Source organism: Undibacterium sp. Ji42W, from assembly GCF_049340405.1.
Taxonomy (GTDB): domain Bacteria; phylum Pseudomonadota; class Gammaproteobacteria; order Burkholderiales; family Burkholderiaceae_D; genus Undibacterium.
Genome location: NZ_JBMPOV010000010.1, coordinates 1 through 57,671 on the forward strand (window position 1 = coordinate 1; position 57,671 = coordinate 57,671).

Annotated in this window: 53 protein-coding genes and 1 riboswitch (1 of these 54 running past the window's edge); of the genes, 23 read left to right on the forward strand and 30 right to left on the reverse strand. The window is 50.6% G+C overall.

Features of this window, described 5'->3' with window-relative positions:
* Window positions 1-1,227: 1,227 nt before the first annotated feature.
* The 14 genes from ACO0LG_RS20960 to ACO0LG_RS21025 all read left to right on the forward strand — a co-directional run bounded on the left by ACO0LG_RS20960 (window position 1,228) and on the right by ACO0LG_RS21025 (window position 19,680).
* Complete coding sequence (locus ACO0LG_RS20960) at window positions 1,228-3,006, forward strand: ABC transporter substrate-binding protein (RefSeq protein WP_423029506.1); 1,779 nt, start codon at window positions 1,228-1,230, stop codon at window positions 3,004-3,006.
* Between the two features lie 74 nt (window positions 3,007-3,080).
* On the forward strand, window positions 3,081-4,913 hold the full coding sequence (locus ACO0LG_RS20965) for an ABC transporter substrate-binding protein (protein WP_423029507.1): 1,833 nt from the start codon (window positions 3,081-3,083) through the stop codon (window positions 4,911-4,913).
* Between the two features lie 49 nt (window positions 4,914-4,962).
* Entirely contained in the window at window positions 4,963-5,901 is a 939-nt protein-coding gene (locus ACO0LG_RS20970) for an ABC transporter permease (protein ID WP_423029508.1), read from the forward strand.
* 9 nt (window positions 5,902-5,910) lie between these two features.
* Complete coding sequence (locus ACO0LG_RS20975; RefSeq protein ID WP_423029509.1) at window positions 5,911-7,026, forward strand: ABC transporter permease; 1,116 nt, start codon at window positions 5,911-5,913, stop codon at window positions 7,024-7,026.
* 9 nt (window positions 7,027-7,035) lie between these two features.
* Window positions 7,036-8,736, forward strand: coding sequence for an ABC transporter ATP-binding protein (locus ACO0LG_RS20980; protein ID WP_423029510.1), 1,701 nt, complete (start codon window positions 7,036-7,038; stop codon window positions 8,734-8,736).
* 222 nt (window positions 8,737-8,958) lie between these two features.
* The gene (locus ACO0LG_RS20985) at window positions 8,959-10,356 is read left to right on the forward strand and encodes a TldD/PmbA family protein (RefSeq protein WP_423029511.1); all 1,398 of its coding nucleotides are present in this window, start codon (window positions 8,959-8,961) and stop codon (window positions 10,354-10,356) included.
* Entirely contained in the window at window positions 10,356-11,678 is a 1,323-nt protein-coding gene (locus tag ACO0LG_RS20990; protein ID WP_423029512.1) for a TldD/PmbA family protein, read from the forward strand. Before ACO0LG_RS20985 ends, ACO0LG_RS20990 begins: the two co-directional genes overlap by 1 nt.
* A 362-nt stretch (window positions 11,679-12,040) precedes the next feature.
* Window positions 12,041-12,835 carry an enoyl-ACP reductase FabI gene (fabI, locus tag ACO0LG_RS20995; protein ID WP_162040798.1) on the forward strand — a complete coding sequence of 265 codons (795 nt, stop codon included), beginning with the start codon at window positions 12,041-12,043 and terminating at the stop codon, window positions 12,833-12,835.
* Window positions 12,836-12,906: 71 nt separating this feature from the next.
* Entirely contained in the window at window positions 12,907-14,100 is a 1,194-nt protein-coding gene (bcsZ, locus tag ACO0LG_RS21000) for a cellulose synthase complex periplasmic endoglucanase BcsZ (RefSeq protein ID WP_423029513.1), read from the forward strand.
* A gap of 419 nt (window positions 14,101-14,519) precedes the next feature.
* Window positions 14,520-15,980: a DEAD/DEAH box helicase gene (locus ACO0LG_RS21005; RefSeq protein ID WP_423029514.1), complete on the forward strand. Its 1,461-nt coding sequence runs from the start codon at window positions 14,520-14,522 to the stop codon at window positions 15,978-15,980.
* Window positions 15,981-16,134: 154 nt separating this feature from the next.
* Window positions 16,135-17,193: a selenide, water dikinase SelD gene (gene selD / locus ACO0LG_RS21010; protein ID WP_423029515.1), complete on the forward strand. Its 1,059-nt coding sequence runs from the start codon at window positions 16,135-16,137 to the stop codon at window positions 17,191-17,193.
* A 33-nt stretch (window positions 17,194-17,226) separates the two neighbouring features.
* Window positions 17,227-18,162 (forward strand): transaldolase, encoded by a 936-nt coding sequence (gene tal, locus ACO0LG_RS21015; protein ID WP_423029516.1) that lies wholly within the window; start codon window positions 17,227-17,229, stop codon window positions 18,160-18,162.
* 73 nt (window positions 18,163-18,235) lie between these two features.
* On the forward strand, window positions 18,236-18,871 hold the full coding sequence (locus ACO0LG_RS21020; protein ID WP_423029517.1) for a CatA-like O-acetyltransferase: 636 nt from the start codon (window positions 18,236-18,238) through the stop codon (window positions 18,869-18,871).
* Window positions 18,872-18,987: 116 nt separating this feature from the next.
* Window positions 18,988-19,680 (forward strand): tetratricopeptide repeat protein, encoded by a 693-nt coding sequence (locus ACO0LG_RS21025; protein ID WP_423029518.1) that lies wholly within the window; start codon window positions 18,988-18,990, stop codon window positions 19,678-19,680.
* Between the two features lie 37 nt (window positions 19,681-19,717).
* Here ACO0LG_RS21025 and ACO0LG_RS21030 read toward each other — a convergent pair whose 3' ends face one another.
* The 4 genes from ACO0LG_RS21030 to ACO0LG_RS21045 all read right to left on the reverse strand — a co-directional run bounded on the left by ACO0LG_RS21030 (window position 19,718) and on the right by ACO0LG_RS21045 (window position 23,305).
* On the reverse strand, window positions 19,718-21,313 hold the full coding sequence (locus ACO0LG_RS21030; RefSeq protein WP_423029519.1) for a DUF342 domain-containing protein: 1,596 nt from the start codon (window positions 21,311-21,313) through the stop codon (window positions 19,718-19,720).
* 292 nt (window positions 21,314-21,605) lie between these two features.
* Entirely contained in the window at window positions 21,606-21,857 is a 252-nt protein-coding gene (locus ACO0LG_RS21035; protein WP_423029520.1) for a hypothetical protein, read from the reverse strand.
* A 504-nt stretch (window positions 21,858-22,361) separates the two neighbouring features.
* Window positions 22,362-22,763 carry a DUF1398 family protein gene (locus tag ACO0LG_RS21040; RefSeq protein WP_423029521.1) on the reverse strand — a complete coding sequence of 134 codons (402 nt, stop codon included), beginning with the start codon at window positions 22,761-22,763 and terminating at the stop codon, window positions 22,362-22,364.
* Window positions 22,764-22,810: 47 nt separating this feature from the next.
* Complete coding sequence (locus ACO0LG_RS21045) at window positions 22,811-23,305, reverse strand: MarR family winged helix-turn-helix transcriptional regulator (RefSeq protein ID WP_423029522.1); 495 nt, start codon at window positions 23,303-23,305, stop codon at window positions 22,811-22,813.
* A gap of 171 nt (window positions 23,306-23,476) precedes the next feature.
* Here ACO0LG_RS21045 and ACO0LG_RS21050 point away from each other — a divergent pair, with 171 nt between their 5' ends.
* Window positions 23,477-23,881: a hypothetical protein gene (locus ACO0LG_RS21050; protein WP_423029523.1), complete on the forward strand. Its 405-nt coding sequence runs from the start codon at window positions 23,477-23,479 to the stop codon at window positions 23,879-23,881.
* Here the strand turns inward: ACO0LG_RS21050 and ACO0LG_RS21055 are convergent, their stop codons facing one another.
* The 16 genes from ACO0LG_RS21055 to ACO0LG_RS21130 all read right to left on the reverse strand — a co-directional run bounded on the left by ACO0LG_RS21055 (window position 23,882) and on the right by ACO0LG_RS21130 (window position 39,396).
* On the reverse strand, window positions 23,882-25,321 hold the full coding sequence (locus ACO0LG_RS21055; protein WP_423029524.1) for a cobyric acid synthase: 1,440 nt from the start codon (window positions 25,319-25,321) through the stop codon (window positions 23,882-23,884).
* Between the two features lie 16 nt (window positions 25,322-25,337).
* Window positions 25,338-26,213: a cobalamin-binding protein gene (locus ACO0LG_RS21060; RefSeq protein WP_423029525.1), complete on the reverse strand. Its 876-nt coding sequence runs from the start codon at window positions 26,211-26,213 to the stop codon at window positions 25,338-25,340.
* Window positions 26,144-27,061 (reverse strand): cobalamin-binding protein, encoded by a 918-nt coding sequence (locus ACO0LG_RS21065; RefSeq protein WP_423029526.1) that lies wholly within the window; start codon window positions 27,059-27,061, stop codon window positions 26,144-26,146. The genes ACO0LG_RS21060 and ACO0LG_RS21065 overlap by 70 nt, the downstream gene beginning before the upstream one ends.
* 162 nt (window positions 27,062-27,223) lie before the next feature.
* A complete protein-coding gene (gene cobD, locus ACO0LG_RS21070; protein WP_423029527.1) occupies window positions 27,224-28,237 on the reverse strand; it encodes a threonine-phosphate decarboxylase CobD in 1,014 nt (337 codons plus the stop codon).
* Window positions 28,230-29,177, reverse strand: a complete 948-nt coding sequence (gene cbiB, locus ACO0LG_RS21075) for an adenosylcobinamide-phosphate synthase CbiB (protein WP_423029724.1) — start codon at window positions 29,175-29,177, stop codon at window positions 28,230-28,232. Before cbiB ends, cobD begins: the two co-directional genes overlap by 8 nt.
* Window positions 29,177-29,755, reverse strand: coding sequence for a bifunctional adenosylcobinamide kinase/adenosylcobinamide-phosphate guanylyltransferase (gene cobU, locus ACO0LG_RS21080; protein ID WP_423029528.1), 579 nt, complete (start codon window positions 29,753-29,755; stop codon window positions 29,177-29,179). The genes cbiB and cobU overlap by 1 nt, the downstream gene beginning before the upstream one ends.
* Entirely contained in the window at window positions 29,752-31,065 is a 1,314-nt protein-coding gene (locus ACO0LG_RS21085) for a cobyrinate a,c-diamide synthase (RefSeq protein WP_423029529.1), read from the reverse strand. The genes cobU and ACO0LG_RS21085 overlap by 4 nt, the downstream gene beginning before the upstream one ends.
* The gene (cobO, locus tag ACO0LG_RS21090) at window positions 31,059-31,697 is read right to left on the reverse strand and encodes a cob(I)yrinic acid a,c-diamide adenosyltransferase (protein WP_423029530.1); all 639 of its coding nucleotides are present in this window, start codon (window positions 31,695-31,697) and stop codon (window positions 31,059-31,061) included. The genes ACO0LG_RS21085 and cobO overlap by 7 nt, the downstream gene beginning before the upstream one ends.
* Before the next feature lie 21 nt (window positions 31,698-31,718).
* Window positions 31,719-32,492, reverse strand: coding sequence for an ABC transporter ATP-binding protein (locus tag ACO0LG_RS21095; RefSeq protein WP_423029531.1), 774 nt, complete (start codon window positions 32,490-32,492; stop codon window positions 31,719-31,721).
* Window positions 32,492-33,502 carry a FecCD family ABC transporter permease gene (locus ACO0LG_RS21100; protein ID WP_423029725.1) on the reverse strand — a complete coding sequence of 337 codons (1,011 nt, stop codon included), beginning with the start codon at window positions 33,500-33,502 and terminating at the stop codon, window positions 32,492-32,494. Before ACO0LG_RS21100 ends, ACO0LG_RS21095 begins: the two co-directional genes overlap by 1 nt.
* 183 nt (window positions 33,503-33,685) lie before the next feature.
* The gene (locus ACO0LG_RS21105) at window positions 33,686-35,548 is read right to left on the reverse strand and encodes a TonB-dependent receptor domain-containing protein (protein WP_423029532.1); all 1,863 of its coding nucleotides are present in this window, start codon (window positions 35,546-35,548) and stop codon (window positions 33,686-33,688) included.
* Window positions 35,549-35,725: 177 nt separating this feature from the next.
* Window positions 35,726-35,991: riboswitch (cobalamin riboswitch) on the reverse strand.
* 105 nt (window positions 35,992-36,096) lie between these two features.
* Window positions 36,097-36,441 (reverse strand): PilZ domain-containing protein, encoded by a 345-nt coding sequence (locus ACO0LG_RS21110; RefSeq protein WP_423029533.1) that lies wholly within the window; start codon window positions 36,439-36,441, stop codon window positions 36,097-36,099.
* Between the two features lie 55 nt (window positions 36,442-36,496).
* Window positions 36,497-37,045 (reverse strand): histidine phosphatase family protein, encoded by a 549-nt coding sequence (locus ACO0LG_RS21115; RefSeq protein WP_423029534.1) that lies wholly within the window; start codon window positions 37,043-37,045, stop codon window positions 36,497-36,499.
* Window position 37,046: 1 nt separating this feature from the next.
* Entirely contained in the window at window positions 37,047-37,814 is a 768-nt protein-coding gene (locus ACO0LG_RS21120) for an adenosylcobinamide-GDP ribazoletransferase (protein ID WP_423029535.1), read from the reverse strand.
* Between the two features lie 136 nt (window positions 37,815-37,950).
* Window positions 37,951-38,988, reverse strand: a complete 1,038-nt coding sequence (cobT, locus tag ACO0LG_RS21125; protein ID WP_423029536.1) for a nicotinate-nucleotide--dimethylbenzimidazole phosphoribosyltransferase — start codon at window positions 38,986-38,988, stop codon at window positions 37,951-37,953.
* 9 nt (window positions 38,989-38,997) lie between these two features.
* Window positions 38,998-39,396 (reverse strand): diacylglycerol kinase, encoded by a 399-nt coding sequence (locus ACO0LG_RS21130; RefSeq protein ID WP_423029537.1) that lies wholly within the window; start codon window positions 39,394-39,396, stop codon window positions 38,998-39,000.
* A 252-nt stretch (window positions 39,397-39,648) separates the two neighbouring features.
* Between ACO0LG_RS21130 and ACO0LG_RS21135 the strand changes: the two genes are divergently transcribed.
* Window positions 39,649-40,428 carry an IclR family transcriptional regulator gene (locus ACO0LG_RS21135; RefSeq protein WP_423029538.1) on the forward strand — a complete coding sequence of 260 codons (780 nt, stop codon included), beginning with the start codon at window positions 39,649-39,651 and terminating at the stop codon, window positions 40,426-40,428.
* Between the two features lie 55 nt (window positions 40,429-40,483).
* Here ACO0LG_RS21135 and ACO0LG_RS21140 read toward each other — a convergent pair whose 3' ends face one another.
* The 7 genes from ACO0LG_RS21140 to tkt all read right to left on the reverse strand — a co-directional run bounded on the left by ACO0LG_RS21140 (window position 40,484) and on the right by tkt (window position 48,316).
* Complete coding sequence (locus ACO0LG_RS21140) at window positions 40,484-42,016, reverse strand: M57 family metalloprotease (protein ID WP_423029539.1); 1,533 nt, start codon at window positions 42,014-42,016, stop codon at window positions 40,484-40,486.
* A 375-nt stretch (window positions 42,017-42,391) separates the two neighbouring features.
* Window positions 42,392-42,853 (reverse strand): cache domain-containing protein, encoded by a 462-nt coding sequence (locus ACO0LG_RS21145; RefSeq protein WP_423029540.1) that lies wholly within the window; start codon window positions 42,851-42,853, stop codon window positions 42,392-42,394.
* A 165-nt stretch (window positions 42,854-43,018) separates the two neighbouring features.
* Window positions 43,019-43,486, reverse strand: a complete 468-nt coding sequence (locus ACO0LG_RS21150) for a BON domain-containing protein (protein WP_423029541.1) — start codon at window positions 43,484-43,486, stop codon at window positions 43,019-43,021.
* 140 nt (window positions 43,487-43,626) lie between these two features.
* Entirely contained in the window at window positions 43,627-44,307 is a 681-nt protein-coding gene (gene lepB / locus ACO0LG_RS21155; protein ID WP_423029542.1) for a signal peptidase I, read from the reverse strand.
* A gap of 135 nt (window positions 44,308-44,442) precedes the next feature.
* Window positions 44,443-45,456, reverse strand: coding sequence for a type I glyceraldehyde-3-phosphate dehydrogenase (gene gap / locus ACO0LG_RS21160; RefSeq protein ID WP_423029543.1), 1,014 nt, complete (start codon window positions 45,454-45,456; stop codon window positions 44,443-44,445).
* A 238-nt stretch (window positions 45,457-45,694) separates the two neighbouring features.
* A complete protein-coding gene (locus ACO0LG_RS21165) occupies window positions 45,695-46,294 on the reverse strand; it encodes a GNAT family N-acetyltransferase (RefSeq protein WP_423029544.1) in 600 nt (199 codons plus the stop codon).
* 18 nt (window positions 46,295-46,312) lie between these two features.
* A complete protein-coding gene (tkt, locus tag ACO0LG_RS21170; protein ID WP_423029545.1) occupies window positions 46,313-48,316 on the reverse strand; it encodes a transketolase in 2,004 nt (667 codons plus the stop codon).
* A gap of 182 nt (window positions 48,317-48,498) precedes the next feature.
* On the opposite strand from tkt, the gene ACO0LG_RS21175 reads away from it, so the two are divergent.
* The 7 genes from ACO0LG_RS21175 (at window position 48,499) to ACO0LG_RS21205 (ending at window position 56,700) form a co-directional block, all read left to right on the forward strand.
* On the forward strand, window positions 48,499-51,894 hold the full coding sequence (locus tag ACO0LG_RS21175; RefSeq protein ID WP_423029546.1) for an SNF2-related protein: 3,396 nt from the start codon (window positions 48,499-48,501) through the stop codon (window positions 51,892-51,894).
* A gap of 10 nt (window positions 51,895-51,904) precedes the next feature.
* Window positions 51,905-53,140: a polyamine aminopropyltransferase gene (speE, locus tag ACO0LG_RS21180; RefSeq protein ID WP_423029547.1), complete on the forward strand. Its 1,236-nt coding sequence runs from the start codon at window positions 51,905-51,907 to the stop codon at window positions 53,138-53,140.
* A gap of 184 nt (window positions 53,141-53,324) precedes the next feature.
* Entirely contained in the window at window positions 53,325-53,822 is a 498-nt protein-coding gene (locus ACO0LG_RS21185) for a hypothetical protein (RefSeq protein WP_423029548.1), read from the forward strand.
* Window positions 53,822-54,955, forward strand: coding sequence for a glutathionylspermidine synthase family protein (locus tag ACO0LG_RS21190; RefSeq protein ID WP_423029549.1), 1,134 nt, complete (start codon window positions 53,822-53,824; stop codon window positions 54,953-54,955). The genes ACO0LG_RS21185 and ACO0LG_RS21190 overlap by 1 nt, the downstream gene beginning before the upstream one ends.
* A gap of 8 nt (window positions 54,956-54,963) precedes the next feature.
* A complete protein-coding gene (locus ACO0LG_RS21195) occupies window positions 54,964-55,371 on the forward strand; it encodes a DUF350 domain-containing protein (RefSeq protein ID WP_423029550.1) in 408 nt (135 codons plus the stop codon).
* A gap of 37 nt (window positions 55,372-55,408) precedes the next feature.
* Window positions 55,409-56,134, forward strand: a complete 726-nt coding sequence (locus ACO0LG_RS21200) for a 16S rRNA (uracil(1498)-N(3))-methyltransferase (RefSeq protein WP_423029551.1) — start codon at window positions 55,409-55,411, stop codon at window positions 56,132-56,134.
* Between the two features lie 140 nt (window positions 56,135-56,274).
* Window positions 56,275-56,700, forward strand: a complete 426-nt coding sequence (locus ACO0LG_RS21205) for a YidB family protein (RefSeq protein WP_423029552.1) — start codon at window positions 56,275-56,277, stop codon at window positions 56,698-56,700.
* A gap of 57 nt (window positions 56,701-56,757) precedes the next feature.
* Here the strand turns inward: ACO0LG_RS21205 and ACO0LG_RS21210 are convergent, their stop codons facing one another.
* The 3 genes in view from ACO0LG_RS21210 to ACO0LG_RS21220 are tightly spaced (each overlapping or abutting the next) and all read right to left on the reverse strand, a layout consistent with a single transcriptional unit that may run on beyond the window.
* Window positions 56,758-57,399: an alanyl-tRNA editing protein gene (locus ACO0LG_RS21210; RefSeq protein ID WP_423029553.1), complete on the reverse strand. Its 642-nt coding sequence runs from the start codon at window positions 57,397-57,399 to the stop codon at window positions 56,758-56,760.
* On the reverse strand, window positions 57,396-57,578 hold the full coding sequence (locus ACO0LG_RS21215) for an ADP-ribosylglycohydrolase family protein (protein ID WP_423029554.1): 183 nt from the start codon (window positions 57,576-57,578) through the stop codon (window positions 57,396-57,398). The genes ACO0LG_RS21210 and ACO0LG_RS21215 overlap by 4 nt, the downstream gene beginning before the upstream one ends.
* Window positions 57,548-57,671: the final stretch of an ADP-ribosylglycohydrolase family protein gene (locus ACO0LG_RS21220; protein ID WP_423029555.1), read on the reverse strand. The gene runs 356 nt beyond the window's last position; 124 of the gene's 480 nt are visible here — the last part of the coding sequence; its start codon lies off the right edge, out of view; it ends in the stop codon at window positions 57,548-57,550. Before ACO0LG_RS21220 ends, ACO0LG_RS21215 begins: the two co-directional genes overlap by 31 nt.

A 57,671-nucleotide genomic window follows, 5' to 3' on the forward strand; every position in this document is an offset into this window, starting at 1 on the left:
CACTTCCATCGCTTTGCGCGCCAATCCAGATACCAGGGCATATACCACCAGTACGTGAAATGCGATAACCAGCCCTAAGCCTATAAACTTCTTCCCCGGCTCTTGCTGGCGATTTGAAAAATCCATTACTGCTCCTCCACTACCACAAGGTCAACTGTCTGACGCAAGTCAAAACATCTCAAACAAAAAAGTGATTATAAATGCTGTGTATCAATAAAAAGCCATACCGATACAAAACCACTTATAAATTCATAAGCTGCGAACTCGTCAAAATATAAATCGAGGTTTTTCGTAAAACTGACTTATTTAATTTTGCCTACAGCTAAAGCACCAGCTTCTACTAACGCCATTTATACCTGCCGAAGTAATAAAAAATATTGATCTATTTCTGATACCTGATTCGCCGTGCCGCAAATGGCTGAACCATAGATACAAAGCAGAAAATTTATTATTACCCGCAGCAAAGTCAAACGTTACAGTCATTTCATCTTTATCAGAACAACTATTCATGTTCCCCATGTAAAAAAGCACCAACTTACTGCATGGAAAATGTAAATTTAGTCGTCAGAAATTTTTCCGAAGGCGCATAAAACCACTTAAGCCCAGAAACTGTCAAGCGCTTTACTTCCAGTCAGGCCAAAAAACAACATGGCGCATTTTGCCAAAAAAACACCCGCAAAGGAAACCTAATTTCTTGTGCTATGCAGCATAAATTATTTCAATGCAGCTTTTTTTACACTTCATTACATTGGGAAATTTGCCTAGAGTGCCCCTCACCAAATTTAAATTTTTTTTGAGGCTTTTTTCAGGCATCAAACTATCTAAAGTTGCGCACAAATGCCGCACTACAATGGTGCAAGGCACCATCATATTCCCCTTAATTATGCGCAGCCATTGCCAAAATGCACTCAAAAGACAGAAATTGAAAAGAATTGTCACACCATAGAATTCGATAATGAAATAAAAATTTCTTTACACCTCCCACCGATGTGACTCTTGCGTTATGGTTACGGCTTTTTAAAACTGAAGCGGGAAAACAGCTTGGCAAATCATGAGCAAAATTAATTTGCACCTGCAATATGTAAATTAATCTATGCGGATGAGGCTTCTCTCACGATGTAACGTGTCAAACCCCAATCTTTTGCTTACCAGGCCTGATCCATGCTTACATAAGTCAAATTAGCAAGGCAAATTTGTTTTACCAGATAATGAGGTTCAGGAATGTTCATGCGTCACCAGAGAGTTGCTTGCATTTTCAGTATATTGCTATCGATATTTCCCTTGCAAATGGCTAACGCAGCCAATCCTGCAGACCTCAATAAAGTAGTCAGGCAAGCTTTTGAAGCCGCAGATGATGGTTTTGATATGGCCAAAACCCAGAATTTCTATTCAGGCTGGGTCAGCGAGGCCATCTTCGAACCCTTACTAAGTTACGACTACCTGGCGCGCCCTGCCCGCCTCTTGCCGTTGTCAGCAGAAAGCATGCCAGAAGTGACGGAACAGGGGAAAGTATTTACCTTCAAAATCAAGCAAGGTATTTACTTTGCCCCGGACCCTGCCTTCAAAGGCAAAAAACATGAACTGACCGCACAAGATTATGTCTATACCTTCAAGCGTCTGCTCGATCCGATTAACCGGTCGCCCAACGCCAGCTTCATCGAAGGCAAGATTGTCGGCCTTGATGATGTCGCGGCCAAGGCAAAGAAAACAGGCAAATTCGACTACGACACCCCTGTTGCCGGATTGAAGGCCATTGATAAATACACACTAAGAATAGCGTTAAACGCCACCGACTACAATTTTCTGTATGTCGTCGCCTACGGTGGCTTTGGTGCAGTAGCGAGGGAAGTGATCGAGGCTTATGGTGACCAGACTGGCCTGCACCCCGTAGGCACTGGACCCTATATGGTTGAAAAGTATCTGCCACGGAGCAAGATAGTACTGACTGCCAATCCAGAATACCGCGGTTACACCTGGGATTTCAAATCGACAGGCAGCGCCCGTGATGACGAAATCGTCAAGCAAATGAGGGGCAAGAAAATGCCCCAGGTTGGCAAAGTAGATATCAGCATCATCGAAGAGGAGCAATCACGATGGCTGGCATTTCAGGATTCCCAACTGGATATCGATAAGTTGCCGCAAAGTGCAGCAACGGCAGCACTGGATGGAGTTGCTTTAAAACCTGAACTGGTCAGTCAGGGGATCAAGATGGACAGGGTCACAGATGCTGGTATCACCTTCACGATTTTCAATATGCGCGACCCTGTTGTTGGCGGCTACACCAAGGAAAAAATCGCTCTGCGTCGCGCCATAGCCATGGCTTACAGCTATGAAGATGAAATCGCCCAGTTGCGCCTGGGACAAGCCATACGTTCGCAAATGATTATCCCGAAAGATGTTGTTGGTTATGACCCAGCCTATCGTAGCAGTCTGGCTTACGACATCAAGCTGGCCAATAAACTGCTTGATCATTTTGGCTATAAACGTGGGGCAGATGGATACAGGAATAACCCTGATGGGAGCTCGCTCCTTATCAAGAAAACCGTGGAGCCTGCAGCTATCTACAAAGTTCAGTCCGAAATTTATAAGCGCGGCCTGGATAAAATTGGCTTGCGCATTGAATTCCCAGTCAGCAATTTTGCCGATAATCTGAAAGCTGCCTCTGCCTGCAAACTAAATATGTGGGGTGGTGCCTGGAACGCGGATTTCCCAGATGGCGAAAACTTCATGCAATTGCTCTATGGCCCAAAAGCCGGTGCTGGCAACCATGCCTGTTATGAGTCAGCCGCCTTTGATGCATTGTTCCGCAAGGCGGTATCCATGCCCCTGGGTGAAGAACGCAACAAGGTATATGCACAAATGAACCGTCAGGTCGAAGCTGATACACCCTGGATCGTGCACACCTCCCGCATCCGTAGCTGGTTGTACCGTCCCTGGATTACTGGCTATAAAAAGCACCCCATCTTGCATTCAGACTGGGCATTCATTGATGTAGAAAAGCATTAAGCTAAGCTCATCGGCACTGGTTTGTCCTGATACTCACTTATCACCACCGTACAAAATAGCAGGAGGTCTTGTTAATGAAGTCCACTCATCTGTTTCAGCAAAAGCTGACCAAAACAGGCATGGCGATATGCCTTGCACTTGCTGGCATGATGTCATCTACCCTGCTCTTGCAGGCGCATGCCGCCAAACCTGAATTTGCTGATCCGGAAAAAGTATTGCGCACCATCTTCCCGGTTGCCGAGACTGGCTTTGACCCTGCTGCGACGCGCGACCTATACTCCAACGCCATCAATGAAGCGATCTTTGAGCGCCTGTTCACTTATGACTACCTGGCCAGCCCAGCCAAAATCATTCCAGAAACAGCCGACGGCATGCCAGAGATTTCTGCCGATGGTAAAACCTATACCATCAAACTGAAGAAAGGCATTTACTTCACCCCTGATGCTGCCTTCAATGGCAAAAAACGTGAGCTGACGGTGGACGATTATGTGTATTCGTTCAAGCGCATCATGGACCCGAAAATCGCCTCTACCCACGTCTGGCTGTTAGAGGACAAGATCACAGGGCTGGATCAATTGGCGGCACAGGCAAAAAAATCTGGCAAGTTTGATTATTCTGCCAAAGTACCCGGCCTGGAAGTGGTCGATAAATATACCTTGCGCATACACCTCACTCGCCCAGACTTCAATCTGCCCATGATATTGGCTTACACCGCCATGTCTGCCGTTGCACGCGAAGTCATAGAAAAATACCAGGATGTACAGGGTGCGGCCATGGCAAACCCGGTAGGTACCGGCCCTTTCAAACTGACTGAATGGGTACGTGGCTCTAAAATGATATTGGATGCCAATCCTGACTTCCATACAACGATATGGGATTTCCAGGCTAGTGCCGACCCGAATGACCAGAAAATCATCGCTGTAATGAAAGGCAAACGCATGCCGCAAATTGGCCGCGTTGTCGTCAATGTGATTTTGGAAGACCAGTCACGCCTGCTGGCATTCCAGAAAGATGAAATTGATTTATTCCAGCTATATGGTGGCCTTGCACCTCAGGTGCTGAACGGCCCTGATTTGAAACCTGAATTTGTCAAACGTGGCATACAGATGTCGCGCATTGTCGATCCTGAGCTGACTATCTATTACTGGAATATGCAAGACCCGGTATTTGGCGGCTTGAGCAAAGAGAAAGTCGCGCTGCGCCGTGCCATGGCCATGGCACACAATGTCGAAGAAGAAATACGCATCGTTGATAATGGACATGCGATACCGCTGCAATATCCTATCCCTCCTGGCGTGGTGGGCCATGATCCTAACTACAAAAGCAGCATCCAGTACAATCCCGCAGCGGCCAATGCCTTGCTCGACAAGTTTGGCTACAAAAAAGGCAAGGATGGTTATCGCACCATGCCAGACGGCAGCCCGTTGGAAATTGTTCACACTGCCCAGACTGAGTCACGCGGCCATTTACAGGCTGAAGTCTGGAAAAAATCCTATGACGGCATCGGCATCAGGATGCGTGCCGAATTCCGCCCATTTGCTGAAATCCTCAAAGCTGAAAAGCAATGCCAGTTGATGCAACGTATTTCGCCTTGGATAGCGGACTATCCCGATGGCGATAATTTCATGCAATTGTTTTACGGCAAAAACATCCACATGAATAATAATGGCTGCGTCACCATCCCCGAATATGACAAGCTGTATGAACAATCACAAAAACTGGCTCCGGGGCCAGAGCGCGACCTGCTATACCACAAGATGACACGCATCATGGAACTGTATGCTGCGCAACGCCTGGGTTATGCCCGCCACCGCATGATGCTGTCACAGCCACGCGTGATAGGGCATAAAAAGCACCCCATCATGCATATAGAATGGATGCAGATAGACATCGACAAGAACAAATAGAAAAAAATGAGCCGCAGACTAACTGAAATTTGAAAACCGAGAGACAAACATGACCGCTTATATACTGCGCCGCTTATGGCAGATGGCACCAACGATGCTGGGTGTCATCCTGCTGGTGTTTTTTCTGTTTAACTGGGTAGGTGGCGACCCGGCCTACATCCTGGCAGGCAAGATGTCGAATGCCGAACAGATTGCCAATATCCGCACCCAGTTGGGCATAGACCAGCCTTACTATGTACAACTATGGATCTTCATCAAGCAAATCGCCACCTTCAACTTTGGCAATAGCTGGAGTACTGGTGAAGCAGTCTCATCCATCATAGGTACACGTCTTGGCCCTTCGCTGACAGTCTTGATACCTCTCACAATTATCGAAACCTTGATTGCGATTGCGCTGGCACTGGCAATTGCCTTCAAGCGCGGCTCGTTCACTGACCGTTCTGTGATGATTGCCTGTACTGTCGGCATGTCGGTCAGCATCCTAGTCTACATCATCGTCGGTCAATATTTCTTTGCCTATAAACTGGGCATGTTTCCGGTACAAGGCTGGGGCAATCACTTTGCCGAAAACCTGTTCAAATACTCTGCCCTGCCTATCCTTATTGCTCTGGCCGTAGGCGTAGCACCGAACCTGCGCTTGTTCCGCACCTTCGTACTGGATGAAGTAAATCAGGATTACGTCCGTACCGCCCGCGCCAAAGGCGTCAGCGAAAGTCGCGTGAAATGGGTGCATGTCTTACGTAATGCATCAATACCTATCATCACTCACGTCATGTCGAATCTGCCTGCGCTGTTGATTGGCGCCTTCCTGATCGAGCGTTTCTTTTCCATCCCTGGCATAGGCCGTGAAGTGATACTGGCAGTGGAACGCAGTGACTTCCCCGTAATCAAAGCGATCACCGTGTATGTCGCAGCAGCCACCATGTTTTTTAATTTGTTGACCGATCTGCTGTACCAGGCGGTTGATCCACGCGTACAGTTGAAATAAGGATCATTCATGAGCACGATTATCACAAATCCAACTGTACAAACAGTTTCACCCGGACTGTGGGCACTGGCCTGGCGCCGTTTGCGCGCTGACAAAGTCGCCATGATTGCCTTAGCAATCGTAGCTGCATTTTTATTGACGTTGATACTGTCTGCCACCGGCGTCATCGCCTCTGACTGGGAACAGGAAAGCGGTGTCAGCTACGCGCCACCCAGCTTTGTCGGTGCAGATACAGGCACGGTCGCCAAGGTCGAAGCAGAAGCACCACCGCCAGAAAATCCACTCGATCCTTTGGCCGACATCATCCGCGAATTGCGCAAACAGCCAGATGCTGATCAGGCGGTTATCGTGAATGACTACGGTATCCCTGATCCGCTGGCAAAGGAAATGGCAGAAATTCGCACCGAGCTTGCCAAATCCGGCAAGACTGTCGTGGGTGAACGTCTGACTACCCTGCCCTTTGGTGCAGACAAATGGGGACATGACATCATCAAGAAAACCATCAAGGGTGCCGAGACTTCCATCGTCGTTGGCCTGGTTGCTGCTTTCCTGGCGACACTTCTAGGCACGATGTTTGGTGCCCTGGCTGGTTACTTTGGCGGAAAGGTCGACGACTTCTTTAACTGGTTCTACAGCATCTTCACTTCCATCCCTTATCTGTTGCTGATACTTTCAGTCGCAGCGGTATTGCAGCAAAAGGGTGTGACCACCATCATCCTGATCCTGGCTTTCACTGGCTGGACTGGGCCATTTCGCCTGATCCGTGCTGAATACATGAAGCACAAGGCACGAGAATACGTGTGGGCAGCAGATGCCATTGGTGCTTCGCACTGGCGCAAGATGTTCGTGCATATCTTCCCGAATGTGAGCCATGTGGCACTGGTCCAGGTATCCATCCTTGTTGTAGGCTTTATCAAGTCCGAAGTAATCCTGAGTTTCCTGGGCTTTGGCGTACCGGTTGGTGTGGTGTCTTGGGGCAGTATGCTCAATGAAGCACAGAATGAATTGATTTTGGGTAAATGGTGGCAACTGGTGGCCGCAACCGCAGCGATGGCCGTGCTGGTGACAGCCTTCTCATTGTTCACCGATGCCTTGCGCGATGCGCTTGACCCCAAGTTGAAATAAGGACAGATCATGAGTCAAGAAAACCCAAGTCAAGCTTTGCTGAAAGTAGACAACCTGCGCGTGTCTTTCCGCGTCAATAAAAAAGATAGTGTGGAAACGGTCAAGGGTATTTCATTTGAAATACCGCGCAATTCCACAGTCGCCCTGGTCGGTGAATCGGGTAGTGGCAAGTCAGTCAGCTCACTGGCTGTCATGGGCTTGCTGCCACAAGATACGTCCAGCATTGCCGCTGACAGCAAAATTATTTTTGAAGGTCGCAGCCTGCTGGAACTCAGCATCGCTGAAAGGCGTGATTTGTGCGGCAAGGAAATCTCCATGATCTTTCAGGAGCCGATGACATCGTTGAACCCTGTGTTTACTGTCGGCTTCCAGATCGCTGAAGTGTTGCGCCTGCATATGGGCATGGATGCCAAACAAGCACGCAAACGCTCGATAGAATTGTTGGAAGAAGTCGGCATTCCAGATCCTAAAAACAAGATCGATGCTTACCCAAGTCAGATGTCTGGCGGGCAGCAGCAAAGGGTGATGATCGCCATGGCGATTGCCTGCGAACCCAAATTGCTGATCGCCGATGAACCAACCACGGCTCTCGACGTTACCATACAAAAACAGATCATCGACCTAATTGATGCCTTGCGTATCAAACACAAGATGTCAGTGCTGTTCATCACCCATGACCTGGCACTGGTTGGTGAAATTGCTGACCATGTCATTGTCATGCGCAATGGTGAAATTCGCGAAGCGGGTACGGTAGAACAAATATTTGAAAGCCCGAAAGATACTTATACCCAGGCCCTGCTGCACTGTCGCCCTACACTGGATACCCGTCCATGGCGATTGCCGGTGATTGCTGATTTCATGAACAATAACGGCGCGCTGGTCGATCAAAAACAGCGCCCGCGTGGTCTTAAAGGCGATGAAGAAATCGTGCTGGAAGTCAAAAATCTGGGTAAAAGCTTTTACTCCCGTGAAGGTTTCTTTGGCAAAAAAGAATTCAAGGCTGTTGAAGATGTATCTTTCAAGCTTGCGCGTGGCAAGACCCTGGGCGTAGTAGGCGAATCCGGTTCTGGCAAAACCACAGTTGGCCTGACACTGATGCGCCTGCATCAGGCGACTACCGGGCAAGCCCTGTTTGAAGGCAAGGACATACTGGCCATGTCGAACAAGGAATTCCATCACTACAAGCGCCGCATACAAATCATTTTCCAGAACCCGTATGCCTCGCTGAACCCACGCTTTACCGTGGGGCAGATTTTGATGGAACCCATGCATATACATAACATTGGCGCCAACGACAGCGAACGCTCTGCAATGGCTTATCAATTACTGGAAAAGGTTGGCCTGCCCACTATCGCCTTCCACCGTTATCCCCATGAATTTTCTGGTGGTCAACGTCAGCGTATCGCCATTGCACGCTGCCTGACCATGAAGCCGGAAGTACTGGTCTGTGATGAATCAGTATCAGCACTCGACGTTTCTGTGCAAGCGCAGGTATTGAATCTACTGCAGGATTTGCAGGAAGAATTTGGTCTGTCTTATATCTTCATATCGCATGATCTGGCCGTGGTCAAATATATTGCCGATCAGGTCATGGTGATGAACAAAGGTAAGGTCGTTGAACTGGCGAATTCAGATGATCTGTATCTGAATCCTACCCAGGCGTATACCAAGACTTTGCTGAACGCCATACCAAAAGGCTTGCAGCACTAAGCCGTACTCGTGAACCGGCTGTCTGCCGGTTCACACTCCTCCCGCTTGAAAAATCCCCTTACACTTATATTTTTGACCAATCCTGCAAACACTGGCAAGATGGCATTCGCCTGCGACATAACAAAACAGTGACGAAACAGGCACAATCTCCCGTATATCCCGTATGCAGCATACTCACTGGAGCCAGGATTGGAAGCATTAAGAAGTTTATTCCGGGAGTTAATGCCCGCTGTTGATTTTTGCTCCATGCGCGTAGTGGATGAGCGCAGTGAAGAGCTATTGGTTAGACAAAATGTATTGCAACCGCTGCGCAATGCCCGTAGCCATGGCGCAATGCTGACCGTTATTCATGATGGCGGCTACGGCTACGCCGCAACCAGCGACTTATCCCGCAATGGATTGAATGCCGCAATGCAGCATGCCGTAGATTGGGCCAGGCTCAGCGCGGGAAAAACAGTGACCAATTTCAGCCACATCCCGCAAGCCGCTATGGTTGGTCAATATCAAGGTCCAGCCGCCTCCATCTGGACCAGGAAAGACTTGATTGCCTTACTGATGCAGGAATCCGCCGCATCGCATTTCAATGACAACATTGTAGATTGGAGTGCATCCATAGGTGTCACCCAAACTGAACAGTTATTTATTAGCAGTGCAGGTGCTGACATCCATCAGCAATTCAATTACCTGATCCCCAATCTCAGCGTCACCGCCAATGAAGGATCAGAAACCCAAACCCGTAGCCTGGGTGGTCAATACAATGGTTTTTGCCGCCAGGGCGGCATGGAAGTCTTGCAGCAATCCGGCTTTTATGGCTCAGGCAAACGCATTGCAGAGGAAGCGTTGGCGCTCTTGCATGCAGCGAACTGCCCGAGTGGCCGCATGGATTTGCTGCTCATGCCTGAGCAGATGATGCTGCAAATCCATGAATCCATAGGTCACCCGCTGGAACTGGACCGCATACTGGGAGATGAACGTAATTTTGCTGGCACCAGTTTTGTCACTCCCGAGATGTTTGGCCATTTCCAGTATGGATCAGAATTGCTGAACGTTACCTATGACCCCAGCCGCGCCGAACAATTTGCCAGCTTTGGCTGGGATGATGATGGCAGTACTGCAGAAAAAACCTGGATCATCAAAAATGGCATACTGGAAAAACCTTTGGGCAGCGCGCTCTCGCAAGCACGCGCTAGTATGACAGGTGTCGCCAACTCACGCGCCTGTGACTGGAACCGTCCGACCATAGACCGCATGGCCAACCTGAATATAGAAGCAGGCACCAGCAGCCTCGATGAGATAATCGCCAGCATAGACGATGGCGTGCTGATGAATACCAATGTGTCCTGGTCAATTGATGATTCACGCAATAAATTCCAGTTTGGATGCGAATATGGGCAAATGATACGTAATGGAAAATTGCAAGAGCTGGTGAAAAACCCCAATTATCGTGGCATCTCAGAAAGCTTCTGGCGTTCGCTGAAGATGGTCGGTGATGCATCCACCCTGGCAGTCATGGGCACGCCTTTCTGTGGCAAAGGGGAGCCTTCTCAGGTCATACGTGTGGGCCATGCTTCACCCGCCTGTCTGTTTGATCAGGTAGAAGTATTTGGAGGCGAAGCCTGATGCACAGCTATTTTTTATCCCTGGCCGCACATATAGAAACACAGCTGGCAGCAAAGGAAGTAAGCACCACCTGGCTGTCAGCAGAATCCAGCGATTTTGTGCGCTTCAATCATAGCGCCATACGCCAGCCCGGCCATGTCTCGCAAATCATACTGAACCTGCAATTGATACAGGGACAAACCCATGCCGCCATGAGCTTCAACCTCAGTGGCGAGATGGGACTGGACTTCCCCACTATCAATGCGGCAATTCAGGATTTGCGTGTGCAGTTGGCCGACTTGCCAGCAGACCCGCACCTCATGATAGCTGCTGAAGTCAATAACACTAGCCAAATCCTGCCATCTTCCCTGCCGCCGGTAGCCATTATGCTGGAACAAATAATTGAAGCGGCAAAAGGTGTTGACATGGTGGGCTTGCTGACTACTGGCACACAGTATCGTGGCTTTGCCAATTCTTATGGCCAACGCAATTGGTATGAAACGAACAATGTCAATTTTGACTGGAGCATATTTCATGCTACTGACAAGGCCGTCAAATCCAACTATGCTGGATTTACATGGAATGAGGCAGAATTTTTAAAAAAATTTGCTGATGCCTGCAAAAAGCTGGCCTTGCTGGCGCGGCCACCAATCACCGTCGCTGCTGGTAATTACCGGGCCTACCTGAGCCCGGCTGCATTGAATGAATTGATCATGATGCTGAACTGGGGTGGTTTATCCGAAAAAACCCTGCGTACCCGGCATAGTTGTCTGCGCCGCATGCAATCAGGCGAGGCCAGTATGCATGCCATGGTTGATATCTGTGAAGACAGTCGCGCAGGCCTGGAACCTGGCTTTCAGGCGCAAGGCTTTATCAAACCTGAAGTCATCCCCCTGATACAGAATGGCAAGCTCTGCGGTAGCATGATTTCACCGCGCAGCGCCAAGGAATTTGGTGTGCTCACGAATGGTGCGCCGGAAGATGAATCAGCAAAATCCCTGGTCATGCAGGCTGGTACACTTGCAAATGCAGACATATTGAAAAAACTGGGCACGGGTATTTACATCGCTAACCTTTGGTATTTGAATTTCTCAGAGCGCGCTACGTGCCGAATCACGGGCATGACACGCTTTGCCACCTTTTGGGTAGAGAATGGCGAGATCATTGCGCCCTTGAATGTCATGCGTTTTGACGACTCGTTGTTCAAAATGCTGGGAGAAAATCTGCTGGCACTGAGCCAGGAAACTGAAGTCATTATGGACGACCGCTCTTATGGCGAACGGCATACGGGTGGAGCGATCTTGCCGGGAGCACTACTCAAGGAAATGCGTTTTGTGCTTTAGAACCGCAATAAAGTGTATTTTGAGATCATGAAAAGCGAGGTTATAGCATATTCAAGCAAAATAGCGCATTTGACCAAAGAGCTACTATGATGATGTATGCATCGTTACATCTGCGCAGATAAGCATTAGCGAACTTAGCATTTGCCCGTTTCAGTGAGAGCAACTACAATTCCGACCTGTTGCGGAAAAGGCTGCAATGTAAGCGTTACGCATCACGATCAAAATCTGGTGTAAAAACAATAAGTAATAAAACCCACAGCGCAATAGCGTAAGGTTTCTAAGGCTGCTTTATTTATATTTTATTTTTATATGTAGCCCTTGATAGAAAACTTAAGCATATTGCGGTCATATCTGGAGTTAACATGGCATTTCTGCAAGGCAAAAAAATTCTGATCACCGGTTTGCTGTCCAACCGCTCTATCGCTTACGGCATTGCCCAGGCTTGCAAACGCGAAGGCGCTGAACTGGCATTTACCTACGTAGGCGAACGTTTCAAAGACAGGATTACTGATTTTGCGGCTGAATTTGACAGCAAACTGATCTTCGATTGCGATGTCGCCAGCGACGAACAAATTGATGCGGTATTTGCTGATCTGGGCAAATCCTGGGACAAACTTGATGGCCTGGTTCACGCTATCGGCTTTGCACCGCGTGAAGCGATTGCAGGTGAATTCCTTGATGGTTTCTCCCGTGAAGCTTTCCGCATTGCGCATGATATTTCTGCCTACAGCTTCCCTGCCATGGCAAAAGCTGCACTGCCATTGCTGCGAGAAGACTCTGCCCTGCTGACCCTGTCTTACCTGGGTGCTATCCGCGCCATCCCGCATTACAACACCATGGGCATGGCCAAGGCATCGCTGGAAGCATCGGTACGCTACCTGGCGGAACATTTGGGTAAAAAGGGCATACGCGTCAACGGCATTTCTGCTGGCCCTATCAAAACCCTGGCTGCCAGTGGCATCAAGGACTTTGGTAAACTGCTGGGCTTTGTCGCAGAACACGCACCATTGCGCCGCAATGTGACGATCGAAGACGTTGGTAATACTGCCGCCTTCCTGCTGTCACCACTGGCAAATGGTATTACTGGTGAAATCACTTATGTCGATGGCGGCTTCTCGCATGTCATGGGCTTGAATGCTGACTCTTACGACAAGTAAGCAGTCCAGCATTTGAAAAGACGGTACGGGATGCTTGCACATGTATCCCGTACTAGCCTTATACTATTGGCATGAATGAAGCACTCCAGACCATGCCCACTATTCCAAACAGCGCCTTCTCTATTGCACGCGCTCTATTGCTGCTGATATTCAGTGTGTTCCTTGCGTTTTCCGGCAACACCCTCGCGGCATCCTGCAATGACCCATGGCCAGCCTGGGAACAATTCAAGAAGACTTTTGTCGCCGATGATGGCCGGGTGATTGATCATAGCGGCGCGCGCAAACCAACAACATCTGAAGGCCAGGCTTATGCCCTGTTCTTTGCACTGAGCGCCAACGACAAAACCACATTTCAGCGTGTACTAACCTGGACTGAGAATAACCTGGCTGCAGGCGACCTGACTGCCCGTCTGCCTGCCTGGCAATGGGGACAGCGTGAAGACAATAGCTGGGGCATCATCGATAAAAATCCGGCTTCCGATGCTGACCTCTGGATGGCCTACAGCCTGGGTGTGGCTGGAGAAGTCTGGAAAGAAAAGCGCTACACTGCCCTGTCCAGCCTGCTGGCACAAAGAATATTGAATGAAGAAACGGCAGAGTTACCTGGACTGGGCTTGAGTCTGTTGCCAGCGCCCACTGGCTTCACCCTGCCCAATAATCAATGGAAGCTCAACGCCAGTTATTTGCCCCCGCCTTTGCTGCGCTGGTTTGAGCAAAAAGAAAGTGATGAGCGCTGGAAACGCATGATTGCCCCTGCGATACGCCTGATCGCTGGGAGCGCCCCAAAAGGGTATGCCGCAGACTGGATCATTTATGATGCGCAAAAAGGTTTCCTGCTTGATACTCAGGGGGTAGAAAAAGGCCAGGGCGGCTATAACGCCATCCGTGTTTATCTATGGACTGGCATGATGGCGAGCCAGGATACAGAACGCGCAAATTTGCTGAAGTTGCTGCGCCCCATGGCGCAACTCGTGGACGGCAAGGGTTACCCACCAGAATATATCGATATCCTGACTGGTGATATCAATGGCGCTGGTTCCAGCGGCTTTAGCGCCGCACTGCTGCCGTTCCTGCAAGCGCAAGGTGTACAAAAAACCATAGTACAACAGCAATTACGCCTGCAGGCCCAACCAATCAAGGCCGACGCTTATTATGATCAGGTGCTTTCCTTGTTTGCCCTGGGCTGGCAAGAAAAGCGCTACCGTTTTGATGCACACGGCGAAGCTGACTTTTACTGGCAACACTTTTGCTGGCGTTTATTTTAAGGTTAGAGCAAGTTATTCTTAGAAACTGGCTGCTTTTTCCTGAAAAATCCTGTATAGTTTCGTTTTTTGCGCTGCAATATAAATTTCAGCGTAGAACCAAGTAGCATCGCAAGCCTGTGCACATCCTCAGGATGGTGCATGTAAAAGCCCTCCCGCCTCGCATGTCTGGTAGTAATCCATAGACATCATCCCGGCGCAAAGCTTTTGTGCCGAAATTTCATTGTCGTCCCTTGTTGGATTTTCTGTGTTCATTTCGTTTGGTTGGCGCTGCATTGTTGCGCGCGTTCGTTAGCAACGCGCTAATTTATACTGGGACAGAAGCAAACGTTCCGGCAAAACATGCTGCGAACCGGCCTTATCGCCGGTGAGCTTGGCATTGCTGCCGCATTTTGCAAATGCCCCAATTACGAAAGAAATTCATGAGTTTTGAAGCACTAGGTCTCCACGTCAACATCATCCGCGCACTGACTGACTCTGGCTATACCAAGCCAACTTCGGTACAAGAACAGGCAATCCCTGCCGCGATTGAAGGTCGCGACCTGATGGTCTCATCCCAGACCGGCTCCGGCAAAACTGCCGCTTTCATGCTGCCTGCATTGCACAAACTGGTTACAGCCGAATTAGTCAGCTATGACGCTGCCAGCAGCAAGACCCCTAATCAAGAACGTCAGGCTGCCCGTTCACGGGGCGACAAACCACGTTTCGTTGCTGCAAAACCAAAAATGCTGGTGTTGACTCCAACCCGCGAACTGGCTTTGCAAGTAACGACAGCAACTGACAAATACAGCGCTTATTCACGCCGTATCAAGGCTGTATCCATCCTGGGTGGCATGCCTTATCCTAAACAGATGCAATTGCTGTCCCGCAATCCAGAAATCCTGGTGGCAACACCTGGCCGTTTGATAGACCACATGGAATCTGGCAAGATCGATTTCTCAGAACTGCAAATGCTGGTTCTGGACGAAGCCGACCGCATGCTGGACATGGGTTTCATCGATGATATCGAAAAAATCGTTGCTGCGACCCCTCCTACACGTCAAACCATGTTGTTCTCTGCAACACTGGACGGTGTAGTCGGTAACATGGCTAAACGCATCACGACTGAGCCTCTGGTCATCCAGATCGCCGGTTCTGCCAGCAAGCATGAAAACATCCAGCAGCGCGTTCACTTTGTGGACGACCTGTCCCACAAAAACCGCATGCTCGACCATCTGCTGCGTGACGTATCCGTTGACCAGGCTGTTGTCTTTACCGCCACAAAACGTGATGCAGACACCATTGCTGATCGCCTGAACATCGCCGGCTTCGCTGCTGCTGCCCTGCATGGCGACATGCACCAGGGTGCGCGTAACCGCACACTGGATTCATTGCGCCGCGGTACAGTACGTGTACTGGTAGCGACTGACGTAGCTGCCCGTGGTATTGACGTGCCAGCGATTACGCATGTATTCAACTACGATCTGCCTAAGTTCCCGGAAGATTATGTCCACCGTATTGGCCGTACTGGCCGTGCCGGTCGCAAAGGTCTGGCGATCTCCCTGGTGAACCATGCTGAAGGCATGCACGTCAAACGTATCGAGCGCTTCACCAAACAATTGATCCCTGTCGATGTCATCGAAGGTTTTGAACCTAAGAAATCTGCCGCGCCAGCGCGTTCTGCTGCCCGCAAACCTAACGGCTGGAAACCAGGCGACGCCCGTAAAACTGGCGCTGGTGCAGGTGGTGGCGGTTACGGCAATAACAAGCCTGGCCAACGCAGCTTCAGCAAACCAGCTGGCGCGTCGACTGGTACCAGCGCTGGACCTCGTAAAGAAGGCGGCGGCTACAAGGGCAATCGCTCGAATGACAGCGGCGCACGTCGCACTTTTGGCGATTATTAATTTGCCAGAGTTTTACTCAGTAGAGCAAGCAACATAGACATTGCTGCATAAGCAATATCATGAAAAAGCGATCACTTTGGTGGTCGCTTTTTTTATACTTACAGGCTCGGCGTATAATCAACAGCTTCTGACCAACGCAAAAAGTATAAGCCTCATGAGCAAAGAAACTGACGCACCCATTCGACTCACCTCTTTTTCGCATGGCGGCGGCTGTGGTTGCAAGATAGCGCCTGGCGTACTTGCCGAAATACTAAAAAAATCTTCGGGCTTCCCTGTGCCGCCCGCCCTCATGGTCGGCATAGAAACGGCGGACGATGCGGCCGTCTACAAGCTCAATGACGAGCAGGCGCTGATCGCTACCACTGATTTCTTCATGCCCATCGTGGACGACCCTTTTGACTTTGGTCGTATCGCTGCTACCAATGCCATTTCAGATATCTATGCCATGGGGGGCACGCCCATCATGGCGCTGGCACTGGTTGCCATGCCTATCAATCAATTACCGCTGGACGTCATAGGCAAGATTATCCAGGGTGGCGAAAGCATCTGTGCCGAGGCAGGGATACCCATTGCCGGTGGCCATACCATCGATTCTGTCGAACCTATTTATGGTCTGGTGGTCATGGGGCTGATCCACCCATCAAAGGTCAAGCGCAATGCAGATGCCAAAGCAGGCGACAAACTGATACTCAGCAAGCCGCTGGGTGTAGGTATCTTGTCCGCTGCACTGAAAAAGCAAGTACTGGATGCAGCGGGCTATGACACCATGATTGCCAGCACCACCAAACTGAACAAACCTGGCCAGGCCTTGTCCGCCCTGAATAGTGTACATGCCATGACAGATGTCACCGGCTTTGGCTTACTTGGTCATTTGCTGGAAGTCTGCCGTGGCTCAAGACTGGCAGCGCGCCTGGATATGTCCGCCATGCCCTTGCTGGCGAATGTAGAACAACTGGCGATGGATGGTTTTATCACCGGGGCTTCTGCCCGCAACTGGGCTGCCTATGGCGAGTCTATCAAGCTCGACGCACAGATCAACCCTGCCCAGCAAGCCTTATTAACCGACCCGCAAACCTCAGGTGGCTTGCTGGTTGCTTGCGATCCGGCGGCAGTGGACGATGTTTTAAGAATTTTCCGTCAGGGCGGCTTCTTGGAAGCTGCTGTGATTGGTGATATTGTTACAGGTGAGCCTTTAATTACTGTCCTGCCCTGATTTTTTGATTTTGCCCCTACTTTTGCAAATACCATGAACCAATTAGAACAACTCAAGCAATTCACCACTGTGGTCGCTGACACTGGCGATTTCCAGGCTATCCAGGCTTACGCCCCACGCGATGCGACGACCAATCCATCCCTGATCCTGAAAGCAGTGCAAAAGCCTGAATACCTGCCATTGCTGGAAAAAGCCGTCAAGGACACGGCAGGCAAGTCTATTGATGAAACCATCGATCATTTGCTGATTGCTTTTGGTCTGGAAATTTTAAAAGTCATCCCTGGCCGCGTTTCTACTGAAACAGATGCCCGCCTGTCCTTCGACACTGCCGGCACCATTGCCAAAGGCCGTCAACTGATCGCCATGTATGAAGCTGCAGGCATACCGCGTGACCGCATCCTGATCAAGATAGCCTCGACCTGGGAAGGAATACGCGCTGCCGAAGTATTGGAAAAAGAAGGCATACGATGCAATATGACCCTGCTGTTCTGCCTGGCACAAGCGATTGCCTGTGCTGAAGCAGGTGCACAACTGATTTCGCCTTTCGTTGGCCGCATCTATGACTGGTACAAAAACAAGACTGGCCAGGAAATTTTTGGTGCAGATGACCCAGGTGTCTTGTCCGTCAAGAAAATCTACACTTACTACCGCAAGTTTGGCTACAACACTGAAGTCATGGGTGCCAGCTTCCGCAACACTTCACAAATTCTTGAGCTGGCTGGCTGCGACTTGCTGACCATCAGCCCTGATCTTTTGCAAAAACTCAGCGACAGCACTAGCAATGTCACGCAAAAACTGAGCAAGGAACTGGCGGCTTCGTCCGATTTGCAAAAGGTCAGCATGGATGAAAAAACTTTCCGCCTGGAGTTGAATGAAGATGCGATGGCGACAGAAAAACTGTCAGAAGGCATACGTGCTTTCTGTGCCGACACCGTCAAGCTGGAAAAGATGATTGCCGCAATGCGTTGAATCAACACCATCTGACAGGTTATGATGAGGGGGCAGAATTTTCTGCCCCTTTTTTATTTTGAATGACCTGGATATGAAAAAGCAGCTAGACATAGCAAACTGGAACCGGCGCGAACACTACGCCTTCTTTTCCCAAATGGATGAACCCTTCCACGGACTGAACTTGAACGTGGATTGCACCTGGGCTTATCAGCATTGCAAGGAAGAACAATATTCGTTCTTTCAGTTTTATCTGCATCAGATACTAAGCGCGATCATGCGCACCGATGCCATGCGTTATCGCATAGAAGATGGCAAGGTGTTTGATTATGCGGTGATACACGCCAATGCGACCGTGCAGCGGGCTGATCATACTTTTGGATTCTGCCCCATTTATTACGAAGAAGATTTTGCCACTTTCGCTGCAAGGGCAAGCATCGCCATGGATAAAATCAAGAACAGCAGCGGCCTTTGCTTCAATGATGAATGCGCGCGAGAAGACGTGATCCATTTCTCTGCCATACCCTGGATCAGTTTCACAGGTCTGACGCATGCACGGCAATATGACCGCCAGGACAGCGTGCCGAAGATTTCGGTTGGCAAGTTTTTCAAGCAGCATCAGCGGCTGATGCTGCCTGTCGCCATTTTTGTGCATCATGGCTTGGTTGATGCTTATCATGTACATCAATTTGTTGAAACACTGGAAGCTGGCCTGTCTGCAAAAAAATAAGTTCTTTCATTGTGCAGGAATGATCACCGACTATGGGATGCAAATCCTCCATTTGCTTGCTAAAATGAAGGCGCTAGCACTGAAGCAAACCACCTGCTTTCCATCAAGGACGCATCATGCGCAAATTTAATCCCGTCATCTTCATACTTGCCTGCATGCTGGCAACTGGCAATGTACGGGCTGATGATTTCACCGATGGCGTCAGCTATTACGAACAAGGCGACTTTACTTCTGCACTTGACTCATTCAAGGCTGCGGCAGCAAAGGGTAATGCAGATGCGCAATTCAACCTCGGGCTGATGTTCTTGAATGGCGAAGGTGTGGATCAAGACTATAAACAGGCACTCAGCTGGTTCGAACAATCAGCCAGCAAGGGCAATGTTAGGGCACAAGTGAATATAGGCAGGATGTACGCCAAAGGAAAAGGCATGCTGTCGAATCACGGTGTTGCTGCTTCATGGTTCAGAAAAGCGGCTGACCAGGGTTATGCAGATGCCCAATATAGTCTGGGTATATTGTATGTGACAGGCACAGGTGTGGCACGCGACTATGCCAAAGCCAAAGAATTATTCCGGTTGGCAGCCAATCAAAACAATGCCAGCGCGCAGTATCAGCTAGGTTTGATTTACCTGAAAGGCCGCGGCGTTGCAGTGAATCTGATAGAAGCCTACAAGTGGCTGGTCCTGGCGGGTGATTATGATGACAGCGAAGTCTTCAGGAAATTTGTAGCAGCGAAAATGAGCAAGGAAGAAATCGCCGAAGCGCAGGCCCTGGCAAAAGACTGGAAACCAGAGAAGGTGGCAGACTAAGTTTCATCAAATCGCGTCTGAAGAAATTCAAAGTAATTCAGGTAATCGTAATATGCCCGTCATGTAAGCGATAATTACCGGGGCCGGAATCTTCTTTGACCTGCCATTTCTGCCGACCTATCTGTATTTCCACGCCTTCGTGTATTTTCTTGATGATCTTTACGCTGGCCTTGTCTATCAATTCCTGTTCGGCCTCCAACTCATCAAGCTCTTTTTCAAGTGTGTACAGTTCGTCCAGTAAATACAGTCGCTTGGCCTCGACTTTTTCGCCCAGGCCGCCGGCAGCCTTTTGTGGGTTGGTGGCAAAAAAAGCTTGCAGTTTGATCACCTGATCAAGTTCAGAAGCTTTGCGCCCTATCTGGTATTGCTTGTCATGAATTTGTTCATCCCGGTATGGATCAAAGCCGACCTGGATTTGTGTGCGCGTGCCCACTGCAGATCCCAAAGATACAGCACTGACCAGCAGCGCAGCCTGCGCTTTTCCACCAAGGATATTACCCACACTGGAGCCGGGCTTGCCCACCATGATTTCTTTTCTGGCCAGCAACTCGCACTGCCTGGCATTTTGCTCAAGACGTATGCTGTCGCCTGCTTCAATATGCGCACTCTCGGCAAACAAGGCCTGTACTGATCCACCGCATTTGATGCGGGAAGTAGTGCCGCTGAGATTTTGCGTACCCGGTTTTTTTTCTGCCAGGCCGATAATACCGCCCTTGACGGCAACATTGCCGCCAGCCGTAATATCAGCAGCCTCAACCAGGCCGTTGACAATAACATCTCCCGTCACGTTCAAAATCATGCCCGCCTTGATGTCGCCATCAACCTGGATGGTGCCTTCAAAACTGATATTGCCAGTACTGAGATCCACATCAGGCACCTGTAGCACCGGATTGACGATAACACCGTCATCCACCACTACAGGCTGGCCAGCATTGGTGGCCATCAGCAAATCAGGGTTGCTTGCCGATGGTGCCGCACCTTGCAAATGCGCGCCAAAAGCCATGTCTGGCAGCGGCTTGGCTAACACCACCTGCCCTTTGATATTCATGCCAAACTTGCCTTGCACGGGCGGTATGCGCCGCATTAATTCATCGCCGACATGCACCAGGAGCAGATGACTAAGTTCACGGAACTTGATCACAGCGCGTTCATCATCCCTCTGTACTTTGGCGTCTTTATGCTCGCCGAACAAAGGCTCCAGCCGGCCGGCAGTACCGTCACGCACTGGATCACCTTGGGCAATCAATAAATTTTCGCAATGACCTGCTGCTAGAGCAGCATCCAGTTCAGCATGCAAAATACCATGAATAACGCCCTGCTCACGCAAAGCGTCATTGACTGCCTGGCCTAAGGGCTTGCCGCCTTGCGCGGGGATCAGGGTAAGCCCGGCGGACAATAAATCATCAGCCAAAATTAATGAGAATTCTTCATCCTTGCGGGCACCAACATCCATCCTTACTGCTTCTTTGGCACTCTGGCATAATTTTACAAAAGCCAGAAGGGCAGTGGGTTCTCTATAAAAGCTGGCATATTCACTGGCATTCAATGCGTCTTCAAGACTAGCCAGATCCGGGGTATAAACGCCTTCCTGCGGCATGTAGCGGGCACAGAGTATCCCTGTAGAATCGTCCACAGAAAAAGTTAATGTTGCCGAATTAGAAAGCGACTTGTCCAAGATGCTTCCTTAAGATTGAAGTTCGTCCTCCACGCTGCTTATTATTACATCACAAATGAGTAATCTAAGGCAACGTGTCTGACATTAGCCTCATCTTGATCGATCTGGCATTAAAAATACGGCAATTGAAGACTGACAATTCCTTAAACGAGTGCAAGGCACCGTATTTTCGACTATTTTAATAGCGCCACATCTTCGCTCACAGAGCATATTCAAATTCGATCAATGCCGCATCAGCCCAGTCTTTCTTCTATAAGGGTGATATAAATTGCAGACCATCCTTGCTGATCCGAATTTTTTCTCTACGGTCTTTGCTCACCAGATAAGCCGCACTCAGTTTTTTAGGTGACCAGTATGAGATATCCATAATCGACGACTGGCAGACGCCACCAAGAAAGCGGAACAGATTGCGCATTTCATAAGCCATATCATCATTTTCCATTGCCCACCAGATGACGCATTCAAGACGCAAATCACCGAGACGTCGCCGGACATCTGGCACACCTGCGCTGCCTATGTCGGGGCGCCAGCGGAATAAACCTTTTTACGGTTTAACAGCAAATCTGCATTCTCTTGCAAAGCCCTGGGATTTTTTGGCAATATAAAACTGCCGTCGCGTTCAACTGCGACATGAATAGAACTCTCATCACTGGCAATGCGCATACTTAGGTCATGTAAACTAACATCTGCACTGACAGGCAACAACTTGAATTTCAATAGGGCATCAAGTGCCAGTTGCCGTTGTTGATCAATTGCCTCTAGCCCCTTTGTACATCTGTTTGTATGATTTCAACCCAGGATCCCTGGTGCTGGAAATTTCCACTACTGCCGATTTTTCTTCGCTGGCAGTTGCAATAAATTAAACATTCAACAAGCTAAATGACATGTAAGTGATGAGTACCGTTTTAATGATCAAGGATGTTTTTCCTAGTGATAAAATGAATTTCAATACCTGCTGACAAAAATTTTTGCCGCGTATCTACGCGCAACATTCATTGATTTCAGTTTACTCTATTTGGGGAAAATGCTCGACATGTACCTCACCAGCGCGACCAAAATAGCTGACATGCCGCCCCACCATCCAGACAATATACCCTACACAACCAGCGGCCATTGATAGCCGGATAAATTCTGGATAGCGCACCTCATCACATTGCGCGCCACGAATTGCCGCCACCAGAGCAGGGTCATCAAACGCATTGGGAATAGCGTGATCCTTCTTACCCAAGGCTACCACATGCACGCTTCCATCCGCCAGATAGTAACTGGTATTACCAGTACGGTAATCTGCAAAATAGGACTCCACACCCACCTCCATCAAACTGTCGACAACATCGCCAAATGTCAACTTACCCGCATAAGAATCATGAGCAACTGCTTCTATCGCCTGTAATACTAAATTTTCCATTTTCATTGTTTGATTTGCTATTCTTGATTTTCAATAATTTAACTGCCTTATTTGACAGGTACCACCTTCAAATCATGCATGTCAGCGATTTGTTTCATTACCGAGATCAATTCAGAACGCTGCTTGTCGGACAGATGCCCAAAGAACAGGGCGTCGTTTTCATCGGCCAGCGTTGCCAGTCTTGGTACGAGATTTTTTCCAGTTGCGGTCAATAGAATTTGCGTCGCCCTTTTGTCGATCGCAGATGTTTGACGTGACACCATTCCCTTCTCTTCCAGCCGGGTAATGATCTTGGATACAGCACCTTTGGTCATTCCCAGTTCACGCATTAATGCAAAGGGATCGGATGCACCCGTATCAAACAAGCTACGTAATGCAACCCATTCAGAAAGCGAAACCCTTTCCACCGCGACACTCGCCTCGAATCTAGCCGACACATAGTTAGAGACAAAACGCAGCCAAAAGCCGGCATGTGAATCAAGCGAGCTGACGACATGCTTAATGGCTGAATGATGTGATGTACTGGTCTTTTTTTCGCTCATCGCTAAATTCTGAATGTGTTCAACACAGCCATTTTAGTTTCCATAGAAACTAAAATCAAGGTTTTTGGCAATTTTATTGAATGTCATCACATCATCAATGGCGAATAAAAGCTTGACCATGGAGTAAACACCAGGGTTCAACATAGCCTCTCTTAATCTTGGAGAGACTATATGCAACTGAAAACCTATCTGCGCATCGTGCGCGCCAGCGCCTGGTATGACTTGACCGTCACTATAGGATTTGCTACGCCGTGGAGTTTTGCGCTGGTTCACCAATGCCTGTCACAACTCAATAGCAGCCTGGGCATTGCAGGTGAATTCCCGGCTTTTGCCGCTGCGCATGTCCTGATGGCGAACCTGCTGGGGTCTATTGTCACGATCTGGGCCGTACTACGCTTGCGTGACACGCGCATAGAATATGGCCGCTATGATGCTGCTGGGCGCGCCCTGTTCAGTATGTGGCAGTTGTATGCGGTTGCTCATGGAGCAAGCCAGATCATACTGGCGTTCACTGTAGTTGAAATCGCTTTTGGTATTGCACAGTTACTGCCCGTACAAAAACCTGGCAGTAACTGATTAGAGCTTCTGCAAAGCATCCAGCAACGGCACACAGGCATCTGCCACCCGGTTCAGGCTAAGTTCGCGCAATGCAGACAGATCGACCTTGTGTTCGCTTTCCAGACCTGCCCAGGACAACAAGGCGGCACAGGCTTCGGGGTGGTCGAACAGGCCGTGCAGATAGGTGCCCAGTATCAGGTCATCTGGTGAGCGTGCGCCTTCGTCTTCGCCATTGATGGTGAAGACGGGTTGTGTGTCATTGCTGGCATAGGTGACGCCCATATGGATTTCGTAGCCAGTGACCTGTGCGGTGGTGGTATTGAATGCACAAATACCTGTCACCTGCTGCAGGTGTTTTTCTTGCGTCAGTTCAGTGGTGATATCTAGCAAGCCTAAACCATCAGAATCACCAGCCTGCCCTTCGACGCCGTGCGGGTCGCTGATGATTTGACCCAGCATTTGATAGCCGCCACAAATGCCGATGACCTTACCGCCGTAACGCAAATGCCTTTCCAGCACTGGCTGCCAGCCCTGCGCCTTCAGGAATGCCAGATCAGCACGGGTGTTTTTGCTGCCGGGAAGGATGATCAGGTCAGCAGGTGGTATCGCCCTGTCCGGGCCGACGAATTGCAGATCAATATCAGAGTGGGCGCGCAAGGCATCAAAATCTGTATGGTTTGATATGCGCGGGATGGCAGGCACGATGATGCGAAATTTGCCTGCATTGCCCTGGCTGGACTGTATCGCATCTTCAGCATCGAGTTGCAGGCCATGCAGATAAGGCAGTACTGCCAATACAGGCTTGCCGGTCTTTTTTTCCAGCCAGTCAAGCCCCGGTTCCAACAGGCGTATATCACCGCGAAAGCGGTTGATGACAAAGCCGACGATGCGTTTTTGTTCTGATTCAGACAGACAATCCAGGGTGCCAACGAAATGGGCGAATACACCGCCACGGTCTATATCAGCCACCAGGATAACGGGGCAATCCACAGCTTCAGCAAAGCCCATATTGGCAATATCGCGGTCACGCAAATTCACTTCGGCGGGGCTACCTGCGCCTTCAACGATAATCGCTTCATATTGATGTTGCAGGCGGCCATAAGACTCCAGCACTGCCCCCATGGCAATGGTTTTGTATTGATGGTAATCACGCGCATCCATGTCTGCCCAGACCTTGCCATGGATGATGACTTGCGCGCCGGTATCGGAAGAAGGCTTCAGCAAGACCGGATTCATATCAGTGTGCGCAGGCAAACCCGCTGCCAGCGCCTGCAAGGCCTGGGCGCGGCCTATCTCGCCACCATCGATGGTCACTGCACTATTGAGTGCCATATTTTGTGGCTTCATGGGGACAACGCGCACGCCCTGCCTGTGCAACAGACGGCACAAGGCTGCGACCACAGTACTTTTGCCAGCGTCAGAAGTCGTGCCTTGCACCATCAGCGTGGATATTTTCATGGAATAAAATTCTTGTTCAAGAGTTTTGTGCGGACTGCCATTCAGCGATCAGTATATGCAATTGCACCAACCCATGCTGTATCGCCGATGGGCCGGGCGAAAGTATGTCTGCTGATTTAATTTCCAGCACTCTGCCATTCCGCACAGCTGGGATATGATCCCAGCCTTCACGGGCAATCACGCTGTCAGGCCGGAACTTCTTGCCACACCAGGAACCGATGATAATGTCTGGCGCACGCCGTATGATTTCGGCTGGGTCGGCAATAATGCGTTCCCTGGCGCTATGATGCTGTGCCAGGTCAGCAAAAGCATCTTCTCCACCAGCCATATAAATCAGTTCTGACACCCAGCCTATGCAGGACATCAGCGGATCATTCCATTCTTCAAAATAGATTTTTGGTCTCTTTGTCCAGCCAGCACTTTGCTGTTTGACGGTGGCAATTTGTGATTCCAGTTCTGCGATCAGCACGGCACCCTCTTCCTGTTTGCCGACCAGGTTTGCCAATACTTTGATCATATGCAAAATACCAGCCACATCACGCTGGTTGAAAGCATGGACTTCTATACCTGCGGTGATGAGTTCACGCGATATCTCGGACTGCATATTTGAATAAGCAATCACCAGATCAGGTTTGACAGCCAGGATGCGGTCTATCTGTGCAGAAGAAAAACCACTGACCTTGGGCTTCTCTTCACGGGCACGCGCTGGCCTGGTGGTGTAGCCAGAGATGCCAACCACATAGTCTTCTGCCTCCAGGGCATACAAGACTTCTACCGCTTCGGTGGAAAGGCAGGCAATGCGTTGATACAGGCTGGCTGAATTCATTTCTTCCCTTGTGGCTGTGCCACGGTTTTGTCCCGCTTCTGCCTGGCGTGCTCCAGTGCCTGGCATATCAACCTGGCACCTTCGATAATGCGCGGGCCAGAGCGGTTAACCAGATCACCTTCGATGGAGATCAGATTATTGTTTTTTGTCGCCAGCAAGGTAGGAAAAGTTTTCCATTGTTCTACGCCACTCACGGCCTGGGTTTTACTGTCACCAGTAATGATCACTTCAGGATTTTCCTGCAAGACTGCTTCTGTGCCGACGACGGGTGCCGTGGTAGCTAATTTGCCGAAGATATTTTCACCACCGCAGGTACGGATAGCATCGCTGACAATGTGGCTGTCATTCAAAGTGTAGAGTGGCTTGCCCCATACCTGATAAAAGGTCTTGACCTTGCTTTTACCTTGATACTGACTGTTCAGTTGCTGTACTTGTTGCCTGAACTCTGCCGCCGCTACCTGTGCCTGCTTTTCTGTACCAAATAGGCTGCCAAACTTGAGCAAAGTTTCTGCCACATTATCAAGCTTATGCGGTTCACTGAAAAAATAAGGGATGCCGGAATTGTGCAACATTTCCAACTGCCGCTCATAGGCACCGTGCATCCAGACGATGAGCAAGTCCGGTTTCATCGCCAGTATGCGTTCAACATCCAGTTGACGGTTGTCCCCAACCCGCGGGATATTTTTTGCCGCCGCCGGATAATCACTGTACTTGACTGTACCAATGATCCTGTCACCCGCACCTGCAACGTAAATCATTTCCGTCACATGCGGCGACAAACTGATAATCCGCTGTGCAGGCTTAGTCAGCGTCACCTGATTGCCCAAGTCATCCGTCACCGTAATAGCAGCTTGCGTTCTACCAGTCAACACCGCAAAACCGGCTACCATTGCAAAACTCAAAAGCTTGGACATAAACTTCCCGCATTCAAAATATAAAAACGACATACATCTCTGCATTCTCTCTGTGCTCACTCTGTGGTGTAGCAGGGAATCCGAATGGCATGCCATTCGCCTGCGAAACGAAGATTTCCTAAGAGAAATCTTTCCTCCCTCTGTGCCTCTGTGTGGGTGGTCTTAAGAGTCCAACTCACACCATTCATCCAGACCAAGCTCCAACCGCAACCACCCTGCCTCACTTCCAGGCAAACCAAAGCGCAGGCCATGCGGCCTGTGTGGCCCTTGCGTAAACCAGCGCAGCCAGATGCCGCGTTCTGCCATGAACTGCTTTAGCTGTTCCGATTTATTATTCAAATCTCGATGACTGCACCACTGGAACAAATCAGTACCTGATGAACGCATCTCATGCGCTTTCAAAAGCTGACGCAGGCGTTCACCTTCTTGCTGCAAGAGCAGAGCTGTCCGAATTTGCCATTGCTGGTCATTCAGCGCAGAAATGGCAATTTGCTGAGCTGGCCCGCTGACACTCCAGGGACCAAGGTAATTTGCCAACTGTTGCAGCAGATTTTTTTCAGCTGCGACAAAGCCCAAGCGTATTCCTGCCAGGCCAAAGAACTTGCCGACTGAACGCAAGACAATCAGTCCTGGCTGATCTGCATGGGTAACTACACTGATATCTGGCACGGCATCAGCAAAGGCTTCATCAACGACCAGCCAACCACCACGTTTAGCCAGTTGTGCAGCCCAGCTTAAAAGCTGGGCTGACAGGATGAATTCACCAGTAGGATTATTGGGATTACACAGCACCACAACATCTGCCTGTTCGACGGATGCATCCAGTTCTGTATACAAACATTCTGTCACTGTATGCCCCGCTTGCCGCCATTGGTATGCATGTTCAGCATAGCTGGGGGCTGACACAACAACATTCGCAGTCGGAAGCAAGCGTGGCAAGGCCTGGATCACTGCCTGCGAACCTGCCACCGCCAGCATCTGTGGTGCGCGATAATAAGCCTGTGCCGCTTTTACCAGTTCATCAGAATATTCAGGCAAACGATGCCAGGCATTCGCTGACAGTTGCGGTGCAGAATAAAAATGAGGATTGATACCGGTGGACAGATCCAGCCAGTCTTCCAGTGGGCGGCCAAAATGGCGCACGGCATCGCGCAAGTTTCCACCGTGTTCAAGCATGGATGACTCCCCTCAGCAATAAGGCTGCCAGCAGGGCGATGCCACACCACAAGGCTGCACCAGTTTCTACCAGACGCAAGGCACGCAGAATATCTGCTGCTTTTGCCGTATCGCCTTCTCCAAGCGGTGGCCGGGTTTCTACCACACCGTCATAACGGGCTGCGCCACCCAATGCCAGGCCAAGTGCACCAGCACCTGCTGCCATCACCGGCCCCGCATTCGGGCTAGGCCAGTCTGGTGCCTGACGCTGCCAGCATTGCCATGCCAGGCGGGTCTTGCCCAATGTCGCATAGGTGCATGCAGTCAGGCGGGCGGGTATCCAGTTCATGACATCATCCACATGTGCAGCGACACAGCCGAAGCGCAAAAATCGCGTGGAGCGATAACCCCACATGGCATCCAGCGTATTCACCAGTCTGTATAACACTGCACCAGCGCCGCCAAGCAAGATAAACCAAAACAAGGTAGCAAAGACGGCATCGCAACCATTTTCCAGCACGGATTCGACACTGGCTTTGGCCAGATAATCCTCGTCTGCATCCTCAGTATCGCGACTGACGATATACGAGGTGCGTTTTCTGGCTTCTCGCAAATCACCAGCCTGCAAAGCAATAGCGATGGCGGCATTATGTTCATGCAGGCTGCGCAAGCCCAGGCAAAAATATAGCAATATCATATGCAATATAGCGGCCAGCCAAAGGCTGACATGTTGTGCGGATAAAATCGCGAGCACACTTAATGCAAGGAGTGGCAATACAGCCAGACACCAAGCCAAGGCACTGGTCCAGCGACTAGCTTTTGGCGTATTCAGGCGGCGTTCTATGGCATTTACCAGATTACCAAAACCCACCAGCGGATGAAATTTACGCACCTCACCCAGCGCCAGGTCCAGCAAGATACCCAGCAGCAGGCATAGCAGCATGACCAAGCCATCCAGCATCAGCATGGCTGGCCTTTAAAATAGAGCGGCAAACCGGCAGCTACCCACACCACATTATCTGCGGCGGCTGCCACTACCTGATTCAGTCGTCCCGCTTCATCGACAAACCAGCGCGACACAGCCCCCATGGGGACGATACCCATGCCGACTTCATTCGACACCAGGATAATCTGCCCCGGTGCCTGTATCAATGCATCCAGCAAGGCCTGGCGCTGCACAGCAAACTGCGCAGGTGGAGTGATACGGCCCACTTCAGGAAAGTCTGTCGCTTCGGAAAACAACAGATTCGACAGCCAGACCGTCAGGCAATCGACGAGAATAATATTGTCTGCGCGACTATGCGCCATGATGAACGCGCCCAGTTCCAGGCTTTGTTCCAGAGTGCTCCAATGTGCTGGGCGGCGTGCACGATGGTGAGCAATACGCTCCTGCATTTCAGCATCCCCAGCCTTGGCAGTTGCCAGGTACAGTACTTCTTGTTTGCCTTCACTAAACTTGCTTGCCAGTTGCTCAGCAAAGGCACTCTTGCCCGAACGTGCACCACCAAAAATCAGGCTGATACGGTGTACGGATTTCATATGACATCTCTTAAGAGCAACGCTGCTGTAGCCGCCGGATTGGAAGCAAAATAGGCATGAAAATAAGAAGCGCGCACATTGCCAAGCTTGTAAATAGCTTCGCCGTGCTGCTGGGTAGAATGTTTAATCGTATGGCTACTGGCCGCGAATGTGGTTTCAAAACGCGAGTAATGAAAGGTGTGTCCGCGCAATTCGCCCTGCGGTGTTGCCAGGACCTGAGCCCCCAGTGCTGCCAGCCGTTTTTGCATGATGACTTTGCCCGGCAATATGCCAGCCATGGACCAACTTTTTTCCTGTTGATCCACCAGGCCTTCGGTAATCGCCATCATGCCGCCGCACTCTGCCAATATAGGCATGCCTTGCGCATGAGCGGCGTGCAGCGATGCCAGCCATTTGCCAGCCTGCGTCAGTATCTCTGCATGCAATTCAGGATAGCCGCCAGGCAAATACAGGGCATCCGCTTGCGGCGGTATTACTTCATCCGCCAAGGGTGAAAAGAAAACCAGCTCTGCACCCAGTCCGATCAGGCATTCAATATTGGCTGGATAGATAAAAGCAAATGCAGCGTCACGCGCGATGGCGATGATCTTGCCTGCCAGGTTTGCACCTGACTGAGATACATGCTGTGATGCATGTTCGCGCAATTCAAAACTGGTATCCGGCAAAGCATCCCAGGCTTGCATGTCGATTTCCAGGCTGTCGGCCATGACATCAAGTATGGCTTCAATGCGGTCCACTTCTTGCGGCAGGACCAGGCCCAGATGGCGTTCTGGTAAGGCTTGCTCTTGACGGCGCAAGCTGCCGAGCAAGGGTATATCGCGCATGGCAGTCGCTACCATATTGGCATGACCTTCAGATGCAATACGGTTGGCGATGACACCAGCCAGATGCACAGGCCCAAAATCTCGCAAACCCATGGCCAGTGCACCGACAGTCTGCGCCATGGCAGAGGCGTCCAGCACCGCCACAACAGGCACGCCAAAAGCACGCGCCAGATCAGCCGATGAGGGGTTGCCGTCATACAGGCCCATGACGCCTTCGATAAGGATAACGTCAGCATCCAGTGCAGCGCGTGCCAGCATGCCTTCAGAATCAGCCTGCCCTACCATCCACAAATCCAGTGAATGCACGGCTGAACCACAAGCACGTTCCAACATCATGGGATCGATAAAGTCTGGCCCGGTTTTAAATACGCGTACTGTCTTGCCTAGCTTCACCAGCTTGCGTGCCAGTGCTGCAGTAGTCGTGGTCTTGCCCTGGCCTGAAGCAATGGCCGATATCAGTACTACCTTGGCGCTGGGCCTTACCATTCCACGCCTGCCTGAGCTACGATGCCTTCTTTAAAAGCATGTTTGATAACATTAATTTCTGTGACAGTATCGGCAATGGCGATAATCTCTGGCAAGGCACCACGACCGGTGACGGCGACGTGCTGCATCTCTGGCCTGCCATCGAGGTCATCGATAACCATCTGCAAATCCAGGTAATGGTATTTGAGGGCGATATTGAGCTCATCCAGCACCACCAATCCTATCGTAGGGTCATTCAAAAAGCGTTTTGCCTGTTCCCAGGCTGCAGCGGCTTTTTCCATATCGCGTTCACGGTTTTGGGTGACCCAGGTATAGCCCTCGCCCATGGCATGGAATTCCACTTCATCAGGAAAACGGCGCAGGAAAATTTCTTCGCCAGTCGACATCGCGCCCTTGATGAATTGCACTACGCCTACCTTCATGCCATGCCCCATGGCGCGCATGACCATGCCAAACGCGCTGGAGCTTTTACCCTTGCCATTGCCGGTATGTACCAGCAAGACACCAGTCTTGCGCTGGGCTTTCTCTATCTTTTCATCCATCATCGCCTTTTTGCGCTGCATGCGGCGTTCATGACGGGTGTTGATGTTGTCGGTCTCGGCATCCGGCTTTGGTGGCATTGCACTTGTCATGGTGATAGTTTCTCGTTATTTTCAGTTTTGAGGCAGGAATATGGTTTGCCCGCCATGTATGAAGCGTTCTATTGGGTGCCCCAGACAGATACTGAGTTGGGATGCACTGAATATGTCGTCCGCTGGCCCGGCTTGCCAGCTACCATCTCCCATCAGCAACAGGGCGTGGGTGGCAATGCGATAGGCCATGTTGAGGTCATGGCTGACCATGACGACGGCCTTGCTTTGGTGTGCATCTGCTTTACTGCACAAGCGGGCAAACAATTGCATGACGCTGACCTGGTGACCAAGATCAAGCGCACTCGCGGGTTCATCCAGCAACATCCATTTGGCATCCTGGGCCAGTAAGGCGGCAATCGCGACGCGCTGCCTTTCACCGCCAGACAGGCTGCGCACGTCGCGCTCTGCCATTTCGGCGACATCCATTTCGCGCAAGGAAGCCATGGCAAGATCCATGTCGTCATTGTTTTCCCAGTAATGCGAATTCTGGTAAGGATGACGGGCGCTAAGTACCGTATCCAGTGCAGAATAGCCAAAGGCATCCACCCTGCCCTGCGGCAAGAAAGAACGCTCACGGGCCAGTGCCGTCAATGCCCAATCTTGCAAAGGTTTATCACGCAAATAGACCTGGCCACTTTCTATAGGACGCAATCCGGCAAGTGTGCGCAGCAAGGTACTTTTGCCAGCACCATTGCGGCCTATGATGCACCAGCATTCACCTGGTTGTATTTGCCAGTTGAGTTCACGCACAAGTACACGCTTGCCTACCGATAAATTCAGGTTGCGGATATCCATCAGCGCCTCCGCAACTGATGCAATTGCAGCAGGAACATCGGTACGCCTACCAGGGCAGTAATAACGCCAACTGGCAACTGCTGTGGCGCGACCACGGTACGGGCCACTGTATCTGCCAGCACTAGGAAACAGCCACCAGCCAGGGTTGCAGCAGGTGCCAGCAAACGGTGGTCCGGCCCCCAGGCAAAGCGGCAGATATGCGGCATGATAAGGCCAACAAAACCTATACTGCCTGCATTGCTGACCGCACTCGCGGTCAGCAATGCAGAGCATAAAAACAGTAGTTGCCGCAGACGACCAATATTGACACCCAGGGTACTGGCATTGTCGGCATACATGGCTGCGACATTAATGGAACGCGCATTGCGCACGACGAACAGCAAGATGGCGCCAAGTATCAACCAGGGCAGGTAGCGTGACTGAGTATTCGACAGATCACCTATCATCCAGAACACCATGCCGCGCAAGCGGCTGTCTGGCGCAATCGACAGCATGAGAGTGATAATCGCACCGCAACCGGTAGCGACGATGACCCCAGTCAGCAACAGGATAGGTGCACTGCCATCGGCACTACCGGCACCGCGCAAGTCGCGGTAAGCAAGGCCAAATAACAACAGCGCAACGGTAATCGCACCGGCAAAAGCAGCCACATCGACCAGCCAGAATGCACCGAAAAACAAGATGGTCGCCAGCGCGCCGACAGATGCGCCACCGGATATGCCGAGGACATAAGGGTCAGCCAATGGGTTGCGCAATAGCGCCTGCATCATGACGCCGGCAAGCGCTAGCGTAGCACCGGTCACAAAGCCAGTCAGCGCACGTCCCAGTCGCAAATCCAGCAAGCTGCCGGGCAAGGTAGTTGGCGGGCCGCGCAGCAATTCCAGCAAGGCTTGCCATAATTCAGCAAAGCTCAGAGATACTGAACCGCAAACGCAGGCAATCAATATGCTACCTACGGCGGCGGCCAATAAAATAGGGAGAACCAGACCAGCACGTTGAGCGACTGCCATCCTGGGGGATTGCTTGCGCTGTCGTGCAGAAAAAAAAGACGCTATCATTGGTCTGGTCCAAAGGTAAAAGGTTTTGATGTGCAGCATCTTTTAAAAACCAGACCTGCACATCAGCTTATCAGCTTGCTGATGTGATGGGCAATGCAGCAATATTCACCACATCACTTCACATCAATGCCAGACTTATTTAAAGCCGTAGTTCACGCCAACAAATACATTGGAACCGGCGGTCGCATAGCCTTTTGCCAGTTCATAGTCCTTGTTCAGGGCATTATTCCAGCGTGCCAGCACCGTTGTATTTTTTGCGATTTCATAGGTTGCGTACAGGTTCAGCAACTGGTAGGAAGCAAGAGTTCTGCTGTTAGCAGCATCATCAAAACGCTCTCCAGAGAAGATCGTTTCCACACCAATTTTTGCGCTTGGTAAAGCATATTCTGCGGCAAAAGTACCATGCTGTTTGGAGCGACGTGCCAGGCGTTTGCCTGTCGTGTCATCTTTAGGATTCTGGAAGTCAATGGAACCACGCAATGTCAAGTCAGCAAAACGAGTGTTACCACCGATACTCAAACCAGACAATGTCGCTTTATTGACGTTGCGCGCGCAACCAAAAGTATAACCAGGAGGACAATCTATAGAACCGGCAGAAATCAACAGATCGGTTGCCTTGTTTTGATAGTACACCGCACTTAACTGAGTATTACCTTGCTCAAAATACGCACCGATTTCTGCATTCTTTGCTTTTTCCGGTTTATTGGTGGCCACACCATAATTAGGGTAATACAGTTCATTGAAAGTTGGTGCGCGGAAGCTGGTACCATAGCTGGCATTAACGCGCAAGGCATCCGTGAAACGATAACCGTAAGCTACGCTGCCAGTCGTATTGGAGCCATATTGTGAGCTGCGGTCATTGCGTATGCTTGCACTGGCCAGATGAGCGTCTTGCTTGAGCACATAAGATGCAGCAAAGGAGTTTGTCGTCCGCTTGCCATTTAGAGCCAAAGTAGGTGTATCGACGTTTTCTTCCCGTGTTTCAGCGATGAGTTGCAATGTGTCCTTGCCGATACGAATATCATTCTGGAAGCTAAGGCTATCCTGGACAGTGCTAATCTGACTGTAGCTATACTTTGTGCTCGTAACAGATTCTGTCGCCCCTTTGTCGGTGGCTTTGGCTACTTGCAGTGAAGCAGTCCAATTATCAGTAAACTTGCCACGACCAAATACGGCCATAGTTTCCAATGTCGAAATTGAACGGTCTTCACGATTTAAGCCTGAATCATATTGGGCATTATTACGGCTGTGCAAAATACTCGCGCCGAGTTCATAACCCTTGCTAAGTTCCCACACCAGACGGCCATTGAAACTATCCAGTTTGTAGCCATCTTTGTCAGGGTTATAGCCAAAATCCGCTGTTGGCTTGGTCGCAGAAAACCCCTCGCTCTCTTCATGGCCGGCATTCAGGCTGAGACTGAGATTATCGGCTATCGAACCAAAGAAACCTGCCTGCAATTTACGCGTGCCGTAGCTACCCAGGCCAGCCGATACGGTAGGACTGATAGCGCCAGTACCTTTTTTAGTGAATATCTGAATAACGCCACCCATGGCATCAGCACCATACAGACTAGACAATGGGCCATACACGATTTCGATACGGTCGATCTGTGACAACGGGATGGAAGACCAGGTAGCGCCACCAGTAGTAGATGAACCGATGCGCACGCCATCAATCAACACCACGTTTTGCGCATTATTACCACCGCGCATGAAGACGGAAGCTGTCGTGCCAGGGCCACCGTTGCGGGCGATTTCTATGCCGCGCTGTTGCTGCAGCAGATCAACAACGGAAGCAGCGCCGGATTTGGCGATGTCTTCTGCATTGATGACGACGTTATCAGCCAGCACGTCCTTGGCGGCTTGAGTCTGGCGACCAGCGGTAATCACCACGCTGGGAGCCGTGCCTACAGCAGCGGTTTGCGCAAAAGCGATGGTGGAAGGGAATGCAGCGGCAATAGCCAGGCTGAGGGCGAGCGGTTTGAATGCAGATGTCATGATATTTCAGAAAAATGGAGCAAGTGGCCGACGTCCCCGCAGGCTACTTTGAACAAAGCAATAAGGACAATTTGACGTCAGCAACAGGGCCACGCAGGCAGCCTGCACTGTCAGGATTTCACCTTGCCTCAACAAGGCAATTGATGCGTTTCTGTTTAACGAAAGTTCCCCGTCCGTATTGCTTCACTTATTCTGGCCGGTATCCGGGCTGACAAGTATCACCATCTGACCTTCCCATGCACATAGCACAGTGGTATTGGAAAATGGCTGGCTGCGTTTGAACCACATGATGTGAAATGAGTTCAAACAATTTCAAAAAATTGAAATAATCGCAGCAACTTGTACACCGTTGCGGGGGCAGCACACTTTAGCAAGAGCTGAGTGTTTCCCGTTTAACCGCAGATATGAGTATATCCGCGAGCACCAAAACTCCGCCATTCTATAGACAGATGGGGGTAGCCGCAAGTTTGGAAGGTTTAAAAACTGACGCAGCTCAGTTTATTAACTTATTGAAAACAAAGCAGATTTGCTGCAAGTCGGGCAAGAATTCAACTCAGATGGGCGGTCTTGGATATCCACGCAGTCACAAGTTCAGTATGCAATTCAGACATTTCTGAGAGTTGTATACCTACGTGATAGACCTCGCCACTGAGGATGGCATGCCTGACTGTGCCTTTGCAACTGACTTTGTAAATCTGTGATTCCTGAAAAATGCCGGGGATTTCTATCAACATGGGGTAACTGCGTTGCGGCATCAGGGTTTCTGTCGTATGCAGCAGCACACCCTCGGCCGATATATTGACCAGCTTGGCGAGAACCAGTTTGCCGTCAGGCAATTTGACACCTGCGCGCCATGTCACGGTAATGCGTGGGGATCTCCTGAGTTCTATCATGCGATGACCATGGGGCACATGGATACTTGTCAGTCTTGCGTAAATACTATCTGCATTAAGTATGAAATACCAGTGTTTCCTGATATTCACCAAAGGCAAGACTGCGGTTTTGTGCACAGACCAGCTCTGCCAGTTCCTCGGCCCTCATACCTGCCCGCCAGACCAACAACATGCGTATGACACCGGCGTGGGTAACAACAATGGCTTCCGGTATATTCAGTGCACGTATATCATTCAGCCAGTTGATTACACGTTGCGCCAGGTCTATGGCAGATTCAACGCCACCGGGCTTGTAGCTGGCGGGAGCTGCAGCCCAGGCATCTATGTCGGTTCTTGGAATCGCATCCCAGGCTTGCATTTCCCACGCACCGAAATTGAGTTCTTGCAAACGCTCGTCAAATACAGGTTCTATGTACAACAAGCGGGCCAGCTTGGCACAACGTTGCAAAGGGCTGGAAAATACGGGCAAACCTGCTTGCAGCTGACTGGATAATTTCTGCGCCAGTGAAACACAGTCAGCATCAAAGACATCGACATCCGCTTGTCCATAGCACAGACCTTCTGCTATTCGCGGTTTGGTGTGCCGGAGTAAATGCAGGAGCATTTCATGCCACCTGAAAAGCCAGCAAACCCAGGTAGACAGCCACTTCGGCCACCTGCTGGGTAGCCCCCAGACAATCACCCGTAAAGCCGCCTATCCTGCGCTGGAACATACGCGCCATACGCCAAGTCAGCAATAACACCACGCAAAGGGCCAACAGAAGCGAATACAATGGAAAAGGAAAGAAACACAGCAGCGCTGCGCCAGGCAAAAGCACAGTCAGGCAGGCGACGAAAAATTCGCCATTACTCATCTCCTGCGCGAGCGGCTTGGCTTTGCCTTCATGCCGCGCATAGGACATAAGCCAGATCAGGCTGCATGAAGCCAGCCGCGAGAAGGGGTGGGCGAGCAGCAAGGCAGGTACCACTGTCGAGGCAGGCAAACTGACGAGCAAAGTCAGTTTCAGGGCCAGCATCAGTAAAATACCTATGGCACCATAGGCACCGACGCGTGAATCCTTCATGATTTCCAACACGCGCTCTGTCGTCATGCCACCGCCAAAGCCATCGCAGACATCTGCAAAACCATCTTCATGAAAAGCGCCTGTCAGCAAGACGCCTGCGATAGTAGATAGCACCACTGCCACCGCATGTGGCCACAATTGCGCAGCGGCTGCATAAACACTTGCACACACTGCCCCTACGATCCAGCCTGTTGCCGGGAAATACCGTGAAGACTGGCGCAACCAGTCAGGCTCAAACCCTACCCAGGCTGGTATGGGGATGCGGGTAAAGAACTGCAGGGCGATGAAGAATAAGCGTAGTTGATGCAAACCAGCTCCTGCAATATGTAAAGTTATTAGGGCTTACGAAAAATTGTCCCAGCAAGGCGTCAGCGACAAAGACAGTACTTTAGTACGGTTAGGAGCTGCAACGCAGTTGGGGCATTTTTTCGTAAGCCCGAATTGTTTAGTCGCCGCTCTTTTCGCTCACCTGCGCAGACGCAAAAGTCGCCATCTGGTTCAGAAAATTGACCGCAGCTTGCAGCATAGGATAAACCAGCGCTGCGCCCGTACCCTCGCCGAGGCGCAAGTCGAGTTGCAGCACAGGCTTGACCTGCAAGGCCTGCAACATACGGGCATGACCACTCTCGTCAGACTGATGTGAAAACACACAGTAATCGAGTATTGCTGGCTGTATCCTGGCTGCCACCAGCAAAGCGCCGGTCACGATAAAGCCATCTATCAGCAAGACCATGCGGCGCTCTGCCGCGGCCAGCATGGCACCGACCATGGTCGCGATTTCAAAACCACCAAAAGTAGCCAGCAAATCTGCAGGCTCTTCTACATTTGCATGCAAGGCCACCGCAGCTTCAATGACAGCCTGTTTATGGCGTATGCCTTCCGCAGACAAACCTGTGCCTGCACCTACACAATCCGCAACAGGAACACCCGTCAGTTTGTGCATGAGTGCGGCCGCAGCCGTGGTGTTGCCTATACCCATCTCGCCAAACCCCAGCACATTGCCAGACAAACCAGCGACTAGTTCAGCACCATTTTGCATGGCAGCCTGGCATTGAGTAGCAGTCATTGCCGGTTCTTTGGCAAAATTGCGTGTGCCATTGGCGACTTTCATGCTCAACAGTTTTTCACGCGGGCCAAATTCATGATTGACCCCAGCATCCACGACATGCAGAGCGATGTCATTCTGCCTTGCAAAGACATTGATCGCCGCACCATTCGCCAGGAAATTCTCTACCATCTGCCAGGTCACGTCCTGGGGAAAAGCAGAAATACCCTCAGCCACGACGCCATGATCACCAGCAAACACGATGATGGCAGGCTCACGCAACTCCGGCTGTGTGCTTTGCTGTATCAAACCTATTTGCGCCGCCAAATGTTCAAGACGGCCAAGACTGCCCAGAGGCTTGGTCTTGTTGTTGATAGCGGAAGTGAGTTCGGCTTCAAGAGCTGGATTAGCGGTTGCAACAATGTTAGGATTGAGCATATCAGACGATCAATAGTAAAAGCGATCAAGCAAAATCACTACCCAGGTGGCCAGCGCTATCAACACTGTCAGCAAGACAGCGGCACTGCCAAAGTCCTTGGCGTTCTTGGACAAGGTATGGCGTTCCAGCGAGACGCGGTCGACCACCGCTTCTATCGCTGAATTGATCAACTCTACAATCAGGATCAGTACCAATACCACGATCATCATCAGCTTTTCAAAAGCCGATACTGGCAAAGCCAGAGCGATGATGGCGCCAGTAACGACCAGTACCAACTCCTGACGGAAGGCATGTTCGTTTTTCCAGGCGGAACGTAAGCCATCTATGGAATAAAGGATGGCCGAAAATATACGGCGCAGACCACTTTTGCTTTTAAATTCGCTGACAGCTTGTTCTTTTTCAGACATTTTTATTCCTTAAACCCACACTTGAATAGTATTGCAGATGAAGACCAGGTAGCTAGTCTCCACTCAGGTGGCGAATTTTACAGGACTCTAAGTCGGTAACAAGCAGATTTACTTATTGCAAATCAATTTCTTGCGCGCCAAAAGCGCGCTCCATACCCTATCTTGCTGGATATTTTGTATTTTGGCGACGAAGCCGTGACGCGCATTTCACATTGTGGTATAACTTATATATTGCAGCGCACCAACCATAATATGAAAAACGATACGCCCGCCTCTGATAAAACGTCCATACAGGTCATAGAACGCATGGTGTCCTTGCTGGACGCCCTGTCGCGTTACCAGGACCCGGTCAGCCTCAAAGAGCTGGCTATCGTCACAGGCTTGCACCCCTCCACTGCCCACCGCATTCTCAATGATATGGTGCTTACCCGTTTTGTAGACAGGGCAGACACTGGTTCTTATCGCCTGGGGATGCGCCTGCTGGAACTGGGCAATATCGTCAAAAGCCGCTTGAATGTACGTGAGGCTGCGCTGGAATTCATGCGTGCCCTGCACCGCCAGACCAACCAGACTATCAATCTCTCTGTACGCCAAGGTGATGAAATTGTCTATATAGACCGGGCTTTCTCCGAGCGCTCAGGCATGCAGGTGGTGCGGGCAATCGGTGGCCGCGCCCCGCTGCATCTGACTTCAACAGGCAAACTCTTCTTGTCCCTTGATGAACCGAAGGCGATACGCGCCTATGCGACCCGCACCGGCCTGGCTGGTCATAATAAAAATTCGATTACTGATCTCGCCAAACTGGAAAAAGAATTGGCGGCTGTGCGTGAAAACGGCTATGCCAGAGACAATGAAGAACTGGAACTGGGCGTGCGCTGCATGGCGGCAGGCATCCATGACGACAGCTGCAAAATGATTGCTGGCCTGTCTATCTCTGCGCCTGCAGATCGTCTGCAGGAAGAGTGGCTGAGCAATCTGACTGAAACAGCAAGACAGATTTCATTGACACTGGGCTATGTCGTAGGCAGGTGAGCCAGTCTGACATATCAAGTCTTTACAACCAACTGGCTCTTCATGTGTTTTTGCCTTAGCCAACATATTCGATATAGTCGATCCCATTCTGGATGACGCCGATGACCTTGACCTTGTTTTCCTGCCCTTCGGTAAAGCTGGCCAGAGTCCCGGCAAAACTGATCTTATTGGTCGTTAATTCATTTTTCCAATAATCATAGCCAGCCTGATCAGGGATGCGCCCTAAAATATTCTTGTACAAGGTCGTCAGGAAAGTATCTACCGAAGGATTTGCACCGTACAGGGTCTGGAATTCTTTTGACTGCATGAATCCTGCCGCCACCGTTGTCAGGCTGGAACCCTTGTCCATATCCTTGATCCAGTAACCAAGGCCCGCCAGGTCTGGCGTGCGGCCAAAAGCAGCCTGGTAGATACGGTATGCCTGTCCTGCTATGCCGTCGATGTCCAGCGCGACAGACAGGTCTGCAAATTTGAGTCGCTCCACATTGCTGAGTGTGTCCATGCCCTGTGAATTGGGCTTGGCTACACTGAAACCGCTACCGCTACCCGTGACCGTAAAAGCCGACCTCAGGCCTGAGTATAGCGCGGTGTCCATACCCGCGCCACCATCAATCACATCATCACCGCCACCGCCGCGGAACAGATTACTGGTGGCATTGCCTGTCAGCTTGTCATTAAAGGCTGTGCCTATGATATTTTCTATTGTTGCATCAAAGGCGATGGACAAATTATTGATGGCTGCGTCGCCATTCGCAATGCGGCCTACAGAGTTCAAAGAACCCGGCGTCAGGTTGATCGTCACACCAGCGCTGACCTTGGATACGTCTATGGTGTCAACACCACCTGTATCGTTGATGATTTTTAGCGTACGGCCATCGACATCGCTATAGGCATAGATGTCATCACCCGTGTGATAGGCCTTGGTGCCATACAAATACTTCAAAGCCAGCATGTCGTAAGTGGCAAAAAATTCGCCCTGCTGGTTTTGCGCAATGGCATTATAAGACATGACAGAAATCCAGCTGCTGTCCTCCGAGGTCGCCAGATAATTGCCTGCCTCTGCACTCGGCGGTTCGCCTGCATTGTAGTTGCCGGGGTGGTTAAGCCCCAGTGCATGTCCTATCTCATGTATCAGTATCTTGTAGGCCTCGCTCCCCTTTTCATAGCTCACATTCATATACGTGGTTGCCATGAACAAATCGCCGCTGCCAGCAGAAAATGCGGTACCGTCTGCCGTTGGCACAGGTAGTTTGGCGTAACCTGCGCTTTTTTCCTGGATATTGTTTGCCAACCGGATGCCGGACTGAATATCGGTGTCAGCAACTTCCTTGAATGTCACATTCAACACTTGGGAGATTTCGGTGAAGATCGCCCTGGCTGCGGCCATTTGCTCAGCTGTAAACGCTTTGAACCCATTTTTATCTGAGTCGGAAGCATAAGAGGCTGGTGCTTTAATGAAGCTGTAGCTTATTTCTACCGGCGTACCCAAAGCCTTGCCCGCGTTCCAGCGGTAATTGATATCATCAATCAGTACATCTATTCTGTAGTCGCCCGAAAACGGCTTGGCAATAACGGTCTTGTCTGGCATGACTTCACCTCTTCAATAAGTAAGATCAAGTGAAATATCAGGAAAATTGACGTGACACAACAGCACAAACAGCGAAGCGGATACCAAGGGGGATAAATTATTCTACGCCACAAAATAAGCACGCTTGTCGTGAATCCGATACAAACCCAGGGATCAATAGTTAAAGTGTGTTACGGGATTTGTAGTGCCATGGCGCGCTCTTGATCGGTGGATGCGAGATGAATGCGAGACGGGTGCGAGATGAATGCAAGAATGATTTCGGGCAAGCAGATTCGGAATATAAAAACTTGAATTTCCGCAATGCTTGCGCTTGCCGCAAAAAAAATGCCCTTGGAAACAAGGGCATTTTTTGTTGAATATTGATGTTAGCAAGATTTATTTATAAGCACCCGCACCAACAAAGTAGTCATCAATTTTTTCAAAATAACTGGACTTGGTTTCCAGAGCCTTGGTCACAGGATTTGGCCATTGATAATCTATCCAGCCATCGTTCTTGGTTTTAAGCACGGTGATCATATCTTTGATGATGGGCTTGCCTTCAACTTTCAAGTCGATCAAATTCTTGCCTATCATTTTTGGATTTGCGCCATGCGACAAATTCATACCATTCATGTCATACACAAACAAGTACAGATCACGGTCATGAAAATCCTTGTTGGATGCATCATTGAAATCTGCAAAGGCTTTTTCCTTGCCATTTTTCTTGATGTGGGCGATTCCTTTTTTAACCATGGCCTGAGCTTGGGCAGTTGTGCCGCGCTCTTCTCTTGCCATTGCTGACGATGACATAAAGAAACCCATTACTGCCAACAAAAACAGTTTGCTCATTAATTTCATGACTTCCTCCTTGGTGTAGCCAGCCTTTTAGCCAGCATATGTGTTTATTGCTTTGCAGAACCAATCATTCATGACTTGTGCTTTACAGTCCAGCAATAGTCACTGTGCAGTGCAATAAATTTGCCTTTCTTTGCAATTACTCCATCTATAGCATAGTGCAAGAATTTATTTGTAGTTGAGCAAATTAACAACACCCTCCACATCATCCAGACGCCTTACCAGTTTTTCCAGCTCTTTTGCCTGCCCCACCGTTTGCACGCAGCCTTTCAGAGTGACGAACCGGCGCTGGCCTTCTATCCAGATGCTTGTCTCAACAAAACGCCCATCTGCTTCTATGGCGCGTTTTACCCGGGGAATGATTTCCTGATCGTACAGGTAGGAGTTTGGCAGGCGGCACTGACCTGACTGGTAGCAGCTAGTGCCGCGCTCTATTCTGGAATGTGCCTCGGACCTGGCCTGCGCCGCAGTCAGCAAAGGGCCTTCAGGCACTGCACAATCGCTGATGGCATGAGTCACTTTGAGGAAGGGGTCGTTGAAGTAATTGCTGCGAGGCTCTTCAGCGGCAACGGTGGCAGCACCAACAATAAGTACTGACGCAAAAAACAGATGGCAGGTAAATTCTTTTAGCGGCATGCAAACCCCCGTAAGCTGTATGCGCTGCAAACTGGTAAAAACAAGAAATTACATATTAACCATCTTTCAATCAACATGCTTGTTTCATAAAAAAGCCAGCACCTGCTGGTACTGGCTTTCTGACTAAAACAAGGGAGTCGTTAGATTTTCGCCCCAAAGCGATCAAAACGTGGCGAATAGTACTGGTCGCCATTCAGTGAGTACATCAGGCGTTTTACCTGACCAGTAATAAGCTCACGCTTGACCAGGCCTATGTAGCGGGAATCCTGGCTATTGTCGCGGTTATCCCCCAGCATCATATATTCACCCTCAGGAACTTTGACGGGCGGGAAAGAGCGCAGCGCTTCACGCTCTGGCATGACGATCATGTCATGTTGCAGGCTACCCAGGCGTTCTTTGTAAACCAGTTGCTGACCTTTGTATTCGCGTTTGGGCGTCAGATGGTCATCACTACGGGGCTCCAGAGCTTCATAGCTGGCGGCGACACCATTGATGAACAGCTTTTCTTCGCGCATTTCCACCACATCACCAGGCACGGCAACCAGACGTTTGATGAGGCGCACACCATCTGCTGGCGAAGTAAAGGTGACCACATCACCACGTTGAGGGTCAGCCACATGCTTGAGGACAACATCAGTAAACGGCAACTTGACGTCATAAGCCAAACGGTCACAGATGACACGGTCCCCTTCTAGCAGGGTTGGATACATGGAACTGGTCGGCACGAGATAGTAATCAGCCAGTGCACTTCGCACAAAGACCATACCCAGCATGAGTACGATGAAACCTTTATTGTCAGCTAACAGTTTCTTGAGCTTCACAGCAATCTCCAATGACAAAGCAAAAAATATAAACTAATAAATTACCCTTGCCCTGCATAGACAAAAAAATACCCCAAAAGTTCGGGGTATTTTTAAGCATGTTGCAAAAACTATCTGAACAACAGATTAAGCAGATTATTTTGCATGCATCAGTGCAACAGTGGTGTCCAGCATACGGTTGGAGAAGCCCCATTCATTATCATACCAGCTGGATACTTTAACCAGACGGCCAGATACTTTTGTCAGTGTTTCATCATAAGTACTGGAAGCTGGATTGTGGTTGAAATCAACCGATACCAATGGTGCAGTGTTGTAATCCAGAATGCCTTTCAGGGCGCCTTCAGATGCTGCTTTCAGGATCTGGTTGATTTCTGCCACAGACGTATCACGGGCAGCAACGAAAGTCAGGTCAACGACGGACACATTGATGGTGGGTACGCGCATGGCGTAACCGTCGAGCTTGCCATTCAGCTCTGGCAATACCAGGCCAACGGCAGCTGCTGCGCCAGTTTTGGTTGGGATCATGCTCATCGTGGCAGAACGGGCACGACGCAAGTCTTCATGCATCACGTCAGTCAATACCTGGTCATTGGTGTAGGCATGGATAGTCGTCATCAAACCATTGACGATACCAATAGCATCATTCAAAGGCTTGGCCAAAGGTGCCAGGCAGTTGGTTGTGCAGGATGCATTGGAAATGACGGTATCAGTGGCTTTCAACACACCATGGTTGACACCGTAGACGATAGTTGCATCGACATCTTTGCCTCCTGGGGCAGAGATGATGACTTTTTTCGCGCCACCAGCCAGATGGGCAGAAGCTTTTTCTTTTGTTGTGAAGAAGCCCGTGCATTCCAGCACGACGTCGACATTCAATTCACCCCAAGGGATATTGGCGGGATTACGCTCTGCAAATACCTTGATCTTGTCGCCATTGACGATCATGGTATCTCCTTCGACCGTGACTGTGCCTGGGAACTTGCCGTGGGCTGTGTCGTAACGGGTCAGGTGGGCATTGGATTCTGCATTGCCGAGGTCATTGATCGCAACGATCTGGATCTCGTTCTTGAACTTGCCACCTTCGTAATGAGCGCGAAGGATGTTGCGGCCGATACGGCCATAGCCGTTGATTGCGACGCGAATCGTCATGGTTCTATCTCCAAAGGACTAAACAACAATAAATACAATAGGTGAAACTTTAAGACCTCTCAACACAGAGGCACAGAGGCACAGAGGCACAGAGACACAGAGACACAGAGACACAGAGGACTGCAAGAGAACGGCAAAAGCTATTTTGCTTAGGTGAATTATTATTCATCAGCTTTTCTCTTGCCTTTCTCTGTGTCTCCGTGTCTCAGTGGTGAGTTTTTCGGTCTTCAAAATACGTCTAATGCAAAGACAAAGGCGTACGCATGGCGTTGACGGATGCCATCAGCACCGACAAATCGCGCCAGCCGTAACTCACTTCCATCAAATCCATGCCATCCCAGCTAAATGCCTGTTCTATCAACAGCGCGCCGCCCAGTTCCTCGTAAAAATTGCGGGCGATGTCGTTGCCGGATATGACCCACACCAACAAACTCTCTGCGCCTTGCGCCTGCAAGGTACGAGCTACTTTGTGCAGCATGCGGCGACCTATGCCAGAACGTTGCCAGGCAGGTCGCAGATATACAGCGGTCAGCTCGGCCTGCATGCCCAACTTGGTTTCAGGCAGCATCATACCGGATGCAAAGCCGATGATATGGCCTTCGCTCTCAGCCACATACACACAGATGCGGTCTTCTGCCTGCGACATGGCTTGCAGGATTTGCCGCCATTGCAGCATGCTGTCTTCTACACGCATTTCATCCAGATAATGATCCGGGATCATGCCACGGTAAGTCGCTTGCCAGCTTTCCACACGCACAGCAGCAATCGCCTCTGCATCGTCTACGGTAGCACGACGCAGGCTGACCTCTTTGATGCTGCTCACAGTAATGTCTGTCAATTCCGTCTTCCTGCTTGTTTAAGCCAGTGTCGCTTTTACTTTGGCAACGACATTGTCGACAGTGAAGCCAAAGTATTTGAACAGGACGCTAGCCGGTGCTGACTCACCGAAAGTATCAATACCGACCACTGCGCCTTCCAAACCAACATACTTATACCAGAAGTCAGTCACACCGGCTTCGATGGCAATACGTGGCAAGCCCTTGCCCAATACTGCTGCTTTATAAGTTGCATCCTGACGATCAAATACGTCAGTACAAGGCATGGACACTACGCGTACAGCAATACCTTGCTGTGCCAGTTCAACCGCAGATTTGACAGCCAGTTCAATTTCAGAACCAGTGGCGATCAATACAGCCTTGGCATCAGCCACGTCTTGCAGGACATAGCCACCGCGTTGAATATCTGCGATTTGCTGGGCGCTGCGCTCTTGATAAGGCAGGTTTTGACGAGAGAAAATCAGGGTCGATGGACCGTCATTGCGTTTGACAGCGTGCGCCCAGGCAGCGGCAGATTCCACCGTGTCGCATGGACGCCAGTTATCCAGGTTAGGGATCAGGCGCATGCTGGAAACATGTTCTACGGATTGATGGGTAGGACCATCTTCACCCAAACCGATAGAGTCATGGGTGAATACAAACAAGGTACGGATTTTCATCAACGCAGCCATGCGGATGGCATTGCGGCTGTAATCAGAGAAAGTCAGGAAGGTTGCGCCAAACGGTATATAACCGCCATGCAGGGCGATACCATTCATCATTGCGCTCATACCAAATTCACGCACGCCATAGTTGATATGATTACCAGCCTGGTTGCCACGGACAGCGATACTTTCTTTCCAGTTGGTCAGGTTGGAACCTGTCAAATCGGCAGAACCACCGAGGAATTCTGGCAACGATGGCGCAAATGCCTGGATCGCATTCTGGCTGGCTTTGCGGGTTGCGATGTTTTCTTTTTTCTCTACGCAGGATGTAATCGCATTCGCCACCACTTCATCGAAGTTGGCTGGCAAGTCGCCATTCATGCGGCGTGTCAGTTCAGCCGCTTTTTGTGGGAACTGGGCTGTGTAGGCTGCAAATTGTGCATTCCATTCGGCTTCGGCTTTAGCGCCAGTTGCTTTGGCATCCCAGGCAGCATAAACGTCAGCGGGGACTTCAAATGGCGGGTATTCCCAACCGATGTTGGCACGTACTGCGGCAATTTCCTTGTCGCCCAATGCAGCACCGTGCACATTGTGCGTGCCTTCCATATTTGGAGAGCCCTTGCCAATCACGGTTTTGCAGCAGATCAGGGTAGGCTTGTCGGATGTTTTGGCTGCTGTGATGGCATTGAACACTGCTTCAGCATTATGACCATCAATTGCGGGAATTACATTCCAGCCATAGGCTTCAAAGCGTTTTGGCGTATTGTCTGTGAACCAGCCTTCGACGTGACCGTCGATAGAGATGCCATTGTCATCCCAGAAAGCGATCAGTTTATTGAGTTGCAGCGTGCCAGCCAGTGAACAGGCTTCATGCGAAATGCCTTCCATCAGGCAGCCGTCGCCCATGAAGGCGTAGGTGTAATGGTCGACCACTTTCAGGTCGCCCTGATTGAATTCGGCTGCCAGCAGTTTTTCAGCCAGCGCCATACCAACGGCATTGGTAATGCCCTGGCCCAGTGGGCCAGTAGTCGTTTCCACACCTGGCGTAATATGCACTTCAGGGTGACCGGCAGTCTTGGAATGCAGTTGACGGAAATTCTTGATCTCATCCATAGATAGGTCATAGCCTGTCAGATGCAGCAACGAATAATGCAACATCGAACCGTGACCATTCGACAACACAAAGCGATCGCGGTTTATCCATTTTGGATTAGCCGGATTGTGGCGATAATGGCCTTTCCACAAAGCAACAGCGATATCGGCCATGCCCATAGGCGCGCCCGGGTGACCGGAATTGGCTTTTTGTACGGCATCCATGGACAAGGCACGAATTGCATTGGCCATCTTGGTAAGTGTTGCTGGCTGAAGAGATGAAATCATGGTGTCAGAAGTTTGTCTTGAGAAAACTGGTCAGTGTTGCGAGCTGGGGACGCGAAATTATCCCCGCGAAAACCCGATATTTTACCAGAGCATGAGGTCCATACTACAATTGCGACGCTTCGCAAGCGCAAACTTGCTCTTTTAAACTGTAAAATTACCGGGTTTACTTATAAAGCTTACGCATGTCATCAAAAAAACGTCACTTCTCCCTCGACGATCTTGCACGGCAATTTCCTCACGGGGTGTTCATACGCGGTATCAGTTATGCAACAGAAAACAAGGTTAGGGGCTGGAGTTTTGACAATGACTTTGTTGAGAGCGAAGTCCAGGGCAGTGGCCGCAACATTTATGCGCAAGAGATAGAGTTGGTGTTTAAAAACGGCAAACTGGAAGCCGTGAATGGCTCTTGCAGTTGTCCGGTTGAATACAATTGCAAACATGTGGCAGCAGTTTTACTGAACATACTCGACCATCACAACAAAGCCCATGTCCAGCCCGGCCATGCCGACGGTGATGATGCCGCGCTGGGGTTCAGTGAACAGAAGTGGTTGCGTGAGCTGGAATTTGCCACGCATGAATCCCCTGCCCCAGCCCCGGTAGCCGACACAGAATTTGCCAAAGACGAGCTGGAAGATGGCATGCTGATTTTCAGCCTGTCCACCGTAGCTGGCAGCAAGGAAGTACGCCTGATACCGGGCAAGGCCAAGCAAAATGCCAAGGGCGACCTGAAATACACCAAACTGTCACTGGCAGTGCGCGACATGATGAAGTCAGCCAGTTTTTTACAGGAAGCAGACTACGAATTGCTGGCGCTATTCAATATGTGTACCATGAATTCGTTTTATTACTCGCATTATTCTCCAAAGGGAAGGATGGGTGCGGTCTTGCTGGAACGTGTCGCCAAGGCTGGCAAACTGTATTGGCTTAATACCGAGAATAAGCAAAATCATTTATCCAGGCTGGCCTACCAGCCTTTGCAACAGGCACATCTGGCCTGGCAAGAAGAAAATGACTACCTGCGCCTGCGCTGGCAACTCGATAGTAGCGATGCAGAGATACCTGCCCCACCCTATATACTGCCCACCGAACCACCCTGGCTGATAGGACAAGATAGCTGTGGCGAGTTACATATAGCAGCGACCAGCAAGTTCCCGCTGCCTGCCCTGATCAACCTGGTGCAGGAAGCGCCACTGCTGGCTGTGAGCCGCGCAGAAACCCGACAGGCAATGGCCAACCGTCTACTAGACATGGGATTGCAAAACCTGATCCCCTTACCAGCAGAACTGGAAGCACAACTGCGTGCAGATATTCGCATGCGCCCGGCGCTGGAACTGAATAGCCTGACGACATCCAGCACATGCACTGATTACGCCATCCTCAGGTTCTCCTATGAAGACGCGGTAGCTGAATCCGAACAACCAGGCGACCACCTGCTGCGCCGTGGTCAGCATGGCCTGGAAAAAATACTCAGGGATTTGCCAGCCGAGCAAAGTGCCAGGCAAACCCTGAAGGACCTGGGCTTTCAAGCTCAGCCGGTAGCAGGCCATGAAAAAGAGCTGCTACTCTGTTTGCCAGACCAAAATGCCTGGTTAAATTTTGCAACAAAAGACTTGCCTGAGCTGATCAGCCAGGGATGGGATATCCGTCAGCAAGACGACTACCGCTACGATCTGCAAGAAGTGCAAGACTGGTATGCCGAGGTCGATGAAGATAACCAGCAATCCGTCTGGTTTGAGCTGGAACTGGGCATCGTGGTCAACCAGGCCAAGATTTCACTGTTGCCCTTACTGGTCAGCCTGATACGCCAGGCACCACAAGACTTTAGCCTGCAACAAGTCAATCAGCGGGCCGATGATGAACAAGTCTTGTTGGCCCTGCCTGACAACACCCGCGTCGCCCTACCCTATGCGCGCATCAAGCCTATCTTGCTGATCCTGGGTGAGTTGTATTTCAATCAACAGCAAGGCGACAAGCTGCGGCTGCCCATGCTGGATGCGGCACGCCTGGCAGAATTGTCTGCTACTACCCATTTGCGCTGGATAGGTGGCGAACGCCAGCAAAGCTTTGGCAAACGCCTGGCAGAATTTGGTGGCATCAACAGCATCACGCCCCCCGCAGGTTTGCAGGCCAGCCTGCGCGATTACCAAAAAGAAGGCGTGGCATGGATGCAGTTTTTGCGCGAATACCAGCTTGCTGGCATCCTCGCTGATGACATGGGCCTGGGCAAGACCATACAAACCCTGACCCATATCCTCATGGAAAAAGAAGCTGGCCGCCTGACCCAGCCAGCGTTGGTGGTTGCCCCCACAAGCCTGATGGATAACTGGGCCAGCGAGGCACAGCGCTTCACGCCTGATCTGCGCGTGCTCGTCTTGCAGGGCAAGGATCGTAGTAAATTATTTGAACAAATCCCGCAGGTTGATCTGGTGCTGACCACCTACGCCCTGTTGCCACGCGATGAAGAAGCCCTGCGCCAACATCGCTATCATTTGCTGATACTCGACGAAGCGCAGTACATCAAAAATGCCCAGGCCAAGGCCAGCCAGACTGCCAGCCTGTTACAGGCCAATCACCGGTTGTGCCTGACTGGCACACCACTGCAAAATCATCTGGGCGAACTGTGGTCGCAATTCAATTTTCTCATGCCTGGCCTGCTGGGTGATCTGAAGTCCTTTACCAAAGACTTCCAGCATCCCATAGAAAAACTGGGGGACAGCCAGCGCCATGCCTTGCTGACACGCCGCATCAAACCTTTCTTACTTCGTCGTACCAAAGACAAGGTAGCAACAGAACTACCCGCCAAGACCGAAGTCTTGCGCCACATAGAACTCAGCGGCGCACAACGCGACCTGTATGAAACCGTGCGCCTGGCCATGGATGAAAAAGTCCGCGAAGAAATCGCCAAGAAAGGCGTGGCACGCAGCCAGATCGTCATCCTCGATGCCTTGCTCAAATTGCGCCAGGTATGCTGCGACCCGCGCCTGGTCAAGATGACTGGTGCCAAGGCCACCAACGCTACCAGCGCAACTAAGTCTGCAAAAGGTGGCAAGGATAAAATGCCGCCATCAGCCAAGCTGGAAGAGTTACTGAGCATGATTGATGACTTGCTGGCTGAAGGCCGCAAGATCCTGGTGTTCTCACAATTCACCAGCATGCTGGCCCTGATCGCCGAGGCACTGACTGAAAAACAATTGCGCTTCGCCATACTGACAGGCGACACCGAGCATCGAGGTGAAGTGGTACGCCGCTTTCAGGAAGGTGATATTCCGCTATTTCTCATCAGCCTGAAAGCTGGCGGCGTGGGCCTTAACCTAACAGCAGCCGACACCGTCATTCATTATGACCCATGGTGGAACCCGGCAGCAGAAAACCAGGCCACCGACCGCGCCTGGCGCATAGGGCAAGACAAGCCAGTGTTTGTTTACCGCCTGATTGCCAAGGGCACGCTGGAAGAAAAGATACAGGAAATGCAGGTAAAAAAATCTGACCTGGCCCGTGCCATACTCGACCAGGGTGAAATCGCCAGCGTGCACCTGACTGCAGAAGATTTACAGGGCATTTTTGAACCATTGAATTAAAGAAGGACTTATGGAAGGCTTACACCTCACCGCCGACTGCTTTGACTGTGAAGCCGCGCCAGAATATTTCGTCAGCCCGGAAAGCCTGCGTCTTTGCCTCAGCGACATTACCATCGCTGCTGGCCTGACTATCGTCGGGGAAAAATTCCACCCCTTCAACCATGAAGATGGTAGCGCGGCTGGCGTCACCGGCGCTTTGCTGCTGGCAGAGTCGCATGTCGCCATCCACACATGGCCGGAACGCAATGCGGTGACGCTGGATGTCTATGTCTGCAACTTCACTCATGATAATGGCAGCAAGGCCAGGCAGATCGTTGATACCCTGATTGCTGTTTTCAGGCCACGCACGGTCTCGCGCCAGGAATTGCAACGTGGGGAACATAGCCCAACCATGGCCTTTGAAGCCCTGACAGAAGACAGCTTTGCGGCCACCCGTATCAATCAGATATTGGAACGCCAGCGCAGCTCCATGCAGGTAATTGAGATAGCCGACACCACAGATTTTGGCAAAGTCATGCGCATAGACGGTGCCATGATGACCTCAGAAAAAGATGAATTCTTTTATCATGAATGCCTGGTGCACCCTGCGGCGATGGCCCATCCGGAACCATGCACTGCCCTCATCATCGGTGGTGGCGATGGCGGTTCTTGCGAAGAGTTACTCAAGCACCCCAGCATCAGCAGTATTACGCTATGTGAAATTGATGCCGAAGTCGTCAAGATGGCGCGTGGGCATTTGGGCAGCATTCATCGTGGTGCACTGGATGATCCAAAAATACAACACTGTTATGAAGATGGTTTTGCCTATGTCCGCAATAGTACAGAACAATTTGACCTGATACTGCTGGACCTGACCGACCCGGTCAGCCCGAATGGTAACTCACTGGCAGCCACCTGCATGACAGAAGAATTTTTCCAGGCCTGTGCGCAAAGGCTGACCGAGCAGGGCATGCTGGTGCTGCATCTGGGCAGCCCCTATTATCATCCGCAACGCTTTGCGAATACCCTGCAGAAACTCAGCAATATATTTCCGGAATTACATCCTTATACCGTTTTCATCCCCCTGTACGGTGCCCTGTGGGGAATGGCTATTGCCAGCAAGCATGGCAACCCATTATCGATCAACCCGTCAACGGTAAATCTTCAGATTAAACACCGTGGTTTGCCATTGCTAAAGTATTACAATGGCGAAGTGCATCAGGCATTATTTGCCTTACCCAATTTTGTGAAAGACCTGATGCCTTAGAACGTGTTTGCGATCCTACTACGCGGGCGTGATCGGAGCTCATGCGCTGCTCAAAATGCTCATGTACTTTAAGTACATTCCGCTTTTTGCGCTGCGTTTTTGCTACCCTTACACCGCTGACACCCGCTCGCTACAGATCGCAAACACGTTCTGAATACCAAAAATGGGAAAAACAGGAGAACCCGTGAGTGCCGGAAAAACCAAACAACATGGCAAACGCAGAGTCAGCCGCACCCTGCCGCTCATGCTAGTGACCAGCGCTGCCCTGACTGCGTGCAGCGTCAGTAACGATAGCTTTGACAGCACTGGTAGCAGCGGCAGCCAGGAACTGACATCCATACGAGACCAGTATAAAAGCCTGGAAGATTGCCGCAAAGACTGGGGCGATGGCACGGCTTGCGAAACCGTTGCCTCCAGCACTGATCTCAATGCCGCCAGCATGCCCGCCACGACTACAGGCAGTAGCTATACCAGTACCAGTGGCAGCCACTATAGTGGCTACTCCCACAGTTTTTTCGGCCCCTTTTACTCACCCGGTTATCGTGACACTGTGCAAAGGAATTTTGGTGTCAGCAACTCCGGCAGTGATCACGCCATCAGCCGCAGTGTATCCTCCAGCCGCAACAGTGTCAGCCGCGGTGGTTTTGGCGGCACAGCACACGGCCACAGCGGGGGTGGTTAATGATACGAACCTCATTAACACCCCGCACAGGCTGGCAACAGCAATTTGAATCCCTGGGCTTTACGTACCACTCCATTGACGGCCTGTATTGGGATGAACGCTATGCCTATCGGTTTACTGCCGACCAGGTAGACACTCTGGAACAAGCCAGCCTGGACTTGCACCAGATGTCATTGCAAGCGGTAGATCATGTCGTCAAGCACGGCATGCAAGAAAAATTTGCCATTCCCCAGGCCTTCTGGTCGCAAGTCGAAGACAGCTGGCGCGCAAAAGAATTTTCTTTGTATGGCCGTTTTGACCTGAGCTGGGACGGCACTGGCGCGCCCAAGATGCTGGAATACAATGCCGACACGCCAACCGGACTGGTCGAATCCAGCGTAGCCCAATGGTATTGGCTGCAAGATGTTTTTCCTGATGCTGATCAATTCAACTCCCTGCATGAAAAACTCATAGAACAGTGGAAGAAATTCCCTGGCAAGGGCCTGTTGCACTTTGCCTGCGCAGGTGGCAATGAAGAAGACGAAGGTAACCTTTCTTACCTGCGCGACACGGCCATACAGGCTGGCTTTGCCACCAAGCAGTGCGCGATAGAATCCCTGGGTTGGGATGAAGACCAAGGCGTATTCGTCGATGATCTGGACAGCCGTATCGATAACCTGTTCAAGCTCTACCCATGGGAATGGCTGTGCCGTGAAGATTTTTCCAATCACTTGCTCAAGCGCCCCATGCGCATCATAGAGCCAGCCTGGAAAATGATCTTATCGAACAAGGCGATACTGCCAATATTGTGGGAACTGTTTCCGAATCACCCCAATCTCTTGCCCGCCTACTTCGATGCCTGGCGCATCAGCGGTAATCATGTGAAAAAGCCTTTGTACTCACGCGAGGGAGAAAACATTTCCATCTATGCCAATGGTGAAGTGATGCATACTAGTGGCGAATATGGTGAAGAAGGCTATATCTATCAGGCTTATGCACCACAACCAAAATTTGATGATGGCATCACGCCGGCTTACACCTCCATCGGTGCCTGGATAGTGGGCGATGAACCAGCCGGCATAGGCATACGCGAAGACGAAACCCTGATCACCAAAAACACCAGTCGTTTCATTCCCCATTATTTTGTAGAATAGGATGCTCCATGAGTGAACAATTACTGGCACACGGGCTACTCGCCTTCTTCAGCCATATTGCTGCCGCTTTCGTCTTGCTGGCGGTGTTTGTCGTCGTGTACATACGCATCACACCTTACCGTGAAATTGCCTTGATACGCGAAGGTAATATTGCAGCAGCGGCCAGCCTGTCTGGCGCGGTGCTGGGTTATTGCACTGCCCTGGCATCGGCCATTGCCAACAGTGTCAGTCTGATTGACATGTGCTTTTGGGGTGTGATTGCCTTGGTCATACAATTGCTGGCTTTTGGCATCGCCCGTTTGCTAATACCCGGTATCGTCTCTGACATACCCAGCAATAAAATTGCCTCTGGCGTCTTTTTGGGTGCCCTGAGTCTGGGTTTAGGCATGCTGAACGCCGCCTGCATGACCTACTAAAAAATTAATGATTTTGCTTTTGAATACAGAGAATTGAATGCCACGTTTTTACTGCCCTCTCCCTTTAAGCATAGGGGTCGCCATCGAGCTTCCTGATGAAGTCGCGCACCATGTTTTTGTATTGCGCCAGAATGTCGGCGATAACATCAGCATCTTCAATGGTGAAGGGGGCTACTATGTTGCTACCTTGACCCAGGTGACAAAGAAAAACGTGATGGCAGAAGTCAAAGTATTTTTGCCAGAAGAATGTGAGTTACCTTATTCGCTGAACCTGGTGCAAGCCCTGCCAGAGGCTTCGAAAATGGACTGGATCATAGAAAAAGCCATGGAACTGGGCGTCAGTGCAATTCAGCCCCTGGCGGCGCAACGCTGTGTCGTCAGGCTGTCAGCAGAACGCGCCGAGAAAAAACAGGCGCACTGGCAAGGCATAGTCGTTGCAGCAGCTGAACAATGTGGCCGCAACCGCCTCGCTCACCTGGCACCGCTGATGAATTTCAACCAATGGCTAAGCCAGCAAGACATGCATCAAAGAATATTGCTGACACCACGCGCTGAACAATCTTTGGCAGACTGGTCGCGCCATCATCCTGCGCAAGCTGTCAGTTTGATGGTCGGGCCTGAGGGCGGTTTTACGGATGAAGAAGAAAGTCTCGCCATCAAGCACGGCGTGCTGGCACTATCCATGGGGCCTCGCATATTGCGTACCGAGACTGCAGGGCTTGCTGCGATTGCAGTATTGAATGCGGCATGGGGTGGCATGTAGACAGATAGACACAAGGTCTGCACAAAATCTTAAAAATTTCCATCGCCGTAAAACATTGTCAAATTTCATACAAAATTCACAATTCCCGCTGATACTCAGATTTACACTTGCTGCACTTTACCAATTCAAAGAGGAAGATCATGGGATTACTCGATAGCGCATTAAGCATGCTTGGTAGCATGAATCAAGACAATGATAGCAAGGCAGGATTGATGCAGGCAGTAGTTGCCATGCTGGGTGAAAAACAACCTGGTGGGGTTGGTGGTTTGCAAGCTTTGATCAGCGCTTTTCATCAGGCAGGCCTGGCTGACATCGTGCAATCATGGGTGGGTACGGGACAAAACATGCCGATTTCTGCGGCACAAATCCAGCAAGCTTTAAGTGGCGGACAATTGCAGCAACTGGCCGACGCTGCGGGCATTTCCCATGAAGGTGCGGCAAGCCATCTGGCTGAATTTTTGCCAGGCATTATCGATCACCTGACACCACACGGCCAGGTGCCGGAGGCTGGCAACATTGATCCGGCAGCAGTGTTGCAACAGTTTTCGTCCTTGTTTGGCAAGTAAGCCTCAGCTATTTATAGCGTAAAGAAAACAGCGGCCGATATTTCAGTCGCTGTTTTTTTATGGCACAAGGTAAATCTCTACCCTCTCCTTACCTCGCCCTATATTGTTGCGCTTCAATCTGATCTGTCCCAGTTCGCCAGTGCGTTTGACATGCGTACCACCACAGGGCACACGAGAAAATCCTGCAATTTCCCAATAACGCCGTTCTGTAGTTTCATCTTCAAAAGCGCATGTGATGTCGAGATTTGCATCAATAATGGCCTGCGCTTCTTGCGTGTAAGCAGGCAGCAAGGGGGCAATACTTTCAGGCCAAACAAAATCAATGCGTGCCTTGTCTTGTGCAATATGGGCACCGACCTTGCCCACGCCGGGCAGTGACTTGTAAAATAATTCCAGCACCAGCTCAGCTGCAAAATGCAGGCGCATGAGGCGATAACGTCTTTCCCAATCTATGCGGACTTCCACATCCTGCCCAGTCAGCAAACCGTGGCCATCAGCCAGGGTATATACCAACTCCAGCGCCTCCTTGCGCGCAGCAACAACTGCTTGTCCGGCAATGCTGCCACGATCACTTTCCTGCCCGCCTGAGAAGGCAAAGAAAATTGTCGATACGAGGTAAATGTCATTGCCACCCACTTTGCTGACTTGCGTTTGCAAACTGCTTTGATAGGGGTCATCCCAAAAAAATTTCTTTGTCAATTTGCATCCCTGGATTCAAGATACCAGTCTGGCAAAGCTTCGAGTCTCGCTCTCCAACTGTCCGGAATACCTTTGTAGCCAACGAAGGAGGCAACGACAGCTCCTGCAATCGCACATAAAGTATCGCGATCCCCACCTGCGCTGACAGTCAGCCACATGGCTTTTTCAAAATCTTCCATTGCCTGTCCGCAGCACCACAAGGCCAGCGGCACGGTGTCTTGCCCAGGTCATCGGCAAAATATGCACCCAATGGTGCTGCACGCATGGCAGCG

Coding starts and splice junctions, on each gene's coding strand:
- ACO0LG_RS21100 (WP_423029725.1), bottom strand. CDS start 33,502: ATGGCAGTCGCTCAACGTGCTGGTCTGGTTCTCCCTATTTTATTGGCC.
- ACO0LG_RS21060 (WP_423029525.1), bottom strand. CDS start 26,213: ATGCCAGGCACTGGAGCACGCCAGGCAGAAGCGGGACAAAACCGTGGC.
- ACO0LG_RS21115 (WP_423029534.1), bottom strand. CDS start 37,045: ATGCTCCTGCATTTACTCCGGCACACCAAACCGCGAATAGCAGAAGGT.
- ACO0LG_RS21195 (WP_423029550.1), top strand. CDS start 54,964: ATGAGTGAACAATTACTGGCACACGGGCTACTCGCCTTCTTCAGCCAT.
- ACO0LG_RS21085 (WP_423029529.1), bottom strand. CDS start 31,065: ATGGTAAGGCCCAGCGCCAAGGTAGTACTGATATCGGCCATTGCTTCA.
- selD (WP_423029515.1), top strand. CDS start 16,135: ATGAGCAAAGAAACTGACGCACCCATTCGACTCACCTCTTTTTCGCAT.
- ACO0LG_RS21205 (WP_423029552.1), top strand. CDS start 56,275: ATGGGATTACTCGATAGCGCATTAAGCATGCTTGGTAGCATGAATCAA.
- ACO0LG_RS21040 (WP_423029521.1), bottom strand. CDS start 22,763: ATGGAAAATTTAGTATTACAGGCGATAGAAGCAGTTGCTCATGATTCT.
- ACO0LG_RS21110 (WP_423029533.1), bottom strand. CDS start 36,441: ATGATAGAACTCAGGAGATCCCCACGCATTACCGTGACATGGCGCGCA.
- ACO0LG_RS21190 (WP_423029549.1), top strand. CDS start 53,822: ATGATACGAACCTCATTAACACCCCGCACAGGCTGGCAACAGCAATTT.
- fabI (WP_162040798.1), top strand. CDS start 12,041: ATGGCATTTCTGCAAGGCAAAAAAATTCTGATCACCGGTTTGCTGTCC.
- ACO0LG_RS21045 (WP_423029522.1), bottom strand. CDS start 23,305: ATGAGCGAAAAAAAGACCAGTACATCACATCATTCAGCCATTAAGCAT.
- tal (WP_423029516.1), top strand. CDS start 17,227: ATGAACCAATTAGAACAACTCAAGCAATTCACCACTGTGGTCGCTGAC.
- cbiB (WP_423029724.1), bottom strand. CDS start 29,177: ATGCTGGATGGCTTGGTCATGCTGCTATGCCTGCTGCTGGGTATCTTG.
- ACO0LG_RS20965 (WP_423029507.1), top strand. CDS start 3,081: ATGAAGTCCACTCATCTGTTTCAGCAAAAGCTGACCAAAACAGGCATG.
- cobU (WP_423029528.1), bottom strand. CDS start 29,755: ATGAAATCCGTACACCGTATCAGCCTGATTTTTGGTGGTGCACGTTCG.
- gap (WP_423029543.1), bottom strand. CDS start 45,456: ATGACGATTCGCGTCGCAATCAACGGCTATGGCCGTATCGGCCGCAAC.
- ACO0LG_RS21055 (WP_423029524.1), bottom strand. CDS start 25,321: ATGAAAATATCCACGCTGATGGTGCAAGGCACGACTTCTGACGCTGGC.
- ACO0LG_RS21020 (WP_423029517.1), top strand. CDS start 18,236: ATGAAAAAGCAGCTAGACATAGCAAACTGGAACCGGCGCGAACACTAC.
- ACO0LG_RS21150 (WP_423029541.1), bottom strand. CDS start 43,486: ATGCCGCTAAAAGAATTTACCTGCCATCTGTTTTTTGCGTCAGTACTT.
- ACO0LG_RS20985 (WP_423029511.1), top strand. CDS start 8,959: ATGCCCGCTGTTGATTTTTGCTCCATGCGCGTAGTGGATGAGCGCAGT.
- ACO0LG_RS21130 (WP_423029537.1), bottom strand. CDS start 39,396: ATGTCTGAAAAAGAACAAGCTGTCAGCGAATTTAAAAGCAAAAGTGGT.
- ACO0LG_RS20975 (WP_423029509.1), top strand. CDS start 5,911: ATGAGCACGATTATCACAAATCCAACTGTACAAACAGTTTCACCCGGA.
- ACO0LG_RS21095 (WP_423029531.1), bottom strand. CDS start 32,492: ATGGATATCCGCAACCTGAATTTATCGGTAGGCAAGCGTGTACTTGTG.
- ACO0LG_RS21025 (WP_423029518.1), top strand. CDS start 18,988: ATGCGCAAATTTAATCCCGTCATCTTCATACTTGCCTGCATGCTGGCA.
- cobT (WP_423029536.1), bottom strand. CDS start 38,988: ATGCTCAATCCTAACATTGTTGCAACCGCTAATCCAGCTCTTGAAGCC.
- ACO0LG_RS21105 (WP_423029532.1), bottom strand. CDS start 35,548: ATGACATCTGCATTCAAACCGCTCGCCCTCAGCCTGGCTATTGCCGCT.
- ACO0LG_RS21175 (WP_423029546.1), top strand. CDS start 48,499: ATGTCATCAAAAAAACGTCACTTCTCCCTCGACGATCTTGCACGGCAA.
- ACO0LG_RS21140 (WP_423029539.1), bottom strand. CDS start 42,016: ATGCCAGACAAGACCGTTATTGCCAAGCCGTTTTCGGGCGACTACAGA.
- speE (WP_423029547.1), top strand. CDS start 51,905: ATGGAAGGCTTACACCTCACCGCCGACTGCTTTGACTGTGAAGCCGCG.
- ACO0LG_RS21145 (WP_423029540.1), bottom strand. CDS start 42,853: ATGAAATTAATGAGCAAACTGTTTTTGTTGGCAGTAATGGGTTTCTTT.
- ACO0LG_RS21135 (WP_423029538.1), top strand. CDS start 39,649: ATGAAAAACGATACGCCCGCCTCTGATAAAACGTCCATACAGGTCATA.
- ACO0LG_RS21215 (WP_423029554.1), bottom strand. CDS start 57,578: ATGGAAGATTTTGAAAAAGCCATGTGGCTGACTGTCAGCGCAGGTGGG.
- ACO0LG_RS20970 (WP_423029508.1), top strand. CDS start 4,963: ATGACCGCTTATATACTGCGCCGCTTATGGCAGATGGCACCAACGATG.
- cobD (WP_423029527.1), bottom strand. CDS start 28,237: ATGCTTGAACACGGTGGAAACTTGCGCGATGCCGTGCGCCATTTTGGC.
- ACO0LG_RS20980 (WP_423029510.1), top strand. CDS start 7,036: ATGAGTCAAGAAAACCCAAGTCAAGCTTTGCTGAAAGTAGACAACCTG.
- ACO0LG_RS21005 (WP_423029514.1), top strand. CDS start 14,520: ATGAGTTTTGAAGCACTAGGTCTCCACGTCAACATCATCCGCGCACTG.
- ACO0LG_RS20960 (WP_423029506.1), top strand. CDS start 1,228: ATGCGTCACCAGAGAGTTGCTTGCATTTTCAGTATATTGCTATCGATA.
- cobO (WP_423029530.1), bottom strand. CDS start 31,697: ATGACAAGTGCAATGCCACCAAAGCCGGATGCCGAGACCGACAACATC.
- ACO0LG_RS20990 (WP_423029512.1), top strand. CDS start 10,356: ATGCACAGCTATTTTTTATCCCTGGCCGCACATATAGAAACACAGCTG.
- tkt (WP_423029545.1), bottom strand. CDS start 48,316: ATGATTTCATCTCTTCAGCCAGCAACACTTACCAAGATGGCCAATGCA.
- ACO0LG_RS21200 (WP_423029551.1), top strand. CDS start 55,409: ATGCCACGTTTTTACTGCCCTCTCCCTTTAAGCATAGGGGTCGCCATC.
- ACO0LG_RS21065 (WP_423029526.1), bottom strand. CDS start 27,061: ATGTCCAAGCTTTTGAGTTTTGCAATGGTAGCCGGTTTTGCGGTGTTG.
- ACO0LG_RS21050 (WP_423029523.1), top strand. CDS start 23,477: ATGCAACTGAAAACCTATCTGCGCATCGTGCGCGCCAGCGCCTGGTAT.
- bcsZ (WP_423029513.1), top strand. CDS start 12,907: ATGAATGAAGCACTCCAGACCATGCCCACTATTCCAAACAGCGCCTTC.